The organism is Streptomyces lusitanus (genome assembly GCF_042647945.1).
GTDB lineage: Bacteria > Actinomycetota > Actinomycetes > Streptomycetales > Streptomycetaceae > Streptomyces > Streptomyces pseudogriseolus.
In genome coordinates this window covers 225,021-282,367 of record NZ_JBHRWL010000006.1, presented here as the reverse complement: position 1 = coordinate 282,367, position 57,347 = coordinate 225,021, and the positions used below count along the sequence as shown (strand labels likewise).

47 protein-coding genes (2 of these 47 cut by a window edge) are annotated in these 57,347 nt (G+C 74.3%); 20 read left to right on the top strand and 27 right to left on the bottom strand.

The window, feature by feature from the left end; translation table 11 throughout:
• The 4 genes from ACFOSY_RS10800 to ACFOSY_RS10785 form a co-directional block, all read right to left on the bottom strand.
• On the bottom strand, positions 1-1,393 hold the 5' portion of the coding sequence (locus ACFOSY_RS10800) for a trypsin-like serine protease (RefSeq protein WP_394306535.1). The gene continues 815 nt to the left of window position 1, outside the view; 1,393 of the gene's 2,208 nt are visible here — the first part of the coding sequence; the start codon lies at positions 1,391-1,393; its stop codon lies off the left edge, out of view.
• 34 nt (positions 1,394-1,427) lie between these two features.
• Positions 1,428-1,931, bottom strand: a complete 504-nt coding sequence (locus tag ACFOSY_RS10795; RefSeq protein ID WP_394306534.1) for a hypothetical protein — start codon at positions 1,929-1,931, stop codon at positions 1,428-1,430.
• 75 nt (positions 1,932-2,006) lie between these two features.
• Positions 2,007-2,396: a hypothetical protein gene (locus tag ACFOSY_RS10790; protein WP_394306533.1), complete on the bottom strand. Its 390-nt coding sequence runs from the start codon at positions 2,394-2,396 to the stop codon at positions 2,007-2,009.
• A complete protein-coding gene (locus ACFOSY_RS10785; protein ID WP_394306532.1) occupies positions 2,393-5,911 on the bottom strand; it encodes an ALF repeat-containing protein in 3,519 nt (1,172 codons plus the stop codon). The genes ACFOSY_RS10790 and ACFOSY_RS10785 overlap by 4 nt, the downstream gene beginning before the upstream one ends.
• Before the next feature lie 574 nt (positions 5,912-6,485).
• Here ACFOSY_RS10785 and ACFOSY_RS10780 point away from each other — a divergent pair.
• A complete protein-coding gene (locus ACFOSY_RS10780; protein ID WP_394306531.1) occupies positions 6,486-7,220 on the top strand; it encodes a glycoside hydrolase family 11 protein in 735 nt (244 codons plus the stop codon).
• A gap of 158 nt (positions 7,221-7,378) precedes the next feature.
• Here the strand turns inward: ACFOSY_RS10780 and ACFOSY_RS10775 are convergent, their stop codons facing one another.
• Positions 7,379-8,755, bottom strand: a complete 1,377-nt coding sequence (locus ACFOSY_RS10775; RefSeq protein ID WP_394306530.1) for a cryptochrome/photolyase family protein — start codon at positions 8,753-8,755, stop codon at positions 7,379-7,381.
• Between the two features lie 169 nt (positions 8,756-8,924).
• On the opposite strand from ACFOSY_RS10775, the gene ACFOSY_RS10770 reads away from it, so the two are divergent.
• Both ACFOSY_RS10770 and ACFOSY_RS10765 read left to right on the top strand, forming a co-directional pair.
• Positions 8,925-9,725 (top strand): SDR family NAD(P)-dependent oxidoreductase, encoded by an 801-nt coding sequence (locus ACFOSY_RS10770; protein WP_394306529.1) that lies wholly within the window; start codon positions 8,925-8,927, stop codon positions 9,723-9,725.
• A 404-nt stretch (positions 9,726-10,129) separates the two neighbouring features.
• Positions 10,130-10,324: a hypothetical protein gene (locus tag ACFOSY_RS10765; RefSeq protein WP_394306528.1), complete on the top strand. Its 195-nt coding sequence runs from the start codon at positions 10,130-10,132 to the stop codon at positions 10,322-10,324.
• 61 nt (positions 10,325-10,385) lie between these two features.
• Here the strand turns inward: ACFOSY_RS10765 and ACFOSY_RS10760 are convergent, their stop codons facing one another.
• The gene (locus ACFOSY_RS10760) at positions 10,386-13,697 is read right to left on the bottom strand and encodes a BTAD domain-containing putative transcriptional regulator (RefSeq protein ID WP_394306527.1); all 3,312 of its coding nucleotides are present in this window, start codon (positions 13,695-13,697) and stop codon (positions 10,386-10,388) included.
• Between the two features lie 139 nt (positions 13,698-13,836).
• Between ACFOSY_RS10760 and ACFOSY_RS10755 the strand changes: the two genes are divergently transcribed.
• The 4 genes from ACFOSY_RS10755 (at position 13,837) to ACFOSY_RS10740 (ending at position 18,079) form a co-directional block, all read left to right on the top strand.
• Positions 13,837-14,385, top strand: coding sequence for an SDR family oxidoreductase (locus tag ACFOSY_RS10755; protein ID WP_394306526.1), 549 nt, complete (start codon positions 13,837-13,839; stop codon positions 14,383-14,385).
• A gap of 56 nt (positions 14,386-14,441) precedes the next feature.
• Positions 14,442-15,728 carry an MFS transporter gene (locus ACFOSY_RS10750; RefSeq protein ID WP_394306525.1) on the top strand — a complete coding sequence of 429 codons (1,287 nt, stop codon included), beginning with the start codon at positions 14,442-14,444 and terminating at the stop codon, positions 15,726-15,728.
• Between the two features lie 394 nt (positions 15,729-16,122).
• Entirely contained in the window at positions 16,123-17,361 is a 1,239-nt protein-coding gene (locus ACFOSY_RS10745; protein WP_394306524.1) for an IS701 family transposase, read from the top strand.
• A 28-nt stretch (positions 17,362-17,389) separates the two neighbouring features.
• Complete coding sequence (locus tag ACFOSY_RS10740; RefSeq protein WP_394306523.1) at positions 17,390-18,079, top strand: response regulator transcription factor; 690 nt, start codon at positions 17,390-17,392, stop codon at positions 18,077-18,079.
• A 40-nt stretch (positions 18,080-18,119) separates the two neighbouring features.
• Here ACFOSY_RS10740 and ACFOSY_RS10735 read toward each other — a convergent pair whose 3' ends face one another.
• A complete protein-coding gene (locus ACFOSY_RS10735) occupies positions 18,120-18,875 on the bottom strand; it encodes a maleate cis-trans isomerase family protein (protein WP_394306522.1) in 756 nt (251 codons plus the stop codon).
• Positions 18,876-19,140: 265 nt separating this feature from the next.
• On the opposite strand from ACFOSY_RS10735, the gene ACFOSY_RS10730 reads away from it, so the two are divergent.
• From ACFOSY_RS10730 to ACFOSY_RS10670, 13 genes are all read left to right on the top strand, one after another.
• Positions 19,141-20,298 carry an isopropylmalate synthase gene (locus ACFOSY_RS10730; protein WP_394306521.1) on the top strand — a complete coding sequence of 386 codons (1,158 nt, stop codon included), beginning with the start codon at positions 19,141-19,143 and terminating at the stop codon, positions 20,296-20,298.
• A gap of 65 nt (positions 20,299-20,363) precedes the next feature.
• A complete protein-coding gene (locus ACFOSY_RS10725; RefSeq protein ID WP_394306520.1) occupies positions 20,364-20,549 on the top strand; it encodes a lysine biosynthesis protein LysW in 186 nt (61 codons plus the stop codon).
• A gap of 1 nt (position 20,550) precedes the next feature.
• Positions 20,551-21,405: an ATP-grasp domain-containing protein gene (locus ACFOSY_RS10720; RefSeq protein ID WP_394306519.1), complete on the top strand. Its 855-nt coding sequence runs from the start codon at positions 20,551-20,553 to the stop codon at positions 21,403-21,405.
• Positions 21,402-22,457, top strand: coding sequence for an N-acetyl-gamma-glutamyl-phosphate reductase (gene argC, locus ACFOSY_RS10715; RefSeq protein WP_394306518.1), 1,056 nt, complete (start codon positions 21,402-21,404; stop codon positions 22,455-22,457). Before ACFOSY_RS10720 ends, argC begins: the two co-directional genes overlap by 4 nt.
• Positions 22,454-23,284: an amino acid kinase family protein gene (locus ACFOSY_RS10710; protein ID WP_394306517.1), complete on the top strand. Its 831-nt coding sequence runs from the start codon at positions 22,454-22,456 to the stop codon at positions 23,282-23,284. The genes argC and ACFOSY_RS10710 overlap by 4 nt, the downstream gene beginning before the upstream one ends.
• Positions 23,281-23,844: a type 1 glutamine amidotransferase gene (locus ACFOSY_RS10705; protein ID WP_394306516.1), complete on the top strand. Its 564-nt coding sequence runs from the start codon at positions 23,281-23,283 to the stop codon at positions 23,842-23,844. Before ACFOSY_RS10710 ends, ACFOSY_RS10705 begins: the two co-directional genes overlap by 4 nt.
• A 47-nt stretch (positions 23,845-23,891) precedes the next feature.
• Entirely contained in the window at positions 23,892-25,010 is a 1,119-nt protein-coding gene (locus ACFOSY_RS10700; protein WP_394306515.1) for a Glu/Leu/Phe/Val dehydrogenase dimerization domain-containing protein, read from the top strand.
• Positions 25,007-26,740: an AMP-binding protein gene (locus tag ACFOSY_RS10695; protein WP_394306514.1), complete on the top strand. Its 1,734-nt coding sequence runs from the start codon at positions 25,007-25,009 to the stop codon at positions 26,738-26,740. The genes ACFOSY_RS10700 and ACFOSY_RS10695 overlap by 4 nt, the downstream gene beginning before the upstream one ends.
• A 29-nt stretch (positions 26,741-26,769) precedes the next feature.
• Entirely contained in the window at positions 26,770-28,071 is a 1,302-nt protein-coding gene (locus ACFOSY_RS10690; protein WP_394306513.1) for a pyridoxal phosphate-dependent aminotransferase, read from the top strand.
• A gap of 36 nt (positions 28,072-28,107) precedes the next feature.
• Positions 28,108-29,073: a fumarylacetoacetate (FAA) hydrolase gene (locus tag ACFOSY_RS10685; RefSeq protein WP_394306512.1), complete on the top strand. Its 966-nt coding sequence runs from the start codon at positions 28,108-28,110 to the stop codon at positions 29,071-29,073.
• 81 nt (positions 29,074-29,154) lie between these two features.
• Entirely contained in the window at positions 29,155-30,582 is a 1,428-nt protein-coding gene (locus ACFOSY_RS10680) for an NtaA/DmoA family FMN-dependent monooxygenase (protein WP_394306511.1), read from the top strand.
• On the top strand, positions 30,579-31,811 hold the full coding sequence (locus ACFOSY_RS10675; RefSeq protein WP_394306510.1) for an LLM class flavin-dependent oxidoreductase: 1,233 nt from the start codon (positions 30,579-30,581) through the stop codon (positions 31,809-31,811). The genes ACFOSY_RS10680 and ACFOSY_RS10675 overlap by 4 nt, the downstream gene beginning before the upstream one ends.
• Before the next feature lie 74 nt (positions 31,812-31,885).
• Positions 31,886-32,569: a phosphatase PAP2 family protein gene (locus tag ACFOSY_RS10670; RefSeq protein ID WP_394306509.1), complete on the top strand. Its 684-nt coding sequence runs from the start codon at positions 31,886-31,888 to the stop codon at positions 32,567-32,569.
• A 30-nt stretch (positions 32,570-32,599) separates the two neighbouring features.
• Here the strand turns inward: ACFOSY_RS10670 and ACFOSY_RS10665 are convergent, their stop codons facing one another.
• The 20 genes in view from ACFOSY_RS10665 to ACFOSY_RS10570 are tightly spaced (at most 17 nt apart) and all read right to left on the bottom strand, a layout consistent with a single transcriptional unit that may run on beyond the window.
• Complete coding sequence (locus ACFOSY_RS10665) at positions 32,600-33,925, bottom strand: glutamate-1-semialdehyde 2,1-aminomutase (RefSeq protein WP_394306508.1); 1,326 nt, start codon at positions 33,923-33,925, stop codon at positions 32,600-32,602.
• Positions 33,922-34,482, bottom strand: coding sequence for a dTDP-4-dehydrorhamnose 3,5-epimerase (rfbC, locus tag ACFOSY_RS10660; RefSeq protein ID WP_394306507.1), 561 nt, complete (start codon positions 34,480-34,482; stop codon positions 33,922-33,924). Before rfbC ends, ACFOSY_RS10665 begins: the two co-directional genes overlap by 4 nt.
• Positions 34,479-35,684, bottom strand: a complete 1,206-nt coding sequence (locus ACFOSY_RS10655; protein ID WP_394306703.1) for a polysaccharide pyruvyl transferase family protein — start codon at positions 35,682-35,684, stop codon at positions 34,479-34,481. Before ACFOSY_RS10655 ends, rfbC begins: the two co-directional genes overlap by 4 nt.
• A gap of 11 nt (positions 35,685-35,695) precedes the next feature.
• The gene (locus ACFOSY_RS10650; protein ID WP_394306506.1) at positions 35,696-36,643 is read right to left on the bottom strand and encodes a glycosyltransferase family 2 protein; all 948 of its coding nucleotides are present in this window, start codon (positions 36,641-36,643) and stop codon (positions 35,696-35,698) included.
• A gap of 7 nt (positions 36,644-36,650) precedes the next feature.
• Complete coding sequence (locus tag ACFOSY_RS10645) at positions 36,651-37,967, bottom strand: hypothetical protein (RefSeq protein WP_394306505.1); 1,317 nt, start codon at positions 37,965-37,967, stop codon at positions 36,651-36,653.
• Positions 37,968-37,972: 5 nt separating this feature from the next.
• Positions 37,973-39,226 carry a DUF4910 domain-containing protein gene (locus ACFOSY_RS10640; RefSeq protein WP_394306702.1) on the bottom strand — a complete coding sequence of 418 codons (1,254 nt, stop codon included), beginning with the start codon at positions 39,224-39,226 and terminating at the stop codon, positions 37,973-37,975.
• 17 nt (positions 39,227-39,243) lie between these two features.
• Complete coding sequence (locus ACFOSY_RS10635) at positions 39,244-40,269, bottom strand: NAD-dependent epimerase/dehydratase family protein (protein ID WP_394306504.1); 1,026 nt, start codon at positions 40,267-40,269, stop codon at positions 39,244-39,246.
• A gap of 4 nt (positions 40,270-40,273) precedes the next feature.
• Positions 40,274-40,921: a PIG-L deacetylase family protein gene (locus tag ACFOSY_RS10630; RefSeq protein WP_394306503.1), complete on the bottom strand. Its 648-nt coding sequence runs from the start codon at positions 40,919-40,921 to the stop codon at positions 40,274-40,276.
• Positions 40,918-41,718, bottom strand: coding sequence for a glucose-1-phosphate cytidylyltransferase (locus ACFOSY_RS10625; RefSeq protein WP_394306502.1), 801 nt, complete (start codon positions 41,716-41,718; stop codon positions 40,918-40,920). The genes ACFOSY_RS10630 and ACFOSY_RS10625 overlap by 4 nt, the downstream gene beginning before the upstream one ends.
• On the bottom strand, positions 41,715-42,950 hold the full coding sequence (locus tag ACFOSY_RS10620) for a class I SAM-dependent methyltransferase (RefSeq protein ID WP_394306501.1): 1,236 nt from the start codon (positions 42,948-42,950) through the stop codon (positions 41,715-41,717). Before ACFOSY_RS10620 ends, ACFOSY_RS10625 begins: the two co-directional genes overlap by 4 nt.
• The gene (locus ACFOSY_RS10615) at positions 42,947-44,212 is read right to left on the bottom strand and encodes a glycosyltransferase (protein WP_394306500.1); all 1,266 of its coding nucleotides are present in this window, start codon (positions 44,210-44,212) and stop codon (positions 42,947-42,949) included. The genes ACFOSY_RS10620 and ACFOSY_RS10615 overlap by 4 nt, the downstream gene beginning before the upstream one ends.
• On the bottom strand, positions 44,213-45,466 hold the full coding sequence (locus ACFOSY_RS10610) for an O-antigen ligase domain-containing protein (RefSeq protein WP_394306499.1): 1,254 nt from the start codon (positions 45,464-45,466) through the stop codon (positions 44,213-44,215).
• Positions 45,459-47,039, bottom strand: coding sequence for a right-handed parallel beta-helix repeat-containing protein (locus tag ACFOSY_RS10605; RefSeq protein WP_394306498.1), 1,581 nt, complete (start codon positions 47,037-47,039; stop codon positions 45,459-45,461). The genes ACFOSY_RS10610 and ACFOSY_RS10605 overlap by 8 nt, the downstream gene beginning before the upstream one ends.
• A gap of 9 nt (positions 47,040-47,048) precedes the next feature.
• On the bottom strand, positions 47,049-48,992 hold the full coding sequence (locus tag ACFOSY_RS10600; protein ID WP_394306497.1) for a heparinase II/III family protein: 1,944 nt from the start codon (positions 48,990-48,992) through the stop codon (positions 47,049-47,051).
• The gene (locus ACFOSY_RS10595) at positions 48,989-51,193 is read right to left on the bottom strand and encodes a bi-domain-containing oxidoreductase (protein ID WP_394306496.1); all 2,205 of its coding nucleotides are present in this window, start codon (positions 51,191-51,193) and stop codon (positions 48,989-48,991) included. Before ACFOSY_RS10595 ends, ACFOSY_RS10600 begins: the two co-directional genes overlap by 4 nt.
• Positions 51,194-51,210: 17 nt before the next feature.
• The gene (gene asnB / locus ACFOSY_RS10590) at positions 51,211-53,148 is read right to left on the bottom strand and encodes an asparagine synthase (glutamine-hydrolyzing) (protein WP_394306495.1); all 1,938 of its coding nucleotides are present in this window, start codon (positions 53,146-53,148) and stop codon (positions 51,211-51,213) included.
• A gap of 3 nt (positions 53,149-53,151) precedes the next feature.
• Entirely contained in the window at positions 53,152-54,711 is a 1,560-nt protein-coding gene (locus ACFOSY_RS10585) for a Wzz/FepE/Etk N-terminal domain-containing protein (RefSeq protein ID WP_394306494.1), read from the bottom strand.
• Positions 54,708-56,075: a polysaccharide biosynthesis protein gene (locus ACFOSY_RS10580; RefSeq protein WP_394306493.1), complete on the bottom strand. Its 1,368-nt coding sequence runs from the start codon at positions 56,073-56,075 to the stop codon at positions 54,708-54,710. The genes ACFOSY_RS10585 and ACFOSY_RS10580 overlap by 4 nt, the downstream gene beginning before the upstream one ends.
• Positions 56,065-57,327, bottom strand: a complete 1,263-nt coding sequence (locus tag ACFOSY_RS10575) for a glycosyltransferase family 4 protein (RefSeq protein ID WP_394306492.1) — start codon at positions 57,325-57,327, stop codon at positions 56,065-56,067. Before ACFOSY_RS10575 ends, ACFOSY_RS10580 begins: the two co-directional genes overlap by 11 nt.
• Positions 57,317-57,347, bottom strand: the final stretch of a protein-coding gene (locus tag ACFOSY_RS10570) for a nucleotide sugar dehydrogenase (protein WP_394306491.1). It continues 1,286 nt past the right edge of the window; the window shows 31 of its 1,317 coding nt (coding positions 1,287-1,317); its start codon lies beyond the right edge, outside the window; its stop codon occupies positions 57,317-57,319. Before ACFOSY_RS10570 ends, ACFOSY_RS10575 begins: the two co-directional genes overlap by 11 nt.

Sequence of the window (57,347 nt, the reverse complement as noted above, 5' to 3'; positions counted from 1 at the left end):
CGCCGACGGCGATGAAGTTGGAGTCGCCCGCCACGGCCGTGCCGAAGGCGTCGTTCGCCTCGGCCGCGCCGGGGACGCTGCCCGAGTCCTGGTTGATGTCGATGCTGGTGTTGCCGTGCACGTAGAAGGCGCCGCCCGCCTTCGCGAGCGAACCGATCGCCTCGCCCGGCGCGCCGATCAGGACCCACGGCCTGCCCTCGGCGGTGGTGCCCGCCTCGAGGGCGGCGCCCATCCGGTCGTCGCTCTCGGCCTTGGCGCCGCCGATGGAGCCGGTGCCGGAGCCCTGCTCGAAGTGCGCCGCCGCCGGACCGCTGCCGAGACCGTCCTTGCCGCCGAACAGGATGTCGACGAAGCCGGCGTCGGTCGCGGTGCCGAGGTCCTCCTCGGACGCGGACACCACCAGGTCGGTGTAACCGTCCTCGTTGTAGTCGACGGTCGCGAGATGGTTGCCGAAGTGGTCCCCGGCCTCGGCGCCACCGGGTACGTAGTCCAGGTCCTGGGTGATCTCGGCGGTGCCCTTGCCGCCGCCGAGGACGACACGGACCAGGCCCGCGGTGGTGTCGCCGCCGACCGTGGCCATCGGGTCGCCGACGGCGATGTCCTCGACGGCGTCGCCGTTGAAGTCGACGATGCGGGTGGCGCCGGCCTTCGACGCGACCCAGGCGGCGAGGTCGTCGACGCGCGCGACGACACCGGCCGTGGAGGTCTGCGTCTCGTCGGTGCCGAGGCAACCGCCCTGGGAGGACTGGCTGGTGAGGCCGACGAGCTTGCCGCCGGAGAGGACCGGGCCGCCGGCGTCGCCCATGCAGGCGGCGACGTCGCCCTTGCCGGTGACGTTCGCGGAGGTAGCCGCGGCGGAGTCCACGGTGTAGACGCCGGTGTGCAGCTGGTTCGGCGCCCACACGGTCTTCGTACGGCCGTATCCGGCGAAGGTCAGCTCCGTGCCCGCCGCGGGCGCGCCGGAGGCGAACGTCGCCGGGGTCACGTTGGTGACGGGCCGGCTGAGGCGGGCCAGCACCACGTCACGGTCCGTGCGCGGCACGATCTCGACAACCCGGCGCTCGGCACCCTGCGTGCCGGTGAGGTCGGAGCGGCCGACGACGGCGGTGGTCGCCTTGGCGGGGACACCGGCCGGCACGGCGAGCGAGGCGGCCGGGTCGTCGGCGAAGCAACTGGCCGCGGTCAGCAGCCATTCGGGGTCGACGAGGACGGCGGAGCAGCCGCGGTCGTGGGCGCCGACGGTGATCTTCGCGGTGTAGGCGTACGTGGTGTCCGAGGCGGCCACCGGTGTGCCGCCGGTGACGGCGAGGGCGGGGGCCGCGCTCAGGACGAGCGACCCGGCGGCCAGGACGGCGCAGAGCGAGGCCGCCGAAGGACGTCTGACGAAGGACATGAAGGTGGGTTCCTCAATCATGGGGAGTGGCGGCTCAGTTGCTGACGTTGATCTCGACGAGTACGTGCTCCCGGCCGTCGACGGACTCGCCGACGCCCTCCCAGGTGTCCGCCGGGATGTCGTACTCGACCTGCTCGTCCTCGACCGTCATCTCCAGATGGGTGTTGGCGGAGTCGTCCGTCTTCACACCGTGCACCGCGGGCAGTTCGAGGGTCAGGAAGCCGGTGTCGGCGGTGACCTGGAAGCAGACGTCCTCGCGGTCACGGGCGAGGAACCGCAGGAGGTCGGTGCTGTCGGTGCATTCGGCGAGCACGATGTGGCCGTCGCCGCGCTTGAGGACGATGTCCTGCTCGGCGAGGATCTTGTCGGCGTCCGGGTAGGCGTAGTCCTCGACGGCGTAGCCGGGCGCGGCGTCGGCGACGGCCTCGGCCGGGGAACCGGCGGCGCCGGCGTCGCCCTGGGCGAGCACGGCCCAGGCCAGCGCGCCGGCGGTGGCCGCGGCGCCCAGAAGGCGCACGAGTGCGTTGCGTGTCTTCATCACAGTCCTAGAAGGTCGGAACAGTCCTGAAAGGGTCGGAGTTCTTGGGCTCGCGCCCATGAGGAAGCGGGCGGTTCAGTCCGCCCTGTCGTACGTCCGCGTGACCGGACCGTCGGGATCGAGCTGGAAGTACAGGGTGTCCTGGTCCTCCACGTAGAGCTGGATCCCGCCGGTGGTACCGAGCCCGCCGTCCTCCACGCCCAGGTACACGAAGTCGTCGGACGTGTCCGGGTCCTCGTAGTCCCAGCTGCCGCTGAAGTCGGCCGGATCGGCGCCCTCGGCCGTCGTCACCCGGGTGGCCGAGAACGTCCCGTCCGCCGACAGCTCGATCCGCCCGCCGTCGTCGTTCCGGTACACACCGGGCAGCTGCTGCGGGTCGATCCCGCCCGCACACCCCGAGGCGAGCAGGGCGGACGAGGCGAGCACGGCGGACAGCCACCGTGCCCGTGCCCTCCCGCGCGTCACGGGCCCAGGGTGACGTCGAACTCGATCACCTGGGTCTTGGGCGACAACGGTCCCTCGTCTCCGACGATCTTGTCGACGAGCGCGCCCACGGTGTCGCTCCACAGGTCCGTGTACCCGATCACCGGGGGGTGCGTCGCCGACTCGATGTCCGACTCGTTGTACGCGGTGTAGCGCCAGGTGACGGAGCCGTCTGCGTTCTCCCGGACGGGCGTCATCCGGACCTGGTGCGAGCCCAGGAACGTGTACGCGAGGTTGCCGGTGAGCCCTGCCGTGGTGAGCGTGCCGTAGTCGGTGAGGTACTTGCCGACGCCGTCGAATCCGCTGAGCTTGTAGTCGTACATGTAGGTGTGGCCCAGCTGGTACTTCCCGGTGCGCTGCCATTCGCGGAGGAAGTAGTCGATCACGCCCCTGGTGTGCGCGTGCTCGCGGTAGAGACGGGTGAACTCGTCGTTCGGGCCGAAGCACTGCGAGCGGGGGCCGTCGCCGGTCAGCCAGCTCCAGCCCAGCTCCCACGGGTTGCTGCTGTTGCTGTGCTCGATCGGGTCCCCGAACGGCGTCAGACAGCTCTCCGCCCCCTCGGGCAGCCCGGTCTCACCGTCGATCGGCACCTTCGCGTTGTCGATGGCGTCCTGCATCGCCTGCCGGATCGCGGCCTGGATCACCAGGATCCGCGCCTCGGTGGCGGCCTTCGCCGCCTGGGCGTACGACTTGCCCGCCGCCAGCTCCGCCTGCCGGGCCGCCGTCGCGGAGGCCTGCGCGTCCGCGGCGAACGCCGCGGCGGTGGACGCGGAGCGCACGGCCCGGTTGGACGCGTCCCGCGCCACGGCGCTCGCCTGGCGTGCCGTCGCCGCCGCGTTCGCCGCGGTCTGCGCGGACTGGGCGGCGGAGGCGGCGGACGCTTCGGCGGCCTCCGCGTTCCGGCGGGCCTCCTCGGCGGAGACCTTGGCGTCCTCCGCCCAGCCCTTGGCCGCGTCGGCCCACTTGGTGGCGTCCTCGCCGGCCTGACGGGCGACGGCCGCCGCCTCGGACGCGTACGCCGCGTCCTCGAGCGCGTCCTGCGCCACCTTGGCCGCCCGGGCGATGGCAGCGCGGATCGCGCTGATGTGCGTGGCGTGATCGTGGTCGATGCGCGCGAACTCGTACTGCGTCGTCCCGATGAACTGGCGCAGCATGTGCGTGTCACCCTCGAGGGCGACCTGCGCCGCGGCCCGTACGTAGGGACCGCCGGACGTCAGGAGCGTGGTGGCCGCCACCCGGTCGTCCTCGTGGACGGCCGCGGCGCGCTCCACGTGCAGGAAGGTGTGCAGCGCCTCGGCGGAGCCGTCCTCCAGGGCGGCCTCGGCGGCCCTCCGCACGGCGGTGCCGGTGGTGGGGTCCGCGAGGAGCGTGGTGACCTCCACCTCGTTGTCGTCCCGGGCCGCCTCGACCGCGCCCTTCTCCAGGAACGTCCTGACGGTGGCGGCGTCCTCGGTGCCCAGCGCCGCGGCGGCGGCCTCGGCGACCTTGCGGGTGGAGATCGCGGCGACGGCCGCGGCGTTCTCCGCGTTGTCCTGTTCCAGGGCGATCAGCCGGTCGGCCTCGATCCACCGCAGGACGTCCTCGTCGGAGCCGGCCAGCGCGAACTCGGCGGCCTCCCGGGTCCAGGTGCCTGACCGGTCGAGGAGCAGGACGGCGGCCTGCCGCCCCTTGTCCACGGCCTCCCCGGTGCGGCCCTCGGCGAACGCCGTGTCCATCGCGGTGATCAGCGCGAGGAGTTCTTCGGAGAGGCGCGACTGCTGCGTGCGCTCCTGGTTGGCGCGTTCCAGACGGTCGGTCTCCTCGCGCCGCTGCTGCCGGGCGACCTCGATCGCTTCCTCGGTCTCCTCGTTCAGCCGGGCGATCTCGGCCTCCCGGGCCTCCTCCTCGACCTCCCGGGCCTCGGTGACGGCGTCGTAGGCCTTGTTCGCGGCCTCGACGGCGGCGTTCGCGGCGGCGGTGGAGCGGTTGGCGTAGTCCACGGCCTTGCCCGCGTTCGCGGCCGCCTCCCTGGCGGCGGCCGCCGCCTTGTCCGCGTGGTCGGCCGCGCTGTCGGCGGCGTCGGCCGCGGTACGCGCGGCGGCCGCCGACCTGCGGGACAGCGTCGAGGCCCGGCTCGCGGCCGCGGTGGCCCGGCCGGCCGCGGCCTCCGCGATCGCGGCCTGGCGCTGCGCCTCGGCGGCCTCGGACTGCGCGGCGCCGGACGCGGCGGCGGCGTCGGCGGAAGCGCGCGCGGCGGCGGCCGAGTTGACCGCCGCACCCGCGGCGGCGTTGCCCGCGGCCTCCGCGGCGTCGGAGGCGAGGGCCGCGAGCCGGGCCTTCGCGGCCACGGTACGGACCCAGTTGACCATGGCCGTCGCGGCCTGCGCCGCCTGGTTGGCGGCCTCCGCCATGCCCGCGTTCTTGGACGCGCTGATCGCGGCGTGGTAGGCGCGTGACGCGGCCCGCCCCGCGGCGGCGGCAGCCGCGGCGGCGGCGTTCGCGGCCGACACCGAACGACGGGCCGCGGCCTGCGCGGTGCGCGAGGCGGACACCGCGGTCGACGCGGCGGCCGCGGCGCCCTGGGCGGCCCGCGCCGCCTTGTTCGCCGCCTTCGCCGAGCGCTGCACGTCCTGTTCGGCGGCCTGCGCCTCGGCCTTCGCCTCCAGCGCGGCCGCCTTGGCCTTCTCGGCGGCCTCGACCGCCTGCTGCGACAGCTCGACCGCCTCGTCGGTCTTGCGCTCGGCGAGCGCGCCCTCCGACTCCACGATCTTGACCAACTGCTGGATCGTGGCCGACTCCTCGTCCCGCGCCCGGGCGATGTACTGCCCCGTCGTCAGGAACCACTGGATCGCCCGCGGCGATCCGTCGTCGAGCGCCCGCTCGGCGTACTCCCGCACCTGCGGCGACGCGGTGACGAGGATGGTGGTGACCTGGACGCGCCGGTCCTCGTGGAGCGCGTCGTACTGTCCGGTGCTGAGGAACGACCGCAGCGCGAAGTCCGTACCGGCCGTCAGCGCCTCGGAGGACTCGCGCTTCACGGCCTTGCCGCCGTGCGCGTTGACGGTGGTGACGGCCACCCGCAGGTCCTCGTGCACCGCCGACTGGAAGCCGCCGGCCAGGTAGGCGGCGACCGCCGCCTCCCCGCCGGACAGCGCCTGTCCGATCCCCGTCCGCGTCGCCTTGCCGGCGCTGACCAGGGCCTGGGTGAGGGTGAACCGGTTGTCCTCGGCGGTGGCCGCCGGCAGCCGCTCGCCGAGGAACGTGGCGATCGCGTCCGCGTTGCCCACGAGCGCCGCCGCGGCGGCCGTGCGCACCGCGCGACCGCCCGTCCGGTACGCCCGCACGACCTTGGCGCGGTCGGTGTCGGGCAGCCCCGCGCCACCGTCGGCGGGCACCGGGTCCGCCGCGTAGGCGGGCAGCGACCCGAACACCCCCAGGGGCATCGCGGTACCTGCCGCGATCCCGCCCAGGATGGCCAGTGACTGGCGTCTGCTGAATATCTCCCGTGCTTGTGGCATCGAGACCCCCTTCTCGGCTCCGAGGGGACGTCCCGCCACCCCCCGCGGTTCAACGCCCTTATGGAAACCGGATCTTGGCGGCCCGTCCAACGCGAAAAAGGGGTGGAAACAGGGTTAACCCACGGTTACGCGCGGTGATGTGCGTCACGTAGAGAAACGGTTGTAGTGCGCTGGGTAAAGATGTGTTTCGGCCTGTGGCATTTCTTGATCAAATCGTCGGAGGGCAGGTTTCGGCGGGGCGGTGCGTCGTTGTGGACCTTCGAAACTTTCGTTGCTTGCGCAGAGGGTTGCGTCGCAATCACTGCGGCGTGCACGCATTGCGCTGAAGGTGCTCGCTGGACATGGTGCCTGGCCTGCGGCGATGGCGCGCGTGGGGTCTCGATCGCGGAGAAGAAGTTTCCGAAAGGCTGCCGAAACTGTTGACACGCTCATGTCGCTCTACGAACACTGTGGCCACCGCACGACAGCCGACCTCCGTCCCCGGCCTCCCACGCCCGGGGACGGTGGCCGGCCATGCAAGGCCGCGGGCGGCAGCAGCCACCCGGCCCCCCACCAGCCTTCATCGGGAGGACGCATGAACCAGGACGGCAAGCGGTTCGAGAACGGGAACGAGCAGAACCCCGCCCCCTTCAGCGGCTTGAGCCGGCGCGGTTTCCTCGTCGGCGCCGGGGCCGGCGCCGCCGCGGTCGTCACCGGGTCCGGGCTGCTGCTGCCCGGCACCGCGCACGCCGCCACCACCATCACCACCAACCAGACCGGGTACGACGGCATGTACTACTCGTTCTGGACCGACGGCGGCGGCTCCGTCTCCATGACGCTCAACGGCGGCGGCAGCTACAGCACCCGGTGGACCAACTGCGGCAACTTCGTGGCCGGCAAGGGCTGGGGCAACGGCGGGCGCAGGACCGTCCGGTACACCGGCTACTTCAACCCGTCGGGCAACGGCTACGGCTGCCTCTACGGCTGGACCTCCAACCCGCTCGTCGAGTACTACATCGTCGACAACTGGGGCAGCTACCGGCCCACCGGTGAGTACCGGGGCACCGTGTACAGCGACGGCGGCACGTACGACATCTACAAGACGACCCGGTACAACGCCCCGTCCGTCGAGGGCACCCGCACCTTCGACCAGTACTGGAGCGTCCGGCAGCAGAAGGTGACCAGCGGGTCCGGCACCATCACCACCGGGAACCACTTCGACGCCTGGGCGCGCGCGGGCATGAACCTGGGACAGTTCAGGTACTACATGATCATGGCGACCGAGGGCTACCAGAGCAGCGGCAGCTCCACGATCACCGTCTCCGGCTGAGCCTGGTCCGGACCCGGACCCGGGCTCGGACCCGGACCCGGGCTCGGACCGGGCCAGGGCTCGGACCCGGACCCGGATGCACTCCCCGGCCGGCGGTCTCGCATAGCGAGGCGCCGGCCGGGGAGTGGCGTATCGGCCGTCCGCACGGGCCGATCCGCTCAGTCCCGGCCGCGGGCGTGGCGGAAGCGGGAGAGTCCCTCGGCGAGATCGACCACCGGGTCGGGGTAGCCGAGGGCGTCGCGCCGGTCCGGCGGGAGACGCCACGGCTCGTGGATCCGCGCGCCGTCGACGTCCGCGAGTTCGGGCACCCAGCGGCGTACGTAGGCGCCGTCCGGATCGAACCGCCGGGCCTGCACCGTGGGGTTGAGGACACGGTGGGGGCGGGTGTCGGTGCCCGTGCCGGCGGCCCACTGCCAGTTGAGCTGGTTGTTGACGACGTCGCCGTCCACGAGCAGATCCAGGAAGTGCCGGGCGCCGATCCGCCAGTCGACGTACAGCGTCTTGGTCAGGAAACTCGCCGCCAGCAGGCGCGCCCGGTTGTGCATCCAGCCCTCGTGACGCAGCTGGCGCATGGCCGCGTCGACGATCGGATAGCCGGTACGCCCCTCCCGCCACGCGGCGATGTCCCCGGCGGCGTCGTCCTCGCCGCGCCACCGGTCGTCGCGGGTGCGGTAGTCCCGCCAGGACACCTCGGGGCGCGCCGCCAGCACCTGGTGGTGGAAGTCCCGCCAGCACAGTTGACGCACGAAAGCGTCCGCGCCCGGACCTGACTGCCCGCGCGCCCGGTGGACCGCTTCCGCCGCGGAGAGCGTCCCGAAGTGGAGATACGGCGACAGCCGCGACGTGGCGTCCCCCGCGAGGTCGTCGTGCCGGTCCGCGTAGGCGGCCATGCCCCCGGAGCGCGACCACCGCGCGAGCCGGTCCCGGCCGGCCGTCTCCCCTCCGGGCGGGAGACCGGGGGAGGTGCCGGACACGTCCGCGCGGTCGGGCAGCGGCTCGCCGCGCACCCCGTCGGGGACGCGTACGGCACGGGGCGCCGCGAGCGGCGTGCGCAGGGTCTCCTGGGACCAGCGGCGCAGGTACGGGGTGAACACGCCGTAGTGGTCCGAGCCGGCCGGGGTCACGGCACCCGGGGCGAGGGCCGTGATCACCGCCTCGTGCACCCGCAGTGCCACGCCGGCGGCGCCGAGTGCGTGGCGCAGCCGCTCTTCACGGCGGTGCGCGTACGCGGTGACGCCCGCGGCCATGTGGACCTCGGCGGCCCCGCACGCGGCGGCCACCGCGCCGACCTCCCGCTCGACCGGCCCCGAGCGGAGCACCAGCCGGCCGCCGCGACGCCGCAGCGAGGCGTCGAGGTCACGGAGGCAGTCGAAGAGGAACGCCCGCCGGTTCGGCGCGTCGAAGCCGGCCGCACGGATGCCGGGGTCCAGGACGAACAGGGGGACTGTCTCGTCCGCGGAGCGCAGCGCGGCGTGCAGGGGTGGGTGGTCGCGCAGGCGCAGATCGGCGGTGAACAGGACCACGGAGACGGTCACGGTGCCACCTCGTTCACGTCCGCGGCCGGGAGTGACGCATGAGGCGCGAGTAACCCGAGCGGGTGCGTGGGAAACGTGCGCGGGAAACGTACGCGGGAAACGTACGCGGTAAACGTCGCCCGTCGCGGGCGGGGTGCGTGACCTGGGCGGGTGGGGTTACTCGTCCGGCATGACTGACACACGGCCCCTCGCACTGATCACCGGCGCGTCCAGTGGCATCGGCCTCGAGCTGGCCCGGCAGTTCGCGTCGCACGGCTACGACCTCGTCGTGAACGCCGAGGACGAGGAGCTGGAGGCCGCGGCCCGGCAGCTGCGCGAGTCCGGTACCGAGGTCCGCGCCGTACGCGCCGACCTGCGGACGGGCGAGGGACGCTTCCTGCTCCTCGACGCGCTCGACGGCCTGACCGTCGACGTCGCCGCCCTCAACGCCGGGGTCGGCCAGGGCGGCGCCTTCGTGGACACCGACCTCACCGACGACCAGGAGGTCATCGACCTCAACGTCACCGCGACCGTACGGCTGGCCAAGCCGCTGCTGCGGGCGATGGTGGCGCGCGGGGAAGGACGGCTCGCCTTCACGTCGTCCGTCGCCGCCCAGATGCCCGGCTCCTTCCAGCCGGTCTACAACGCGTCCAAGTCGTTCGTGCAGTCCTTCGCGCAGGCGCTGGCGGAGGAGGTGAAGGACACCGGGGTGACGGTCACCGCCTTCATGCCGGGCCCGACGGAGACGGAGTTCTTCGACCGGGCGGACATGGCGGACGACACCCGCGTCGGCACCATGAACAAGGACGAGGCCGCTCAGGTCGCCGAGCAGGCGTTCGAGGCGATCGTGAAGGGGGAGAAGAAGGCGGTCACCGGGTCGCTGATGACCAAGGCGCAGGGGCTGGCGGGGAAGGTGTTGCCCGACGGCGTCAAGGCGGCGGCGCATCGGCGGCTGGCGGAGCCGGGGACGGGGGATGGTGCGCGGGACTGACCCGCGACCCGTTTGCTACGGCCACCGGGGTGGCGGGGACTGTCGCACGCCGGGTGCGGGCGGGGTCGTGGCTGGTCGCGCAGTTCCCCGCGCCCCTGTCGACTGCGGGCAGTCGTGCTGCTAGGGGCGGCACCCCGTGAGCGCCGGGTTGTGCAACTCGCCCCCCACGGCCACCGGGGTGCCGGGGACTGTCGTACGCCGGGTGCGGGCCGGGTCGTGGCTGGTCGCGCAGTTCCCCGCGCCCCTGGAGGCGCCTGCCGCACCCCGTGTGTTTCGGCGCGCCCGCCACGGCCACGGGGTCGCGCAGTTCTCCGCGCCCCTGGAGGGGCATCCCGCGTGTTTTGGAGTGTCCGCACGCGTCACCCGTGAACCGCACACCCGCAGGCGTCTCAAGGAGGAAGCCGATGTCGAACCCGCAACAGCCCGAGCTGCGGCGCAGCGACAAGGGTGCGGCCACACCGCAGGACAGTGAGGCTCGCAAGGCGTCCCAGCCCGGCCGGGGCGCGGGCGGCCACGACCACGGCACCGACCGCGGCAACAAGGGCGGCGGACGGGGTGGCGGCAAGCCGCCGGAGCAGCAGCCGGATCATCCGGCCTGAGGAGTGCTGACCGCGAGGGGCGCGCCGTGAACGACGGCGCGCCCCTCGCGTGGGCGTCAGGTCACGGCGGCTGCGGGGCGCCCCGCACCGGCAGCGCCCCCGTCGTGCGGGCGTGGCGGACCGCCTCCTCCGGGGACAGAGTCCCACCGTGCGCGTACGCCTCCGAGAACGCCGGCGAACCCAGCACCGCGCTGGCCGCCCCGGTGATCCGGTCGACGTCGCCGCGTTCGGCGGGTGGCAGAGGCGCCCCCGCCCCGGCGCGGGCCGCGGCGGCCGCGCCCAGCAGGACCGCCGCCGCGGACGCCCCCGTCGCGGTACCGGACAGGGCCGCCGCGCCCGCCAGTCCCTCCAGGGACAGCGCCAGGGCGCGCGGCTCGGCGAGTGTGCGGGCGATCTCCAGGCTCTCCTCGTGGTACGCCACCGCCATGTCCGCGTCGCCGCGCAGTTCCGCGACGAAGCCCAGCTCGGCGCGGAGCAGGTGGTCACCCGAGTCCGACGACACATGAGAGTAGGCGTCCCGCAGCCGCAGCAGGTGCGCCTCCGCCGCGTCGAGGTCGCCCGAGCGTCGCGCGCCCAGCGCCAGTCCCATCCCGGAGTGGATCTCCCCGTACTTGTAGCCCTGCTCGACGGCGATGCGGCGCGCCCGCTCGTGCAGCTCGCGGGCCCGGTCCCAGTCGCCGGCCAGCAGCGCCAGCCGGCCGAGCCCCGACAGCCGCGCGGACACTTCGGCCTCCAGGCCCAACTCCCGCGCCATGCGCAGCCCGTCGTGCTGACGCCGCTCGGCGTCCGCGTACTCGCCCTTGATCTCGGCGAGCGCGGCGAGCGGCGACACCGTCTGCAACTCACCCCAGCGGTCCCCCAGTTCACGGAAGACACGAGCGCTGCGTCCACCGTCGCGGCCCAGTCCGGCGAGGTCCCCGCGGACCAGCGCCAGCGTGGCGCGCAATCCAAGGGCGGCGGCCGTGCCCCAGTCGTCCCGTGCGTCGGTGGACAGGGCGAGGGCGTGGTCGTTCAGCTTCTCGGCGTCGTCCGCGTCGCCCGCGCTGAACAGGCCGTACGCGCACAGCCACAGCGCCCGGGCCCGCCGCACCGGGTCGGGCACGGCGTCCCCGGCCGCCGCCAGCCGGTCGCCCGCGCCGGAGCCGCCCGCCGCCGGTGTCCCGCCGACCACCGTACGGTCGCCGGTCAGCAGCGCGAACGCCGTGTGCAGCAGGCCGAGTTCGGCGTACGCCGGGTCGTCCGGGGAGACCGCCGTCACCGCGGCCAGGCTGCGACGGGCCTCGGTGAGCCGGCCGCGCAACAGCCACCACCACGCCAGCGCCGTGGCCAGCCGCACCGCGTCCTCCGGCTCGCCCGCCTCCGCGCGCCGCACCGCCTCGTCCAGTGCCGCCCGCAGGTTGCCCGCCTCCGCGTCCAGCCGTGCCAGCCACGCCCGCTGCCCGTCGCCCCGCAGCAACGGCTCGGCGCGTTCGGCCAGTTCGCGGTAGTGCCGTAGATGCCGGTCCCGTACGGCGGCGAGGTCCTCCATCTCCCGCAGCCGCTCGACGGCGTACGCGGCGACGGACTCTAGCAGCCGGTACCGCGGCCCGGTCGGACCGTCCGCGACCACCACCAGCGACCGGTCCACCAGCCGGGTGACGAGGCCGGCCACCTCCTCCCGGGCGACCCCGTCGCCCGCGCACACCGCCTCGGCGGCTTCCAGGTCGCAGCCGTCGCGGTGCGCGGCCAGCCGACGCAGCACGATGCGCTCGGGTGCGCCGAGCAGCTCCCAGCTCCAGTCGATCACCGCCCGCAGCGTCTGCTGGCGTGCCGGGGCGCCGCGCCGCCCGGACGTCAGCACGCGGAACCGGTCGTGCAGCCGCGCCGCCAACTCCCGTACGCCCAGCGCGCGTACGCGGGTGGCGGCGAGTTCCAGGGCGAGCGGGATGCCGTCGAGACGGCGGCAGATCTCGGCGATCGCCCGCCGGTCGGGCTCGTCCGGGGCGTCGGGGTCGCGCGGGAAGCCGGGTGACGCGGCGGCCGCCCGCTCCATGAACAGCCGTACGGCGTCCTCGGGCGACAGCGGCTCGACCAGGAACACCGCCTCGCCCGGCAGCCCGAGCGGTTCCTGCCCGGTGGCGAGGATGCGCAGGCCGGGGGCGGAACCGAGCAGCAGCCCGGCGAGTTCGGCGGCGGCGTCGACGACGTGCTCGCAGTTGTCCAGGACGAGCAGGGCGTGGCGGTCGCTCAGCGCGGCGGCCAGGCGGTGCGGCAGCGACGCAGTGGCGGAGCCGGTGCCCGGCAACGGGGCGGGGGCGTCGTCCCGGACGCCCAGGGCGGCGGCGACGACCTGCGCGAGGTCGGCGGCGGTGCCGGTACGGAGGCCGGAGAACTCCACGAGGCGGACGGCGTCCGTGCCGTCCCGCTCGACGGCGGCGGCAGCCGCGACGGCCAGCCGCGTCTTGCCGACGCCGCCGGGGCCGGTGAGGGTCACCAGCCGTGAGACGACAAGGAGTTGGGAGAGGAGGGTGAGGGCGTCGTCCCGTCCGACGAGGGGGGTGAGGGGGACGGGCAGGCGGGAGGGCGCGGCTGTGCTGCCAGAGCGCACGGAGTCCGTCCTCGCGGCGTCGCCCCGGACGGCCCGCACAGGGCCCGTCACCCCCGCCCCCACCTCCTGCCGCAGCACCGCCTCGTGCAGGGCGGCGAGTTCCGGGCTCGGGTCGACGCCCAGCTCCTCGGCGAGGCGTCCGCGCAGGTCCTCGTAGGCGGCGAGGGCCTCGCTCTGCCGGCCCGCCGCGTAGAGCGCCCGCATCTGGAGCGCACGCAGCCGCTCCCGCAGCGGGTACCGGGCCACCAGGTCGGCCAGTTCGCCGGCCAGGAGGGCGTGCCCGCCCGTCTCCAGCCGGGCCTCCGCCCGCGCCTCCAGCACGGACAACCGCTGTTCCGTGAGCCGCAGCGCGGGCCCTTGTGCGAAGGCGGCGTCGCCGAAGTCGGCGTAGGCGGGCCCCCGCCACAGGTCCAGCGCCTCGGTGAGCAGCGCGGCACGGGTGCGGGGGGCGTCGGCAGCGTGGGCCTCGGCCACCAGCGTGCCGAAGCGCTCGGCGTCCACCTCGTCGCCGTCGTCGAGCCGCAACCGGTAGCCAGGCGGCTGCCGCACCACCCGCTCCCGGCCGATCACGCGCCGCAGCTGGGAGACCTTGGCGCGCAGGGCGTCCGACGGGCGGCCGGGCGGCACTTCGCCCCACAGGTCGTCGATGAGCCGGTCGGCGGAGACGGGCGCCCCGTCGTGCGCGAGCAGGTCCGCGAGCAGCGCGCGAACCTTGGCCTCGGGGACCTTGACCTCCCGACCCTCGCCGTCCCACACCACCAGTGGACCGAGTACCCCGAACCGCATGGGCGCCACCGTACCCGCCGCCCCCACGCCACCGGGCGCGGCGACGGCCCGAAGGTTTTCCGAACGTCCCCCGAACCCTCCGCGCGCACAGTCGTCCCACGGCCGGCAACGGGCACCGTGGACGGAGGCAGAGGCACCCATGACCAAGTACGCACACACCGAGGCCCTCGTCGTGGGCCGGTCCGGCGCCATCGGTCTGGCCGTCGCCAAACGTCTGGTGGAGGGCGGAGCCACGGTCACGCTGACCGCCGGCACCCCCGAAGAGCGCGCGCACGCCGTCGCCGAACTGGGGTCGGCCGCGCGGGTCCTCGACCCGTCCGGTGTCGAGGCCGCCCTGGCCGCCCACGCCGGCGACGGCGTCGACCTGCTCTTCGCCGGCGCCGTCCCGGACGCACGGCCCCTGCTGGGTCACCTCCGGGACGGCGGTGCGCTGGTGCTGACCTCGCCGACGCCGTGCCCCGACACCGTACGGGCGCTGGCCGCCGAGCTGGCGGGGCGCGGCATCCGCGTCAACGCCGTGGCGCCGGGCTGTATCGAGGCGCCGGGCTCCGGTGCCGCACCCCTGCCCCCGCTGGGTCGGCTCGGCGCCGCCGAGGAGGTGGCCCGCGCCGCGCTGTTCCTCGCCACCGAGGCGACGTTCACCACGGGCGCCCGCCTCCCCGTCGACGGCGGTCTCGGCACCCCCTGAACCGACGGGCCCCGCTCATTCCCCGACATCCCATCCGAACCTGGAGCACATTCCCCATGAGCACCGCACCCGACACGGCACACGACGCCGCGGCGTCACCCGACCCCGGCCCCAGCTCCGGATCCGGGCGCGGCACGCCCGACAGTGAGGAGAAACTCCCGCTGTTCGCCCTGCTGGCGCTCGCCACCGCCGTCTTCATCACCAGCCTCACCGAGACCCTGCCGGCGGGTCTGCTGCCCGCGATGAGCCGGGACCTCGGGGTGAGCGAGTCCGCCGCCGGCCAGACCGTCACCGTGTACGCCGTCGGCACCGCGCTCACCGCGATCCCGCTCACCGCCGCCACCTCCGCCTGGCGGCGCAAGACGCTGCTGCTCACCGCCGTGGCCGGCTTCGCCCTCGCCAACACGGTGACAGCCGTGTCGTCCCTGTACGGGCTGACCATGGTGGCGCGGTTCGTCGCCGGTGTGGCGGCCGGCCTGGCCTGGGCCCTGCTCGCCGGGTACGCGCGCCGCATGGCGCCCGTGCACCTCCAGGGCAAGGCGATGGCCATCGCGATGGCGGGCATCCCGGTCGCCCTCTCCCTGGGCGTGCCCGCCGGAACCTTCCTCGGCGACTGGCTCGGCTGGCGCGCGGCGTTCCTGTCGATGACGGCGCTCACGGTGGTGCTGTTCGGGTGGATCCTCGCGGTCGTGCCGGACTTCCCCGGGCAGCCGCGCGGCGAACGGCCCCGGCTGCTGCACGCCCTGCGCGTCCCGGGAGTCACCCCGGTCCTGTTCGTCACGCTCGTCTTCGTCCTCGCCCACACCATCCTGTACGCGTACATCGCCACGTTCCTCGAGGACATCGGGATGGGCGGCAGCACCGGCCTGGTGCTCCTGGTGTTCGGCGCCGCATCGCTGCTGAGCATCTGGATCGTCGGCGCGCAGATCAACCGCCGGCTGCGGCTGCTGACCGTCGGCGGCGCCGTGCTGGTGGCCGTGGCCGCCGCGCTGCTGGCCGTCCTGTCCGACAGCACCGCCCTCGTCCACGTCGCGGTGGTGCTGTGGGGCCTCGGCTGGGGCGGTGTGCCGACGCTGCTCCAGACGGCCGTCGGCGACGCGGGCGGCGAGCACGCCGACGCGGCGCAGGCCATGCTGGTCACCCTGTGGAACGCGGCCATGGCGGGCGGCGGCATCGTCGGCGGTGTCCTGCTGGACGCGCTGGGCAGCGACTCGTTCCCCTGGACGGTGGGGCTGCTCCTGCTGCCGGTGATCGCGGTGATCCTGTACGCCCGTCAGGCGGGCTTCCCGGCCCGCCGGCCGGGAGCCACGGCGGAGGGCCCCGCCCCGGAGCCGGCCGCCTGACACCGCGGGGCGCCGGAGGACCCGCCGGGGTGCCGGAACAACCCCGGAGGGCGGGTAGCGCGACCCGGCCTCCGGGGTCAACTCGCCTCCGGCGACGCCGTGTTGACCGCCGCCACCAGGCTGCTCCGGCATATGTTCATTATTTGTTGACACTTCGCCCTGAGACCCGCCGAGTGCCCCTCCACCACTGGTGAAACGGCGTCCGGCCGCCCTGTCGTGCGCTGCGCGTACACCTGATGACACTGCGTCGTCGCAGGTCACGGCGCGAGTTCGTGAAATCGGGCGGGCGCACCGGCCAAACCGCGGTCCGAACGGTACGTTCACGTCGTACGTGTGTGCCATGCAGCCATCCGGAGGCGGGCGGCAGCGAGGAGCGAGGGGGGAGAAGCGTCCCATGTCGTCGAGTGAGGTGAGCGCGGCGGTGCCCGACGAGGGCACCGGACTGCGGAGCTTCATGGACGAGGTGTTCCAGGCGTTCCAGCGCTCTGAACAGCGCCGCTGGGCCCAGGCGTACCTGTGGGCGCTGCTCCACGCGTCCGGCAAGAAGACCCCGCGGAGCATGGCGCTGGCGACGTCGTTACCGCCGGCCGCCGCGCATGGCCTGCACCAGTTCATCAATGCGAGCCCCTGGGACTGGGCCCCGGTCCGCCACCGCCTCGCGCGGCGGGTGGCCGAGACCGCCACGCCGTACGCCTGGACCGTCGCCGAACTTCTCATCCCTAAGCGCGGCGAGCACTCGGTGGGCGTGCACCGGCGCGTCGACCGGGTCACCGGACGCACCGTCAACTGCCAGCGGGCGCTGGGTCTTTTACTCGCCGCGGGCGGCCACTGCTACCCGGTCGACTGGAGCCTGGTGCTGGGCGGCGGCTGGAACGCCGACCCGGAGCGCATGCGCCGGGCGCGCATCCCCGCCGCCGAGGCGGGCCGCACGGTCGCCGACCACGTCGTCGGGTACGCCGCCGGCGTGGCCGCCCAGCCGTGCCTGGCGGACCTGCCCTGGGTGCTGGACCTGACGCGGTGCGACGACGCGGCCGGGGTGCTGGCCGGGCTCGCCCGGCACGGCGTCGACGTGGTGTGCGAGGTGTCCCCCGACCAGCCGGTGCTGGCGGATCCGCACTCGCCCGCCGTGACCACCGTGCGCGCGCTCACGCAGGTCCGAAGGGCCCGGTACACGCAGGTGCTGCTGCGCCACGGCCCCGACGGGCGGGAGGTGCTGCGGGCGGTGCCGGTCCACGCCTACGCGGCCACGGTGCGGGTGCCGGGCCCGGGCGGCGTGGACGGCGCCCGGGCGTACCGCGCCCTGGAGCGGCCCGACCCGCAGGGGCGGCGGCCCGCCCGCTACTGGCTCACCACGCTCACCGGGCGCCGCGTGGAGGACGTGCTGAGACTCGCCCGCGGCCACACGGCGGCCCTCACGGCCGTGGCCGCGCTCGGCCGCTTCGGGGTCCTCGACTTCGAGGGCCGCTCCTTCCCCGGCTGGCACCACCACATGACCATGGCCTCGGCCGCCTACGTCTACCGCCGGCTCACCCGCTCCACCGGCTCCGTCGTCCCCGAACCGCCCCACGCGCCCCCCGACGCACCGTCCTGCGCACCGGACCCGCCGGGCGCACTGACCGGCGCACGCAACTGACGGCGAACCGAGGGGGAGGGTGGGACACGTGAGGCGGGTCCTCGTGGTGGAGCCGGACGGCGCCGCCGCCGCGGCCATGGTGCGCGACCTGCGGCGACAGGGGTTCACCGCACGCGCCGCGGGCACCGGCGAGCAGGCGCTGCGCGTCTGCGCGGACGCCGATCTGGTGCTGTTCTCCCTGAACCTGCCCGACGTGGACGGGCTGGAACTGTGCCGGTCCCTGCGGAAGAGGGGCGACACGGCGCTGATGGCCGTGACGGAGACCGACGACGGACTGGAACGGGTACTCGTCCTGCACGCGGGCGCGGACGACTGCGTGGTGAGAACCTGGGGATTCCGCGAAATGGTCGCCCGTATCGAGGCCGTACTGCGCCGCGCCCGCCCCCGGGACGTATTTCCCGAGACGATTTCCCTGCACGGGCTGCGTATCGATCCGCGGCGCCGGGAAGTGTGTGTGGGAAACCGGCCCGTCGAGGTCACCTCGAAGGAATTCGAGTTGCTCTACACACTCGCCGCCACGCCCGAGAAAGTCGTCACCAGAAAAGAATTGATGGCGCGGGTGTGGGGCAGTGACTGGGGCCATACCAGTCGCACCATCGACACCCATGTCAGCAGCCTGCGTGCGAAACTCGGCTCCACCGGCTGGATCATCACCGTCCGGGGCGTGGGCTACCGCATGGGGCACGCCTGGCGGGTGCCCGAGACCTCCACGGGCTGAGCGGGCGGGCGGCCCGTGAGCCGCCCGCCCCGTCCCCCCGTCACACGGGCGCGCCCTCCAGCCGCCGCAGCAGCGGATGCGGGGCCGCGCCGTCCTGTCCCGCCGCGTGCCGCGCCCACCAGGCCGACGCCAGGTTCGACGACAGCAGCGTCCGCCGCGGCTCCCGAGCGGCCAGCTCCGTGAGCGCGGCGAGCGTGCCCATGCCCGTCCCGGTGAACAGCAGCGCCGACCCGGCGGGCAGCTCACGCCCGCGTATCCGCCGCAGGATCGCGTCGGTGGTCACCCGGTACGGGTCGTACAGCGGCCCGCCCTCGGCGTCCTCGTCCACCGCCGGCACCGTCACCACCCCGTCCACCACGAGGCCGGCCTCCTCCCAGAAGGCGCGGGAGGCGTCGGTCAGCCACGGCTCGTAGGGGGAGACCAGCGTCAGGCGGGTCACCCCGAGCGCCGCGCAGACCGCGAGGGTCGCCCGTGTCGAGGAGGCGACCGGCGCCCCGGTCCGCCGGGACAGCTCCGCGCAGAACTCCCGGTCGCCGTCCGGCCCCAGCAGATAGTGCGAGGCGCTGCACGCCACCACCGCCGCGTCCAGCCGCAGCGCCCCGAAGGAGCCGAGCACATCCGGCAGCACCTCGTTGTACGTCTCCAGCATGGCCCTGAGCCCCAGACCCGGCGTCACCGGGAAGCGGGCGGTGTACACGTTCGTGCCGGCGCCGAGCAGCCGGTTCAGCTCCGGTTCCGCCGTCGGGTTCTCGGGCGGCACGACAACCCCCAGCCGGGGCAGCGAAAAGTAGTCCATGACCGCACCGTAGGGCGCGCGTCACCACCGTGATCCAGTGGTCGCACGTGAATTCGCGGGCACGCCACACACTTCTTGCACGGCCTTTCTCCTCTGACATTCCCTGACACTGCGCCACACAGAATTGACACCGACCCTGTTGTGATTCCCGGACGGGCCACGAAGGATGGACACCGGTGATCGGCACCGGATTCCGCAAAGGCGGTCCACCGTGCTGCCGATCCTTTCCGATGACCGAATGCGTGAGTGACGAGGAGTGAGGGACATGGCCTTGGCAGGCGAAACCGGGGCGCTGGAAACGCCGCCCCGCATATCCGACGCCACCCTGCGGGACTCCGCACACATGGCCGGCGTCGAGTTCGGCCCCGAGGACGCGGCCGCCATCGCCGGTCTGCTGGTGCGTACCGGGGTCGAGCTGGTCGAGGTGGGGATGGTCTCGGGACCGGGCTCCAAGGACGCCGACCTCGTCCTGGCCGCCCACGAGGCGGTCGGGCCCGAGCGCAGCATGACGCTCCTCGTGGTCCGCGACCGCCGCCAGGTCGCGAGCGCCCTCGACGAGGCCGAACGCCTGGGCGTGCGGCACATCATGTACTCCATCCCCACCTCGGAGCAGCACGCCCGGCTCAAGCTCGACTCGCCCAGCCCCAAGTTCCTCCAGGCGCTGGCGCGTTCGGCCATCACCCAGGCCAAGGAGCGCGGCTTCCACGTCACGTTCAGCGGCGAGGACGGCGCCCGCACCCCCAGGGAGCGGCTCGTCCCCTACGTCGAGGCCGGGTTCGCGGCGGGCGCCGACCGGTTCCGGCTCGCGGAGACCGTCGCGTACCTCTCGCCGTGGCAGATGGAGCGGGTGATCGGGGACATCGCCGCGATCGACGGCGCCGAGATCGAGATCCACTCGCACAACATGCTCGGCATGGCCGTCGCCAACTCCCTGGCCGCCGTCCGGGCCGGCGCCCGCTGGATCTCCGCGACCGTCGGCGGCATCGGCGAGCGCGGCGGCAACGCACCGCTCGCCGAACTGCTCACCACACTGCGCGTCATCCACGGCGACACCCGCTTCGACCTGACCCACCTCACCGAGCTGTCCCGGCTCGCCCTCCGGGGCGCCGGACTCGGCGACGCCTTCCAGTCCGGGCCCACCACCCCGCACGCCTTCGCCTACGAGCTGCCCGGCCAGCTGAACCATCCCGAGGCGTACGAGACGCTGCCCGCCGAACTCGTCGGCAACCGGCGCGCGCTGCGGGTCCGCAGCCGTCTCACGCCCGCCCTCGTCGGCTGGGCGCTGGCCGGCTCGGGCCTCGACGTCGACCTCGAGGCCTTCACCGCCTGGCTGACCGAGCGGCAGGAACGCGACGGCCGCCCGCCGCTCGACCGTGACGCGATCCGCGAGGCAGCCGCCGCCTTCCGCCCGGTCCCCGCCTGACCCGGGGCCGTCCGGCCTCTCACCCGCATCAAGCCGTACCCCCACCGACCCCACGGAGCTGAACCATGTCCACCGCCCCCCTCACCGGCGTCTGCCCCGAGTGCGAGACCGACCTCACCGTCCCCCCGGTCACCGCGGGCGAGACCCTCTCCTGCCCCGAATGCGTCCTCACCCTGCGCGTCGAGTCCGTCGAGGACGGCCGGCTGACGCTGGAGACCGTCGAGGTCCAGCTCCGCGACTGGGGACAGTGACATGGCCGCCGTGCGCACCGCCGCCCTCGTCGCGGACCGCGTCGCCTGGGAGGAGCGCCTGCTCATCGAGGCGGCCCCAGCCTTCGGACTGCGCCTCGACTGGGTCAACGACGAGTCCCTCGCCCTCGGCCACCCCGACGCCCCCGCCCTGCGCGGCTACGACACCGTGCTGATCCGCAGCCGCAGCTACACCCGCGGCGGACTGATCGCCACCCTCGCCGAAGCGGCCGGGATCCCCACCCTCAACACCGCCCGCGCCATCCACGCCTGCGAGAACAAGGCCGCCCTGCGGGCCCTGCTGCGCACCGCGGGCGTGCCCGTGCCCGACCACCGGCTGGTGCTCTCCCGCAAGGACTTCGACAAGGCGCTCGCCGAACTGCCCCCGCCCGTCGTGCTCAAGCCCGTCTTCGGCGGCATGGGCCGGCGCGTCACCCTCATCCGGGACGCCGACACCGCCCACTCCGTCTACGACTACGTCGAGGACCTCGCCCACGCCTTCGAACAGGCCGGCCTGGTCGAGCCGTACCTCGGCGGCGCGTCCGTACGCTGCCTCGTCGTCGGCCGCGAACTGGTCGGCGCCGCCGAGTTCACCAGCGGCGGCTCCGACTGGCGCAACAACGCCGCCCTCGGCAACACCCACCGGGCCGCCGGCCACGACCCCGACGTCGTCAAGACCGTCGACGCCGTGATCGACGCGCTCGGGCCCGGCATCTACGGCGTCGACCTCTTCCGCACCCCCGACGGCCCCGTCGTCAACGAGGTCAACCACGCCCCCGGCTTCCGCGCGGTCGCCGCCGCCACCGGAGCGGACGTCCCCTCGGCCGTCGGCCGCTACGTGCAGGAGCTGCTCACATGATCCGCGCAGGAGTCGTCGGCGCCTCCGGGCTGGCCGGCGGCGAACTCGTCCGGCTGATCACCCAGCACCCCGACCTCGAACTCACCTTCCTCGGCGGCTCGTCCAGCATCGGCAGGCGTCCGTCCGAACTCCACCCCGGGCTGCGCGTCGGCCACCAGCTGACCGTGCGGCCCGTCACCGAGGCGACCGCCGACGAGGTCGACGTGCTCTTCCTCGCCACCCCGGCGCCCGTCTCCGCCGAACTGGCCGCCCTGCTCGCCGACCGCGTCCCCGCACTCGTCGACCTCAGCGGCGCCTTCCGCATCCGCACCCCGGACCTGCACGACCGCTGGTACCCGAAGGCGCGCCGCCGCCCCGACCTCGCCGAACGCTTCGTGTACGGCGTGCCGGAACTGATCGGCGACCGGCTGAAGGACGCCCCGCTGATCTCGCTGCCCGGCTGCTACGCCACCGCCATCACCCTCGGCCTGGCCCCGCTCACCCTCGGCCTCGGGCTCGACCTGGGCACCGTCGTCGTCGACGGCAAGAGCGGCTCCAGCGGCGGCGGACTGCACCTGCGCACCGCCGACCTGCACCCCTACCGCTCCGGCGCCATCGCCCCGTACGCGCCCACCGGGCACCGGCACGCCGCCGAGGTCGCCGACTTCCTGGAGCACGCCCGCCCCGGCTCCGTCACCCGGCTGTCCATGTCCGCGTACGGCGTCTCCCACGTCCGGGGCCTGCTCACCTCCTCCTACGTCCTCACCGACGAGGCGGTCGACGCGCGCGAGCTGGCCCGCGCCTACCTGCGCTTCTACCGCGGCAAACCCTTCGTCCGGGTGCGGCGGCACGAGGAGACGCTGATCCCGGTGCCCGACCCGCAGGCCGTCCTCGGCTCCAACTACGCCGACGTCACCGCCCTGTACGACGAGGACGGCGGCCGCGTCGTGGTGCTCGCCGCCCTCGACAACCTCGTCAAGGGCGCCGCCGGACAGGCCGTGCAGGCCGCCAACCTGCGCTTCGGCCTGCCCGAGGAGACCGGGCTGACCCAGCAGCCCGTGGTGCCGGCATGAGCGCGCACGGCACCCTCCCCACGGTGGTGAAACTCGGCGGCAGCTGCCTCGCAGACCTGGACGGCGGCTGGTGGGACGACCTCGCCCGGCACGGGCACGAGCACCCCCTGATCCTCGTCCACGGCTGGTCCAGGCCGCTGCGGCGGCTGCGCCCCGAGTACGGCGAACCCTCCGCGGTCCTGCGCGACCGCTACGGCAACCAGAGCCGCTGGACCACGCCCGAGGTCGTCGAGGACATCAAGACCGTCAGCGCCGAGCTTGCCGGGACCGTCCTGCGGCGGCTCGCCGACCGCGGCGTCACCGGGGCACGCCTCCTCGGCAGCGACGGCCTGGTGCGCGCCGGCGAGGGCGAGCGCTGGTGGTGGCGGGACAAGCAGCTCGTCGAACTGGAGAACCTCGTCGGCCCCATCACCGGCGTCGACCCCGCGCCGTTGCGGGACCTACGGCCCGGACACGCCCGTCTGGTCACCCCACTCGCCCGCAACGCGGCGGGACAGGAGGTCAACACCGACGCCGACCGGGCCGCCGCCGCACTCGCCGCAGCCGTCGGCGCCACCGCCCTCGTGCTGGTCACCGACGTCACCCATCTGCTCATCGACGGCCGGCCCGTGCACCGGATCGGCGCCCGGGAGGCGGCCGCGTTCCGCGACGGCGGCGCCCGGGGCGGCATGCGCAAGAAGCTGCGGGCCGCCGGCGAGGCCCTGGACGGGGGAGTGGCCCGCGTCGTCATCGGCAGCGCGCCCGTCACCGAACTGCTCGCCGGACGCACCGGCACGCACCTCACCGCCTCGCCCGCCCCGGCCCCCTCCTCAGGAGCGCGCGCATGACCCAGCCCCGAGTCCTGGTCGTCGACAACGGCACCCTGTCCCTGCCCCAGCTGTGCCGCCGCCTCGAGCAGCTCGGCTCCCTCACCGAGACCGTCAAGGCCGCGTCCGTACCCACCCGGCTGACCGGACGCCACCAGGCGATCGTGCTCAGCGGCACCAAGGTGCGCGCCTGGGACCAGGCGTACTACCGCCCGCTGATCGACCTCGTCACGCACGCCGCCGTACCCGTCCTCGGCATCTGCGGCGGCATGCAGCTCCTCGCCGTCGCCGCCGGCGGCCGGCTCGCCGAGGGCCCGCAGCGGGTCGGCGGCCACGAGGCACAAGTCGACACCGCGGAACCGCTGTTCAGTCACGTCAAGCCGACCGTCACCGTGTTCCACCGGCACACCCTCTACCTCCAGCAGGCGCCGCCGGGCTACCGCGTCATCGGGCGCTCCGCGCAGGCGCCGGTGGAGTTCCTGCGCTCCGACGACGGCCGCGTCCTCGGCGCCCAGGCCCACCTGGAGTTCCGCAAGGACGGCCTGGAGATCCTCCGCGGCTTCACCGACCTGTACCGGTGAGACCGCCCGCCCCCGACCCGCCCCTTCCCGCACGTGAGGAGAACGCCATGAGCGCACCGGAAGACCCGCAGGACCCCGCCTTCACCGTCCACCTGAACGGCAGCGGCGGCGACATCACCGGCTGGGTGGTCGTCGACACGCTGGTCGACGGACTGGCCATGGGCGGCACCCGGATGACCCCCGGCGTCACCGAGGAGGAGGTCGCCGGACTGGCCCGCGACATGACCGAGAAGTTCACCCTGGCCGGGCTGCGCATCGGCGGCGCCAAGGCCGGCATCGTCTCGGACGGCACGGACCGCGAGACCACCTTCCGCACCTTCGGCCGCACCGTGAAGCCGCTGCTGCACGGCGGCATCCACCTCGGCATCGACATGGGCGTCACCCCCGCCGACCGGGCCGTCTTCTTCGACGCCGCCGGCTACGACCCGCGCTACCGGCTCGGCGCTCCCGACATGCCCGTCGACTGGCGCACCTACTACGAGCCCCTGATCGACGTCACCGGGTACGGCGTCGGCGTCGCCGCCGTCACCGCGCTGGAGGCGAGCGGCCACACCGGCCCGGCGCGCGTCGTCGTACAGGGCTTCGGCGCGGTGGGCCGCGCGGTGTCCCGCTTCCTGGAGGACCGCGGACACACCGTCGTCGCCGTCGCCGACATCGACGGCACCATCAGCGCCGACCGCCTCCCCGTGGCCGAACTCGCCTCGGTGACCGACCGGTTCGGGCGCATCGACCGCAGCCGCCTGCCGGACGGCGTCACCCTGTCCGCGGAGCCCGAGGCATGGCTGGACGTCGACGCCGACATCCTCGTGCTGGCCGCGCAGAAGCACGCGCTGACCGCGGAGAACACCCACCGGCTGCGGGCCGGGCTGGTCGTCGAGGGCGCCAACCTCGCCTCCAGCGCCGCCGCCAAGGAGAAGGTCGCCGCCTCCGGTGCCGCCCTGGTGCCGGGTGTCATCGCCAACATCGGCGGCGCCGCCTCCGCCGCCCTCGCCGTCACCCGCGTCGTCCCCTTCGACCTGCCGGCCGAGGCCCGCAAGGCATGGGTGTTCGACTGGGTCGGCGACCGGGTCCGGCACAACACCCGAGACCTGCTGGAGATCGCCTCCGCCCGGGCCGGCGACCCGCTGCCCGAACTGCTCGCCGCCCGCCGCGGGGATCTGCGATGAGCGCCACCGCCGAACAACGTCCGACGGCCGCACCACAGGCGGCCGCGTACCGGGTGCCGGACGAGCGCGCCGCCGCGTACCGCGCGCACGGCTGGTGGCGGGACGAGACCTTCCTCGACGACCTGCACCGCCACGCCCGGACCCACCCGCACCGCACGGCCGTCGCCGCCCGGCGGATCACCGAGTCCCGCACCGACACCCTCGACTACGCCGAACTGAACCGCCTCACCGACCGCTTCGCGCTCGCCCTCCTCGAACTCGGCGTCCGCCGGAATGACTTCGTCGCCGTGCAGCTCCCCAACCGCTGGGAGTGGGTGCCGTTGGTCTTCGCCGCGCTGCGCACCGGCGCGGTCGTCGTCCCCGTCTCCCCGCTCTGCGAGGGGGAGGAGCTGCGCCACCGCCTCGCACTCACCGGGGCACGGGTGTACGTCACCGTGCCGGACGCGGCGGAGACCGCGGTACGGCTCCGTCGGGAACTGCCCGCGCTCGCCCACGTTCTGGTGGTGGACGGCCCGGTCCCCGAGGGCGCGCGCGGCTTCCATGAGCACGTCGTGGGGGTGGAGCGGGAGCGGGAGGAGGGCGCCGCGGCCCGGCTGGACGGCCTGGCGACCGGACCCGACGATCCCTTCGTGGTGCTGTTCACCTCCGGCACCACCGGCCTGTCCAAGGGCGTGGTGCACAGCCCGAACACCGTGCACTCGGCCGTCCGCGGTTATGTCGACGCGTTCGGCGCCGGCGACGACTGGGTGGCCGCCGTCTCGACGCCGCTGGTGCACTACTCCGGGTTCGCGCAGGGCGTCCTCGGCTCGGTCCTGCTCGGCGGCACCGTCGCCTTCCAGGACGTACGCCGCGACGACGCGCTGCTCGACCTCGTGGAACGGTACGGCGCCACCCTGCTGTACGGGCCGCCCGCGACCCTCGCGGACGTCGTCGCCTCGCAACGGACCCGGCACCGCGACACCCGCACCCTGCGCCACGTGGTGATCGGCTCCGCCCCGGTGCTGCCGGAGCTGGCCGACGCGGTGGCGGCGACGCTGGGCGCCCGCGCCCACTCGCTGTGGGGCATGTCCGAGAACGGCCCCGTGACCACCACCCGGCCCGAGGACCCGGACGGCTGGGCCTCCCGCAGCAACGGCCGCCCGGTCGACGCCATGGAGGTCCGCGTCGAGACGTCCGGCGCCCTGGGGGACGACGGCGTGGGGCGGCTGAAGGTGCGCGGGGCGTCGCTGGCGCTCGGCTACCTGGGGCGGCCGGAGGCGTTCACCGCCGAACTCGACGCCGACGGCTGGTTCGACACCGGCGACCTGGCCCGCGACGACGGGCGCGGCGGCATCCGCGTCCTGGGGCGGGCCCGGGACGCGATCGTGCGGGACGGGCGGGTGGCCCCCGTGGCCGAGTTGGAGGCGCTCGTCGGCAGCCATCCCGACGCCGTCGAGGCGGCCCTGGTCGGCGTCGGACCGCAGGGCGGCGGCCCCGACGGTCCCGACGGCTCCGTGGGGCCCGACGGCTCCGTGGGGCCCGGCGGGATCATCGCCGTCGTGGCCGGGCGCGACGGGCGGCTCCCCACCCTCGAGGACGTCCGCGCCCGCATCACCGCGGCCGGCCACGACACGCGCTTCCTCCCCGACCGCCTCGAGGCGGTCCCCGCCCTGCCCAAGACCCTCACCGGCAAGGTCCGCAAGGCCGAACTGCGCTCCCGGTTCGCCCCCGTCCAGGCGCCCACCGGCTGACCGCCGCCGACCCCACGCGAGGAGCAGTCATGTCCCACCCACCACCGGTCCCCATGTCGGCCACCCTGGCCGCCGACGCCGTGCTGGCGCGGCGCCGGGCCGCGGGCGAGCGCGTGCTGACGCTGACGAGCGGCGAGATCGGGCTGCCGGTGCTGCCGGGTCTGGCGGCGCGGCTCGGCGCCGCCGCAGGGGAGAACGCCTACGGCCCCGTCGACGGAAGTCCCGCCCTGCGCGGCGCGGCCGCCGGGTACTGGACGCGGCGCGGGCTGGTCACCGACCCCGACCAGGTGGTCGCGGGCCCCGGTTCCAAGGCGCTGCTGTTCGCCCTGCTCCTCGCCGTCGGCGGCGACGTGGTCGTACCGGTCCCCGGCTGGGTCAGCTACGCCGCCCAGGCCCGGCTCGCCGGGGCACGCCCGCTGCCCGTGCCGATCGTGCCGGGCGAGGGCGGCGTGCCCGACCCGGACCGGCTGCGGGAGGCGGTCGCCGACGCCCGCGCCGCCGGGCACGCCCCCCGCGTCGTCGTCGTCACCGTGCCCGACAACCCGACCGGCACCGTCGCGTCGGACACCACCCTGCGGCGGCTGGCCCGGGCCGCCCGCGACCTGGACCTCGTCATCGTCTCCGACGAGATCTACGGCGACCTCGTGTACGACACCGCCGCACCGGCTGTCTCCCCGGCGGTGCACGCGCCCGAGCGGACCGTCGTCACCACCGGCCTGACCAAGAACCTGGCGCTCGGCGGCTGGCGCACCGGCGTGGCCCGGCTGCCCGACGGCGAGCCGGGGCGCGGCCTGCACACCAGGCTCGTCGCCGTCGCCAGTCAGATCTGGTCCAGCCCCCCGGCGCCGGTGCAGGCGGCCGCCGCGTACGCGTTCACCGAACCGCCGGAGGTGCTGGAGCGGATCGCGGCGAGCCGCCGGTTGCACGAGCGGGTGGTGCGCGCGGTCGCCGACCGCCTCGCCGCCGTCGGCGCGCGCACCGCGCCGGTCACCGCGACCTGCTACCTCTACCCGGACTTCGAGCCGCACCGCGCCTCTCTGACCCGCCTGCACGGCGTGCGCGACGGCGACGCCCTGGCCGCGCTGCTCCTGGACCGGCACGGGGTGGGCGTGCTGCCCGCGAGCGCCTTCGGGGAGCCGGGCCGCCCGCTGCGGATCCGGCTGGCGACCAGCCGCCTCTACGGCGACACCGACGAGCGGCGCACCGCCGCGCTGACCGCCGACGACCCCCTCGCCCTGCCCTGGATCCGCGCCGACGTCGACCGGCTCGGCGAGGTCCTCACCGCCGTGACGGGCGCCGGCACGCCCGCGGCCCTCGCCCCGCATCCCTGACCGCCCGGACCCACCCACCAGACGAAGGAGTCACCCATGCCCAGCCCGCACCTCCCCGTCCTCTTCGAGGCCGAGTACGACGGAGCCCGGCACGTCGGCTTCGGCCGGCCCGAGGACGGCGTGCCGCACACCCTGTACCGGGTCGGCGACGGCGCGGTGGCCGCCGCCTTCGTCGCCGGCGACGGCTCGGAGGAGGCCCTGCGCGCGGCCCTCACCGAGGGCACGGACGCCGTCGTCGTCCCGCCCGGCGACCCGGGCCTGCGGCTGCTGCCGCCGCTGCTCCCGCGGGCGTCCGGGGCGGCGCTGCTGAGCGGCTTCATGGGGACGCACAGGAAGAAGTGGGGCGGGCGGACGGCCCCTGACGGCGCCGAGTTCACCCCGCCGAAGTGGTTCTTCAAGGGCTTCGGCGACTGGGTACGGCTGCCCGGCGAGGACCTCGTCGTGCCCGCCCGGCCGGTCGCCCTCATCGAGGAGCCGGAGGTCGCCCTCGTCTACGTCAACGACGCCGACGGCACCCCGCACTACGCGGGCTACACCTTCGGCAACGACCTGTGCGACATCGGCCTGCACCGCAAGGACCCCGGTTACAACCCGTACTGCAAGCTGTGCGACACCGCGCTGGCCCCGTGGCTGTTCCTCGGACCGCCGCCGCGGACGGTGACCGGGCGGGTCACCATCGTCCGGGACGGCGCGACCGCCTGGGAGGGCGCCTTCGACTGCGGCGACGACGCCCTGTACCACCGCGTCCAGGACATGGCCGACCACCTGTTCACCTACCCCGCGGTGCGGCGGCCGGGGCTGGTCAACTACGTCCTGCTGGGCGCCGACGAGGCCAGCTTCCACGACGGCTTCCGGATCGCCGACGGCGACCGCATCGCCGTCGACGTGAAGAGCCACGGCGTGGCCTTCGCCAACCGGGTGCGCTTCGTCTCCCCGGCCCCGTACGCCACCCCCGCGGCTGCTCCCCTCCCCGCCGCCGAGTCTTCTGTCGCGGGGGCATGAACACCTCGTGAAGCGTGGCCGGCCGGTCTGTGCGGCGACCGGCCGGCCCGTGCACGCTCGGACCAGTCCCCAACTCCGCTGATGTACAACGGACTTCACAGGAGGAGACGCGTCGTGTCCCCAACCCGTCGGAAGCAGGTGCACCTCGCGGCCCAGCTGCCCGGCATTCACAACGTGACCGTGTGGTCGGACCCGCGCTCCGGGAGCCAGATCGCCCTCGACTCGTTCGTGCGGCTCGCGCGGACCGCCGAGCGCGGCCGGTTCGACTTCTTCTTCCTCGCCGAGGGGCTCAGGCTGCGCGAGCACAAGGGCCAGGTCTACGACCTGGACATCGCGGGCCGCCCCGAGAACCTGACCGTGCTCAGCGCCCTGGCCGCCGTCACCACCCACCTGGGCCTCGCCGCCACCGTCAACACCACCTTCAACGAGCCCTACGAGGTGGCGCGTCGCCTCGCCACCCTGGACCGGCTCAGCGGCGGGCGGGCCGCGTGGAACGTGGTCACCAGTCACGACGCCTTCACCGGCGAGAACTTCCGCCGGGGCGGCTTCCTCGCCGAGGCCGACCGGTACACCCGGGCCGCCGAATTCCTGTCTGTGGCACGCGCGTTGTGGGACAGCTGGGCCGACGGCGACCTGCGTGCCGACCCGGTGACGGGGGAGTACGCGCGGGCCGGGGCGGGCCGGTTCTCCCACCACGGGCGGCACTTCGACATCTCCGGCCGCTTCAGCACCCCGCCCGGGCCGCAGGGCCACCCGGTGGTGATCCAGGCGGGCGAATCCGCCGCGGGGCGGGAGTTCGCCGCGTCCGACGCCGAGGTGATCTTCAGCAAGCACAACCGGCTCGACGCCGCCCGCGCCTTCTACCGGGACGTCAAACGCCGCCTGCCGCGCCACGGCCGCCGCCCCGAAGACCTGCTGATCCTCCCCACCGCCAACGTGGTCGTCGCCGACACCGACGCGGAGGCCGCGGCCCTCGCCGACGAGATCAGCCGGGACCTCGTCAGCCCCCAGACCGCGATCGCCCACCTGGAGGCGGTCTGGGGCCGCGACCTCAGCGGCTACGACCCCGACGGCCCGCTGCCCGACATCGAACCCGAGGACGACGCGCACTTCCTCAAGGGCCACTCCGTCTTCCGCAAGGACCGCGCCGCGACCGCCCGCGCCTGGCGCGAACTCGCCCGCGAACGCGGCCTGTCCATCCGGGAACTGGTCGTCGAGATCGGCGGCCGCCCCACCTTCGTGGGCAGTCCCCGCACGGTCGCCGACGCCGTCGACCACTTCGTCCAGACCGACGGCGCCGACGGGTTCGTCCTCGTCCCGTATCTCACGCCGGGCGGCCTGGACGACTTCGTCGACCGGGTGGTGCCGCTGCTCCAGGAGAAGGGCGTGCACCGCGCCGACTACACCGGCACCACCCTCCGCGACCACCTCGGCCTCACCTCCGCGCCCCGCCCGGCGTCCTGGGGCGGCGGCCGGGGCGCCCTCGAGCTGAAGGAGACCTCCGTATGACCGGCCGTATGCCCGTCACGACCGGCGGCCCGCTGCACCTCGCCGTCGCCCTGGACGGCGCCGGCTGGCATCCGGCGGCCTGGCGCCCGGACGGCGCCCGACCTGGCGACCTGCTCACCGCCCGCCACTGGGCCTCGCTGGTCGCGGAGGCCGAACGCGGACTGCTGGACTTCGTCACCTTCGAGGACGCCCTCGGCCTCCAGTCCGCCGCCTTCCACCGGCCCGACGACCGCACCGACCAGGTCAGGGGCTCGTTCGACGCCGTCCTGCTCGCCTCCTACCTGGCCCCGCTCACCACCCACGTCGGCCTGGTCCCCACCACCAACGTCACCCACACCGAGCCGTTCCACGTCGCCATCGGCACCGCCACCCTCGACCACGCGTCCCTGGGACGGGCCGGCTGGCGCCCGCAGATCGCCTCCCGCGCCGCCGACGCCACGCTCTTCGGCCGCCGCACCACACCCCAGCTGACCGACGAGGACGTCACCGACCCGGAGCGGATCGCCGCCCGGCTGCGCGACCTGTTCGACGAGGCCGCCGACGTGGTGGAGGCGGTGCGGCGGCTGTGGGACAGCTGGGAGGACGACGCCGAGATACGCGACGCGGCCACCGGCCGCTTCCTCGACCGTGACAAGGTCCACCACATCGACTTCCAGGGCCAGTGGTTCAGCGTGAAGGGCCCCTCGATCACCCCGCGCGGCCCGCAGGGACAGCCGCCCGTGGTCAGCCTCGCCCACGCCTCCGTCCCGTACGCCTTCGCGGCCGCCGCCTCCGACGTCGTCACCGTCACCCCGCACGACCGGGACGGCGCCGCGGCGATCCTCGGCCAGGTGGACGCGGCGGTGGCGGAGGCCGGACGCGACCTCGCCGAACGCCCGCTGAGGGTCCTCGCCGACCTCCTCGTCGTCCTCGACGAGCAGCCCGGCGCCGCCGCCCGCCGCCTGGCCCGCCTCGACGAGCGGGCCGGAGCCGCACTCCGGTCGGACGCCGAGATCTTCACCGGCACGCCCGCCGAACTCGCCGACCTGCTGCTCGACTGGCGCACCGCAGGCCTGGACGGCTTCCGGCTCCGCCCCGCCGCCCTGCCGCACGACCTCACGGCGGTCACCCGCGGCCTGGTCCCCGAACTCCAGCGCCGCGGCGCCTTCCGCACCGCCTACGACACCACCACCCTCCGCGGCCACCTGCGCCTGCCGCGCCCGGCGAGCCGGTACGCGAGGGCGACGTGAGCGCGCCCCACGCCTGTGGACGGCAACTCCGCACATCCCCGTCGGTTAACCTGACAAGGGGGCATCGCACGGGGGTGGGCGGCACGGTGACGGTGACGGACGGCAAGGTGACCGCTGCGGCGGTGCTGCCGGTGAAGCTGCGCGGCTGCCTCGCTGTCGTCGCCGTGCTCGCCGCGCTCGTGGTCGTCATGCTCGGCGTGCGGTACGCCGGTGACGCCGGGCCCGGGCGGGCGGACGCCCGGATCGGACAGGCCGCGTACGGGGTCGGGGCGCCCTGGTGGCACATCGCCTCCGCCACGGACTTCCTGGGCGACCCGGCGGGCGCGCTGCTGCTGCTCACGGCCGGTGTCGTCGGCTGCCTGAGGGCCCGGTGGCCCCGCGCCGCCGTGCTGCTGCTCGCCGGACCCGGGCTGGCCGTCGGTGCGACCCGGCTGCTCAAGCCGCTCGCCGCCCGCACCATCAACGGCGACGACAATCTCGCCTTCCCGAGCGGCCACACCGCCTTCCTCACCGCGTTCGCCCTCGCCCTGGCGCTGCTCGCGGCGGGGCGGTTCGGGCTCGGTCCGGTGTCCGGCACCGCCCTGGCGCTGGGCACCGCCTCCGCCGCCGGCGCCCTCATGGGCTGGGCCCAGGTCGCGACCGGGGCGCACTACCCGACCGACACGGTGGGCGGCTGGTGCACCGCCCTCGCGGTCGTACCGGCGGCGGCGTGGGTGATCGACCGTACGGCCGATTCCCAGCGCCCCCGCCTCAGTTGACGGAAGTCTCCGACGACAGCCGCAGCCCCCTCACGCCCTCCGCCGGAACACCGGCCGTACCGGCCTGCCCCCCAGCCACGGCGTCGGATCGCCCGCGTCCAGCGCCTTGCGGTACACCGCGCACGCCTGGCCGACCACGTCCACCGTGCGGTCGATGTCGGTCTCCTCCAGCGCGCCGCTCACCACGAACGACGGGGCCAGGACCCCGCCCAGCAGCAGGCGGCGCAGGAACAGCGTCCGGTACTCCTGCGACGGCTTCCCCTGCGCGTCCAGCGTCGCGAAGACCAGGTTGCTGGCGCGGCCCCGGACGAGCACATGGTCCGCGACCCCCATCGCCGCCGCCGCGTCCCGGACCCCCGCGGCCAGCCGCTCGCCCAGCGCGTGCAGCCGGGCGGTGACGCCCTCCTCCGTGTACGTGGTCTGCACGGCCATCGCCGCCGCCAGGGCGTGCGTCTCCGCGCCGTGCGTGGTGGACAGCAGGAACACCCGGTCGGCGTCGTGCCGCAGCCCGCCCCGCTCCATCAGCTCGCGGCGCCCGGCCAGCGCGGACACCGCGAAGCCGTTGCCCAGCGCCTTGCCGAAGGTGGACAGGTCGGGGGTCACCCCGTACAGGCCCTGCGCGCCCGCCTCCGACCAGCGGAAGCCGGTGATCATCTCGTCGAAGACCAGCACGCTGCCGTGCCGGTGGGCGAGGTCGCGCAGTCCGGCGAGATAGCCGGGCGGCGGCTCCGTCTGGGTGGCGGGCTCCAGGACGAGGCAGGCGATCTCGTCCGGGTACCGGTCGAACAGCGCCTCGACGGCGGCCAGGTCGCCGTAGCGGAACCGGACGGTCAGCTCGGTGGTCGCCGCCGGGATGCCCGCCGACATCGGCGTCGTGCCGATGAACCAGTCGTCGACCGAGAAGAACGGGTGGTCGGCGCAGAGCGCCACCCGGGTGCGCCCGGTGACGGCGCGCGCCAGCCGCACGGCCGCCGTGGTCGCGTCGGAGCCGTTCTTCGCGAACTTCACCATCTCGGCGGTCGGCACCGTGGCGAGGAACCGCTCCGCCGCCTCCGCCTCCACCACCGAGGGGCGCACGAAGTTGCTGCCCCGTTCCAGCTCCCGCCGCACCGCCTCCAGCACCCGGGGATGCGCGTGGCCGAGGCTCACCGACCGCAGCCCCGAGCCGTACTCGATGTACTCGTTGCCGTCGACGTCCCACACATGGGCGCCGCGCCCGTGACTGATGACCGGCGCCAGGTCCTGCGGGTACTGGTCGTCGCCCTTGGCGTACGTGTGCGCGCCGCCCGGAACCGCCGCGTGCAGCCGCTCGTTCACCGCTCGCGACCGGGGCAGCTCCAACTCCTGGCCGCTCATGGTGCCTTCACCTCCAGCGTTCTCAACACCTCGGCCAGACCGGGCGCCTTGCGGTCCCGTTCGGACGTCACGGTGACCGGCAGCGGCCACGGGACGGCCAGTTCGGGGTCGTCGAAGGCGATCGTCACGTCCTCGGCGGGGTCGTGCTCGCGGTCGATCCGGTACGACGTGTCGGCGGTCTCCGTCAGCGCCTGGAAGCCGTGCGCGCAGCCCGCCGGCACGTACAGCGTGGCCTGCGTGTCGCCGGACAGCTCGACCGCGGCCCGGCCCAGGTACGTCGGCGAGCCGGGCCGCAGGTCCACCACCACGTCGAAGATCCGGCCCCACGAGCAGCGGACCAGCTTGGCCTCGCCCTCGCCGGACCGCAGATGCATGCCGCGCACCACGCCCCGCACCGAACGGGACAGGCTGTCCTGGACGAACGCGTCCGGGTCGATCCCCACGGAACGCGCCACGTCGGCGTCGAACGTGCGGCAGAAGAAGCCGCGTTCGTCCGTGAACGGCGTCGGCTCGAACAGAAATGCCCCGGCGATCGCCGGGACCTCGGTCACCTTCATGGGGTCTCCTGTCGTGCGAGGTCGGGTGCGCCGCCGGACGCCGGTAAAAGAGCGTTCAGCGCCTCGAACTGCCGGCGGACGCGCTCGGCCAGCACCGGGTTGCGTTCGGCGAGGGTCCGCCGGACCCGCGCCCGGTCCCGCTCCAGCGCGCGGAACTGCTCCAGCAGCCGGTCCGGGTCGATCTCCCGCGCCGGGTGGCAGTGCTCGCCCAGCCCCATGTCGGCCATCAGCCGGTCGCTCTTGGCCGCGTAGCTCACGGCGAGGGCGGGGGTGCCGACCTTCAGCGCGCACACCAGGTTGTGGTAGCGGGTCGCCACCACGGTGTCCGCGACCGCCATCTCCTTCATCAGGTCGCCCAGCGACGCCGTGGCCGCGGCGACGACCAGCGGCGAGTCCACTGCCTCGAGGATCGCCTCGGCCACCGTCCGGTCCACGTCGTCGCCGGTGAGCAGCCGCACCGGCCTGCCGTCCGCGGCCAGCCCGCGCACGAAGCGCGTCATGCCGTCCAGGTAGCGGCGGCGCAGTTCGTCCGCCCGGTCCCGCTCGTCGTTGCTGCCGCCGAAGTCCATGACCCCGACGCACACCGGTCCGGGCGGCCCCGAGTCGCTCCCCGACGGGGGAGTCGCCAGCGCGAACACCAGGTCCGCGTAGACCTCGTCGCGCCGGGTGTCCACGCCCATCTCGCGGAGCGCGTCCCGGGACAGCGTGTCCCGGTACGAGCGGTAGGCGGCCAGCCGCGCCGCCCAGCGGGTGAGCGCCCGCACCGGCCGGCTGCGGGTCCCGGACGCCCCGACGCCGACCAGCGCGACCGGGGTGCGCAGCAGCCGCCCGGCCGCGCACACCAGGAACAGCGAGTACGGCATGCCCCACGGCCGCAGCGGCAGCGTGCTCTCCAGGATGCCGGTGCCGGGGACGATCACCACGTCGTGCCGGCGCACCCACGCGGCGATGCGGAAGGCGTCCACGAGCTTGCCCAGGCCCTTGCCCGCGATGTCGGCGGGGCGTGCCGCCGTGCGGTACTCGCCGCGGAACCAGTGCAGCCGCGACGCCGGTATGCCGTACCGGGCCGTGACGGTCTCGGGTCCGCCGCACAGGGCGTCCACCTCCGCACCCGGACGATCGGCGCGCAGATGGTCCAGCACGGCGACCAGTGAACCGTCGTTGCCGACGTTCCCGGAGCCGAACAGACCGAAGAGGCCCACCCGGGAAGACGTCACGCGGCACCCCTTTCACGGCCGGCGACCAGGGCGTCCACGGAGACGTCGAGCGCCGCCGGGTCCACCGGGGCACGGTCCTCGACCCGCTCGCCGGCGCCCGGCCGGACCCGGCTGGTCGCCCACGCGGCCAGATGCCGGTAGCAGGCGCGCCGGTCGGCGGGGGACAGGGGCGCCCGCCGCACCGCCGAGACGAACCCCCACACGTACTCGGCGAGCAGCCGGGGTGTCGGGTGCAGCGGGCCCGCGCGGCGCGGGTCCAGGTTGACGCAGCGGGCGCGCTTGGAGGGGTTGGCCCGCTCGGCGCGGGTGGGGTGGTCGCGCCGGAAGTACAGCAGCTCCGGCACCTGGTGGAAGGGGCCGTGCAGGGTGAGCTCGGCGACGAAGGTGCGGTCGGCGTGGTGGTAGCTGTCGTGCGGCTTGACCCGGCGCAGCACGTCGGCGCGCATCACACCGTAGAAGTCGTCGCCGCCGGGCTCGAACAGCAGGCTGCGGAACCGCTCCGGGGCGTGCGGCGAGGAGGTGTTCAGCGTGTACGCGTAGGGCACCTTGACCTTGCCGTCCTCGTCGATGACGGCCTGGTCGCTGTGCGCGAGGATCACGTCGGGGCGCTCGTCGAGCGCCTCCACGCAGCGCTTGAGCAGGTCACGGGCGTACAGGTCGTCGTGCGAGGCCCATTTGAACAGCTCGCCGCGGCACTGGGTGAAGACGTAGTTGTGGTTCGGCGCGGCGCCGATGTTCCGGGCCAGCCGGATGTACCGGATCCGGGAGTCCCGCTTCTCGTAGCGGCGGCAGATGTCCTGGGTCGCGTCGGTCGAGGCGTTGTCGGTGATGACCAACTCGAAGTCCTCGTACGTCTGGCCGAGCAGGGCCTCCAGCGACTCGGCGAGGTACTCCTCGCCGTTGTACACGGGAAGGCCGATGCTCAGCCGGGGTTGCGCGGTCATGACGTCCTCACTTCACGGATGAGAGATCTCGGTGGTGCTCGCGCAGGGCGATCCTCAGGTGCAGCCACCACGCGGCCGAACCGCACACGGACGCGGCGGCGGCCCCCCAGGCCGAGCCGACGGTGCCGCCGAGGGCCGCACCGCCGATCCCGAGCCCCACGTAGCAGACGGACGCGAAGATCTGGCACCGGAGACTGAGCCGGGCCGCGCCGAGCGCGCGCAGCCCGGCGGCCGCTCCGGTACCGACGCCGGCCCCCGCGACACTGAGGGTGGCCGGAACGATGAGTTCCTTGGCGGCGGGCCAGACGTCGCCGAGGACCAGTTCCCCCGCCCGGTCCGGCATCAGCAGCAGCACGCCGCCCCACAGCAGGGCGGCGACCGCCTGGCCGCCGCCCAGGAACAGACAGAACCGGCCGAGCCGGTGCGGGGCCTGCCGCAGCATCCGCGCCGCCTCGGCCACGGTGACCAGCGTCAGCCCCATCAGCACGGCCAGGAACGGGCCTTGCAGCAGTTCGGCGCCCCGGACGACGCCGACCGCGCCGACGCCGACGATGGCGCCGAGCCCGTACGCGCGCAGCTGGCCGGCGCCGCTCACGCAGGTGTTCTCGACCAGGTACCGGTAGCCGAGGTCACGGTGGTCGCGGATCCAGGGCCGGGCCCCGGTGAGCCGCGGCCGGATGCCGGACTGCGCCCAGCCGTACGCGGCGGCCACCGCGGCCGAGCCGCCCCAGGCGAGCACGAACGCGGGCACCGTGCCCGCCTGCGCCGCCACGACCATGGCGGGGATCAGCGCCACGCCCCACACCACGTCGTTGACGAACGCCTTCCGGCCCACGCCGGCCGCGAAGAACGAGTACCGCCAGGCGTCCTGGAGCAGCAGCCCGGGCAGCACCACGCCCAGGCAGGCGAAGGCGGCCCCCACGCTGCCGCCGAGCAGCGGCCACAACGCCAGGCACAGCACGCCGATGACCGCGCCGACGCCCAGCGAGGTGCCCGTCGAGCGGGACACCGCCTGCCGCCAGGACGCCTCGGACACGGCGCTGAACCGCACCACGAGCGGGTCGGTGGCCAGACCCCGGGAGACGCTGAGCACCACGCCGTAGGTCACCCAGGCCAGGCTGAACACGCCGAACGCGGTCAGTCCCAGCGAGCGTGCCACGTACACGCCCACGGCGAAGTTGGACAGGCTGGAGGCCGCCTGGTCGGCCAGCCCCCACGACAGCCTGCCCGCGACGGCCCGCGTGACGGTGCGGGCCGGGCGCGCCGCCGGCGCCGCCGCCGTCGTCGGCGGCGGAGTCGGCGACTTGTCTCCCTCGGCGGCCACCGGGCTCACGCCTTGACCAGCCCGGCGCCGTGCAGGGCGTCGGCCGCCGCGACGACGGTGTCGAACGGCAGACCGGCCCGCTCGGCCACGTCCAGCAGACCGTGCTCGCCGTCGGAGAGGCTGAGCACCCACAGCATCGCCATCTGGGCCTCCTGCGCGTCACTGCGGCCGCCCAGCGCCGCGTACAGCCCGCGCCGCCCCAACTGCGGCTCCCCGTACGGGCTGAGGTTGACGTACCGCCGGTCTCGGTCGAGCACGGCGAACGCCTCCCGGCAGACGGCCAGGGTGTCCTCCATCGCCTCGGGCGTCACGAAGTCCAGGTCGTCCGCCGAGGTGTGGTACTCCGGGTAGCCGGCGTACGGGGTCCGGCTGAGCGACCCCACGCCCAGGTCGAACCCCGGCGAGCAGAACTGCCGCTCGTCGTAGCCGTACGGGGTGAACTCCCGTATCTCGTGCGGGCGTCCGGAGGTCTCCAGCACGTACCGCATCACCCGGTCGATCTCCGCGTCCCCGCGCCTGCTGCGCTTGTACGTCAGCGAGCCGCGGTCGCCCGCGCAGGCCAGCACCAGCCCGTGCTTCACCCGCTCCACCCGTCCGGCGTTGCGGGCCAGCCAGGTGATCGCCCCGATGGTGCCGGGCGCGAACAGGAAGCGGTACGTGTAGTACGGCGTGGACCCGGCCAGCGACCGGGCGAGGAACGCCGCCACCGCGATGCCGGCCAGGTTGTCGTTGGCCAGCGCCGGATGGCAGACGTGACTGGAGACGAGCACCTCGTCGGGCACCTGGCCCGGCACCACGTGCTCGGCGTAGGTGAGATGCCCGTCCGCCAGGGTGGAGTCGATCCGCACCTCGTACTCGCCGTCGGGCAGCGCGTCCAGGGTCTCCTGCGTCAGACAGAACCCCCAGTCCGGCTTGTAGTAACTGGTGCGGTACGGCACCCACGTCGGGCGGTCGGGCAGGGTGTGCAGATGGGGGCGCAGCTCGGACAGCGGCATCCGCGCCGACACCGGCACGCTGTAGCCCAGCACGTGCAGGCTGGAGTCGGCGAGGTCGACGACCCGCCGCCCGGACGGGTCGGCGATCCACGCCTCGCGGACGTTCCACTCCTGCGGCACCGTCCAGTCCAGCACCTGCGTGCCGGTGGGCACCTCGTGCACCTCGAGCGGCAGCAGCTCGCCGACGACGTCCAGGGTGGCGCGCACCCCGTCGCCGGTGATGCTCCGGCGGAGCGGGTACATCCGCTCCACCAGGGCGTGCATCTCCTCGCCGGGCGTGGTCACGACCGCCGCCTCAGCGTGTCGTCGACCTCGCCCGCCTCGGACGCGGCGCGCAGCACGGCGAGCCGGGTGAACCGCTGCTCGAAAGCCTCCCGGGTGAGGCCGTGCGCCCGGTAGGCGTCGGCGAGTTCCAGCGCGCCGCGCTTCACCGACCACTCGCACGCGAAGCCCGGGACCGCCTCGCGGAAGCGGGAGAAGTCCACCCGGTAGGAACGCGGATCCGCCCCCGTCTCCCCGGTGATGACCACCTTGGAGCCGTCCACCGCGTCCGCGACCTGCTGGGCGATCTCCGCGACCGTGACGTTGTTGGTCTCGCTGCCGATGTTGAACGCCCGGTCGTGCACCGCCTCACGCGGCGCCTGAAGGGCGGCCGTGAACGCCCGCGCGATGTCCGCGGCGTGCACCAGCGGGCGCCACGGCGTGCCGTCGGACAGCACCAGCACCTCGCCGGACAGCAAGGCGTGCCCCACCAGGTTGTTCAGCACGATGTCGGCGCGCAGCCGCGGCGAGTACCCGAAGGCGGTCGCGTTGCGCATGTAGACCGGGCTGAAGTCGTCGTCGGCCAGCTCGTGCAGGTCGTCCTCGACCCGCACCTTGGACTCGGCGTACGGCGTCACCGGGCGCAGCGGGGCGTCCTCGGCCACCAGGTCGTCGCCGCCCGCCGCGCCGTAGACCGAGCAGGTCGAGGCGTACAGGAAGCGGCGCACGCCCGCGTCCTGGGCCAGCTTCGCCAGCCGCACGGACGCGTGGTGGTTGATGTCGTAGGTGAGTTCCGGCGCCAGCGCCCCCAGCGGGTCGTTGGACAGGGCGGCCAGGTGGATCACGGCGTCCACCCCGGCCACGTGGTCGGCCGTGACGTCCCGCAGGTCCACCCGCGTCCCCGGAGGGTCCGCGGGCCTCGGCCCCAGCACGCAGTCGGCGAACAGGCCGGCGTCCAGCCCGACGACCTCGTGTCCGGCGGCCGTGAGCACCGGGGCCATCACGGTGCCCAGATAGCCCTGGTGTCCGGTGAGCAGTACGCGCAAGGTTTCAACCCCCCAGGTCGACAGTCAGTTTGGTGACGGCGAACGCCTCGGCGTACCGGGCGTTGCTCTCGATGCCGCGGATCCGGGCCAGCCCGAGGAAGGCCTCCCGGTCGTACCACGGCCGGTGCCGCTGCGAGGGATAGTGCTCCTGCAGCAGCCGCACCTTGTCCTCGGCCGTGTCCGGGGCCAGCGGCTGGTACACCACCGGACGGCCCAGGTCCCCGTCCCACTTGACGATCTCGTAGCCGAGCACGAGATGGTCGCGGAACGCGGTCGTCATCAGCTTCGCCACGCCCCGGTGGTCCTGGTGCGCGTCCTCGGTGCGCGGGGCGAGCACCAGGTCGGGCTCGGTGAGGGCACGCAGCTCCTCGACCGCGGCCTTGGCCTCCGCCCAGTGCGCGGGCAGCCGCCCGTCGGGCAGCTTTTCCACGGTCAGCCGCACGTCGGCACCGGGGCAGAAGGCGGCGAGCGCCTCCTGCTCCTCCTGCTCGCGTTCCGTGCCGCCGCCGGACAGCACCAGCGCGTCGACCCTGAGGCCCGGGTGGGCCCGGCACAGGGTCAGCAGGGTCCCGCCGGCGCCGATGGCGATGTCGTCGCAGTGCGCGCCCACCGCGACGACCCGCTCCAGACGCCCGGTTCTCAGCCGGATCACGCGCTCACCCCCGTCCCCGCACGCTCCCGCTCCCACACCGCCCACGGCCGGTCCCCCCTGGCGTAGGCCTCGTCCAGCGCCGCGCGTTCCTTCACGGTGTCGGTCGGCTTCCAGAAACCGCGATGCCGGTGCGCAACGAGCCTTCCCCGCTTGGCCAGTTGGGCACACCCGTCGGCGACGAGATCTCCGTTCTCGGGGATGTGGTCGAAGATCTCCTGGCGCAGCACGAAGTAGCCGCCGTTCTCCCACAGCGGCAGGTCGCTCACCGGGGTGATGCCGCCCACCAGGCCGTCCTGGCCCAGCTCCACGCAGTGGAACGACGACTGCGGCGGCACCACCATCATCGACGCGCCCGCGTCCCGGCGGGAGAACCGGTCGATCATCTCCGGCAGCGGGGCGTCGGTGAGCACGTCCGCGTAGTTGGCGAGGAACATCTCGTCGCCGTCCAGATGGTGCCGCACCCGGCGCAGCCGCTCCCCGATCGGCGACTCGATGCCGGTCTGCGCGAAGGTGATGGTCCAGTCGGCGATGTCGGTGGTCAGCAGCTCGGTGCGGCCGCCGCGCAGCACGAAGTCGTTGGAGACGGTCTCCTCGTAGGTGAGGAAGAAGTTCTTGATGTGGTGGGCGCCGTAACCCAGGCACAGGATGAACTCCTTGTGCCCGAAGTGCGCGTAGTAGCGCATCACGTGCCAGATCAGCGGGCGCGGCCCGACCATCGCCATGGGCTTGGGGATGTCGTCGTTCGCCCCGGCGCGCATGCGCAGCCCGTAACCGCCGCAGAACAGTACGACCTTCATCGCTCGACCTCGACAATGCTCAGTTCCGGGATGGGGAAGACCAGCCGGCCGCCCCACTCGTGCACGTACGCCAGCTGCTCGGCCAGCTCGGCGCGCAGGTTCCAGGGCAGCACCAGCACGTAGTCCGGCCGGTCGGCGGCGATCCGGTCCGGCGGCAGGATCGGGATGCGCGTGCCCGGCGTGTACCGGCCGTGCTTGTACGGGTTGCGGTCCACCGTGTACGGCAGCAGGTCGGGCCGGATCCCGCAGTGGTTGAGCAGCGTGTTGCCCTTGCCCGGCGCGCCGTACCCGACGACCGTCTCGCCGCGCTCGGCCGCGTCGACCAGGAACCGCAGCAGGTCCCGGCGCACCTTGGCGACCCGGGCGGAGAACTCGGTGTACCCGGACAGCTCCTGGAGCCCGGCGGCCTTCTCCCGGGCCAGCACGTCCGCCACCCGCCGGCTCGGCTCGCCGGCCGCCTCCTCGGGCCGGGCCCACAGCCGCAGCGAACCGCCGTGCGTGGGCAGCAGCTCCACGTCCACCAGGGCAAGCCCGCCGCTCGCCAGGGCCCGGATCGCGGAGGCGACCGTGTAGTACTGGAAGTGCTCGTGGTAGATCGTGTCGTACTGGTTCTCCTCGATGAGGGTGAGCAGGTGCTGCACCTCGATCGAGACCCAGCCGTCGTCGGCGACCAGGGCGCGCAGCCCCTTGGTGAAGCCGATGACGTCGGGGATGTGCGCGTACACGTTGTTGGCGACCACCAGGTCGGCGGGGCCGTGCTCGGCGCGCACCGCCGCACCCGTCTCCGGGCTCAGGAACGCGGTGAGCGTGGGCACGCCCGCCTCCCGCGCCGCCGCGCCGACGTTCACCGACGGCTCGACGCCCAGGCAGCGCACCCCCCGCTCCACCACGTGCCGCAGCAGATAGCCGTCGTTGCTCGCCACCTCCACCACGAACGAGTCGGAGCCGAGCGCCAGCCGCGCCGCCGCGTCCTCGACGAAGACGCGCGCGTGCTCCACCCAGGAGGAGGAGTACGACGAGAAGTACGCGTACTCGCTGAACGTCTCCTCCGGCGTGATCAGCGGCGGGAGCTGCGCCAGCCAGCAGTCGGTGCACACCCGCAGATGCAGCGGGTACGTCGGCTCGGGCGCGTCCAGCTGCTCCGCGGCGAGAAAGCTCTCGCACGGCGGTGTCGCCCCCAGGTCGACGACGCTCTCCAGCGCCGTCGAACCGCACAGTCGGCAACGTGTCATCTGCTTCCCCCATCCCGCTCGCGCAGGTCCCCCCGGCGCGAGCCCGTGTGCGTGTCCCCTCGCGACGGGTCCGCCCCGCCGTGTCCCGCGATCGCCGCGCGGTACCCCTCCTCCAGGCGCGCCAGCCCGACCTCGGGGCTGAAGCCCCGCTCGTACCGCAGCCGGGCGGCCCGCCCCATCTCCCGGTTCTCCTCGCTCCCCGTGCCGATCCGGCGCAGCGCGGCGGCCAGCGACGCGGCGTCGTCCGGCCGGTGCAGCAGCCCGGTCACCCCGTCCTCCACCAGCTCGGTGAAGGCGCCGTGCCCGGCGGCGACGGCCGGCACCCCCGCCGCCATCGCCTCCACGACGACCAGGCCGAACGCCTCCTTCCACGTCGACGGGGCCACCACGGCCACCGCCCGCGCGACGGCCTCACGGCACCGCGCCCGGTCGTACAGGCCGACGTAGCGCACGTCGTCCCGGCCCGCCGCCCAGGCCGCCACCTCCGCCTCCAGCGGCCCGGTGCCGGCGACCACCAGCGGCACGCCCACCCCGCCGGCGGCGGCGAGCGCGTCCCACGCGGCCATCAGCAGCCGCACGCCCTTCACCTCGGCGAGCCGGCCCAGATACAGCAGGTGCTCACCGGGGCCGGTGCGGCGCACGTCCGTCTCGGGCACGAAGTTGTGCTTCACCACGAGCCGTCCGGCCGGCATCCCGGCGCCCGCCAGCACGTCGCGCTGCGCCGCCGAGATGCAGAAGAACCGCTCCACGCCCGACCACCAGCGCCGCCGGTTGACCGACAGGCTCACCGCGAGCGGCACCGTCGCGAGCCGGGAGCCGCGGTAGCAGCCGTGCCGGACCGCGGGCAGCGGCGCCCGGCCCACGCACGCGGTGCACGGCGAGCCGTCCCGGTGCAGGGTGCCCGGCGGGCACACCTGGGTGTAGTTGTGCAGCGTGGCGACGGCCGGCACCCCCGCGTCCGCGCAGGCGGCGATCACCGCGGGCGACAGCAGCGGGAAGACGTTGTGCAGGTGCACCACGTCCGGCCGTTCGGCGCGCAGCCGCTCGGCCAGCCGGGTGCGCACCGCCGGGTTCCACGGCACCAGCAGCGGGATCGCCGCCTTCGCAGGCAGCGAGCGGGCGGCGATGTCGTCGCTGCGCCGCTCGAACACCCCGACCCGGTGGCCGGCCTCCCGCAGCAGCGCCACCTCCTGGTCGACGACCTTGTTCTCCCCGCTCGGCTGCGCCGACGCGTAGCGGTTGTGCACCACCATGACGTGCATTCACGCCACCTCCTTGCCGCGGACCGGCCGCGCGACGGTCCGCCGGACGGGTTCCGGCGCCGGCGGACCGGCCCCGGGCGCGGGCGGGTCGGCGGGCGCCGCCAGCAGCGAGGCCGCCAGGGCCAGGTGCAGCAGATAGGGCGAGGCGTCGCCCAGGCCGGCCTCGGTGTACGAGGCGAGCCCGCAGTAGGTGATCAGGAACATCGCGCAGGCCCGCGCGAGCGACGGCGGACGCAGCAGCGCGACCGCGCCCAGCACGAGCACGAAGGCGGCCACCAGCCCCACGCCCAGCAGGCCCTGCTCGTGGTAGACGGCCAGCCAGCTGTTGTCGATGGGCAGCCCGTCGAACGACTTGTCGCCCAGCCCCACCCCGAACAGCCGCTCCGCGCCCGTACGGGGCGCGTCCAGCAGCGCCTCCCACACCTTGGCGCGGCCGGTGAGGGTGGAGAAGTTCTCCTCGGTCTGCCCGCGCAGGAACCACGCCTGGAGCAGCGACCCGAACGCGACCGCCGCGACCGCCGCGATCGCCATCGCCCAGCCGAACCAGCGGCGGGCGGCGGCGCTGGTCAGCACCATCGAGCCGATCGCCACCACCAGACCGGCGAGCAGCCCGACGGTCGCCGTCCGGGTGTGCGTGAGGGCGAGCAGCCCCAGCGACGGCACGATCACCAGCGCGGCGCTCCTGCGGTCGGTGCGGCGGCCCAGCACCAGCAGCACGGCGAGCCCCACGACCACCGCCGCGTACTGCCCGATCTGCGGCGGCGTCAGCGGCCACAGCGCGCCCACGAGCCGGCCGCCGTAGAGGTCGGGCAGGGCGGCCCCCGGCGACAGCAGCAGACCGGCGGCCACCGAGCACAGCACCAGGAAGTACCAGCGGATGTGGTACCGCACGAACGTGGTGGAGCCGTCCCACCAGCGGCTGACCAGCCACAGCGTGGTGACGAACACCGCGAACCTGCCGCACCGGAACAGCGCCCCGAACCCGGCGCTCAGATCCACGCTGGAGATCAGGCTCGGCACCAGCAGCAGGCTGAGCAGCAGCAGGAACGCGCTCGCCCGCACCCGCAGCCGCAGGTTGACGGCGAGCGCCAGCACGAACGCGGCGACCAGCGCGCCCATCGTGACCATCTGGATCAGCGACCGGGGCAGCGGCACGATCGTCTCCGCGCCCGTGGAGCCGAGGGTGTTGAGGACCAGCAGCCCCCACACCGCCTGGACCGTCCTCGGCGTGTGCTCCACCCGCACGTCAACCACCGTCCCCGGCGCGGTAGGTGCTGCCCGCGTCCTGCCGGTACGGCGCGCCCCGCCACTCCTGGAAGTCCAGCTCCCCGCTCGGGTCGTGCGCGACGAACGTCCACGGCCCCTCGTAGACGTTGTCCCGCCAGCGGTTGTGCTGCTTCAGCGTGATCGCGTCGGCGACCTTCTCGCCCATGTACGGCGACCAGTCCGGATAGGTGCCGTAGTTGGCGAGCACCGCCATGCGGTCGCACATCGACGTGCAGTCCATCGCCGACTTGTCCAGCAGGAACCGGTTGTCGTGGATGTCCACCCGCTGGGTCCGCCACCGGCAGTCGGCGTACAGCGGCGCGGAGGCGATGCCCGGCCGGGCACAGCGGTCGATGTCCTCGACGAGCAGCGTGCAGTCGGCCGAGGAGGTGTTGGCGGGGCTGTTGCAGAACCGGTCGGCGTTCTCCCACAGGGTGATCGCGTTCCAGTTGTCCTCGAAGAGGTTCCCGGAGATCTCCAGCGTGTCGGTGCGGGCCTTCACGCGGGGCTCGCCGCCGGACTCCGAGATGTAGACGGTGGCGAACGGGAAGGTGTCGCCGCGCTCGGCGTACCGCCTGCCCTCGACCCAGTTGTTCCGCCGGATCGTGTTGTCGCGGATCACCGCGTTGTAACTGGTCTCGTACATCAGGGCGGCGCCGTCGTTGTCCTCCAGGACGTTGCCCTCGATCAGGAAGTCGTTGTTGTTGGTGTCCGCCCACAGGCCGGTGCCCCGGTTGTCGTGCACCCAGTTGCCGCGCACGTCCGCGCCGTCGACGGCCCAGAACTTGACGCCCCCGGTGCAGCCGCAGCCCGGCCGCTTCCGCTCCCAGTCGTGCCGGTTGTTGCCGGTGATCTCGTTGCCCTCCAGCACCAGGTCGCGCAGCGGCCCCGACCCCTTGTAGGCGTTCATGCCGTACTGGCCGTTGCCGCGCAGGCAGCTCGCCCGCACCTGCTGGCCCGACCCGGCCATCAGTCCGGCGCCGGAGTTGTACTGGATCCGGGAGTGCTCGACGACCCAGCCGTCGGCCGAGTCGTGGTTGACCACGCCCTCGTCGTGCGGCGCGACGAACCCCTGCACGGTCAGGTGCCGGACGGTCACGTCGCTCGCGCCGCCGCCGAAGGCGTACTGGTTCGTCCGCCGGCCGTCGAGCACCGCGCCGGGCGCGCCGATGTAGGTGTCGCCGTCCTTGGGCTCCACCTGGGCGTACCGGTCGTCGGCCAGCCGGTGCCTGCCGGGCTTCAGCCAGAACGTGGTGCCGGCCGGGTGGGAGTCGGTCTTCGCGGAGAGGTCGCCGGGCACGGACGGGTCCACGGTCACCGCGCCGGACGGCGCCTTCGCCGGTCCCGGCTCGGGCTTCTCGCACACCCGGGCCACGGCCCGCGGCGCCCCGCCGGTGTCCTCCGGCTGCGTCCGGGCGTCCGGCCGCGACCGCCCGTCCGGCGTGTCCGCCGGCTCGGGATCGCTCTCGCAGCCGGCGGTCGCCACCAGCGCCAGCACCAGCCCGGCCGCGGACGCCCAGCGCCGCCACCGGCGCACGCGTCCTCCTCCACGCAGACCCATCGCAGCCCCCTAGCCGTCGAACCCGAGAACGGTGGTGAACTCGGCCGTCCCGTCGACGGATCCGCTGCCGACCAGCGTGGTGCTCGGCACCTTGCGCCCGAACCCGGGGGAGTACCAGCCCAGCGGCGGCCCCGTCTCCCCGCGGTGCGCCCGCCAGGTGAGCCCGGCCGGCAGGTCGAGCACCGCCGAGCGGTCCTCACCGTCCCGCGTCCAGGTGAGCCGCGCCCGGTTCCCCGCCAGCTCCGCCGTCACCGACGGACCGAGATGGAACGCCAGCCGCACCTCCCGGCGGTCGCCGCTCACCGAGTCGACCACCCGCACCTCGCCCCTGTCCCTGGCGACCTCCACCTGCCGCCGGTGGGTCAGCGGGCGGTAGCCGTCGTGTTCGGCGACCCAGCGCGCCGCCTTCTCCCCGCCGGCGTCCACCGCCAGCACCCGCGTCACGGCGTGCCGCGTCCACAGGAACGGGCCGCCGGACACCGACTGGTCCCGGCCGCCCGCCTCGAGCGTGTTGTGGCCGAGCGTGGACCGGAAGTAGCTCCGCCACTCCGGCCGGCCGTGGTAGCAGTACGTGCCGGGGTCGGCCAGCACGTCCACCCCGTCGTGCCGCACCTCCACGGACAGCGCGTCCGCGTGGGCGTGCGCGGCGATCGACAGGAAGCCGTGCGGTCCGCCGTCGCAGCGGCACCAGATCTCCCCGGGCCCCCGCAGCACGGTGAGCCCCGCGTCCGCGAAGTGCGCGGGCCGGCTCTCCGGACGGGCCACGCCCGCGCCGTACGGCGTGACCAGCGACGCGAGCAGCGGGGTGCGGACGTCGGCGCCCGGCACCTCGGGCCACCAGGCGCGCCGGCCGAACACCGCCTCCCCGGTGGCCAGCAGCGACCCCCAGCGGTCGGTGTCCGGGCCGTCCAGCACCAGCCCGTACCCGTCGTCCGCGTCCCCCTGACGCGGCGGGCGCAGCCGGTTGTCGACGACGGCCGCGAGCGCGTCCGTCATCCGCAGCAGCACCAGCCGCGTCGTCGGCGGGACGGACAGGCCCGCGGCGTCCGCCTCGGCGAGCGCGGCCAGGCCCAGCTCCAGCACCAGCCCGTGGTACTCGCTCGCCAGCTCCCGGTTGATCCCCGACAGGAAGGTGTTGGCGCGCAAGTGCCGGTCCAGGTCGCGCAGCGCGTCCGCCCGCCACCGCGGCGAGTACGGGAACCAGCCGAACGCGCAGGACGCGGCGAGCTGCCCGGCGGCCTCGGCGACCGCGTGGTTGTTCGCCGACGACCCCCGGCTGGGGAACGCGGCCAGCCAGCGCTGGTGGTGCCAGATCTGGTCCAGCGCCGCAGGGTTCTCCTCGAACAACGCGGGCGCGCCCGCCCAGCCGTCCAGCAGCCGCCGGACCCACACCCACGACAGCAGCCGGATGCCCAGCTCGATGCCGCTCACCCAGTGCGCGCCCCGCAGCGGCGGGTTGGCCTCCCACCACGACCGCAGATGCGCGGCCGCCCGCTCCGCGTACCGGTCGTTCCCGGTGAGCGCGTACGCGGCGGCCAGCACGGTCAGGTACTGGTGCCGGGACGGCTCCCAGATCTGCTTGATGTCGCCGACCGCATCCTCGTCCCGGTACGGCACGTCGAAGGCGTGGTCCAGCGGGGCGCGGCGCCCGGTCCTCGGGTCCCACTGCCAGTCCGGGTCCGCCATGTCGTCGCGGACCACCCCGAAGAACTCGGCCCGCCCCGCCATCAGCCGGTCCGCCTCGGCCACCAGACGCTTCACCGCGTCCGGCGCCACCGCGGCGAGCGCGCCCTCGGGCAGCACGGCCGTGAACCGGACGCCCGTCACCGGCGGCCGCTCCGGCGGCGCCGACCGCCAGCGCCGGCGGCGCACCGCGTCGGCCGCCCGGCCGCCGGCCTCCCGCGGCCCCATCCGGGACAGCCGCCGCAGGTACCACCCTGCGCCCATGCTCATCGCGCCCCCGCCAGGGTGACCGGGACACCGCTCGCCAGCGCCGTGCGCACGGCGAGCGTGGCCGTCGTCGTCGCGGCCAGCGACTCCAGCGGCACCGGCATCGGCCCGCCGGTCCGCACGGCCTTCACGAACGCCGCCAGCTCGGCGTTCTGCCCCTTGTCCCGCGCCTTCGGCAGCCGCGAGCCGACCCACTGCCGGCGCCGCCCGTCGTGCACGGCGGCCCGCACGAAGTCGTCGAGGCGCAGCACCTTGTTGTCCGCGATGAGGTCCAGCGTCTCCTTCGGGAAGGACGCCGGACCCGAGGTGACGTAGCTGATCGTGGCCGTGGACCCGTCCGGGTAGCCCAGCACGATCTGGAGGTCCTCGCCGCCGGCCGGGGCGGCCGCGTACACCGACACCGGGTCGGCGTCCAGGAGCCAGCTCGCGGTGTCGACGAAGTGCCCGCCCTCCCCGGCGAACCGCGACCCCTCGGTGTCCTGGCGCAGATACCAGCTGCCGTGCTCCAGCCGGCCCGCGTTGACCAGGTAGCGCAGGCTCGCCGGGCCGCCGCGGACGCCGAACCGCTCCTTGGCCTCCCGCAGCAGCGGCGCGAACCGGCGGTTGAAGCCCACCTGGATCCGGTCGTTGCCGGACTCCTCCACCGCCGCCAGCACCCCGGCCAGCTCCTCCTCGGTGAGCGCCAGCGGCTTCTCCACGAACACCGCCTTGCCCGCGAGCAGCGCCCGGCGGGTCAGCTCGGCGTGCGAGCTGTGCCGGGTCACCACGAACACCGCGTCCACGGCCGGGTCGCCGAGCACCGCGTCCAGGTCGGTGGTGGCCTTGCCGAAGCCGAACTTGCGCTGGGCGTTGGCCGCGGACAGCGCCGTGGTGGTGACCACCGTGGACAGCTCCACGCCGTCGCGCCCGGTCAGATGCGGCAGCAGCATCGACGACGCGTAGTTCCCCGCGCCGACGAACGCCAGCCGCACCGGGCCGGAGCGCCGCGCGGGAGCCGTCCGGCCGGACGGCCGCGGTACCTCGGGCACGCGGGGCACCGTCACCTCCGGCGCCTCGACGACGGGCGCGTCGTTGTCGGGCGCAGGCGCGTACCGGAACAGCACCGCCACCGCCTTGAGTTCGCCCTCCTCCAGCCGCCGGTAGGTCTCCACGGCGTCCTCGAAGCCGGCGACGTGCGACACCAGCGGCTCCACGTCGACGCTCCCCCGGGCGATCAGGTCGAGGAAGCACGCCAGGTTGCGGCGCTCGGTCCAGCGGACGTAGCCGATCGGGTAGTCCCGGCCCTGGAGTTCGTACTCCGGGTCGTAGCGCCCGGGCCCGTAGCTGCGGGAGAAGCGGACGTCGAGTTCCTTCTCGTAGTACGCGTTCCACGGCAGGTCGAGCCGGCACTTGCCGATGTCGATCACCCGGCCGCGGTCCCGGCACAGCCGCGCGGCCAGCTCCACCGGCTGGTTGCTGCTCCCGCCGGCCGCCAGATACACCTGGTCCACGCCCATGCCGCCGGTGAGTTCGGCGACCGCGCTCTCCACACTCGCCGAGCCCGGGTCGCCGCAGGCCACCGCGCCCAGCCGCTCCGCCAGCTCGCAGCGCGCCGGGTCCGGATCCACCCCGACCACCCGCACCCCGGAAGCGTTCAGCAGCTGCGTCACCAACTGCCCGATCAGGCCCAGCCCGATCACCAGGGCCACCTCGCCGAGCCGCGACTCGCCCTGCCGCACACCCTGCAACGCGATCGACCCGACCGTGCCGAACGCCGCGTGCCGCGCCGCGACCCCGTCCGGTACCGGGACGTACAGGTTCTTCGGCACCCAGTTCAACTCGGCGTGCAGCGCGTGCTCGTTGCCCGCGCACGCCACCAGGTCGCCCACCTTCACGTCGTCGATCCCGGCGCCGACCTGCTCCACCACCCCGCACAGCGAATAGCCCAGCGGCGTGTACGAGTCGAGCTTGCCCATCACCTTGCGGTACGTGGCGGGCACCCCGTTGGTGGCGACGCTCTGCACGACCTTCGCCACCTGGTCGGGACGCGACCGCGCCTTGCCCAGCATCGACATGCCGGCCTCGGACACCTTCATCAGCTCGGTGCCGGTGGAGATCAGCGAGAAGGCGCTGCGCACCAGCACCCCGCCCGGCTTGCAGCCCGGCACCGGCACGTCGAGCAGCGCCAGCTCACCGCTCTTGTAGTTCTGCACTACCTGCTTCACGAAAGTTCCTCTTGTCTCTACGCCGTCGAGGTGGGGGAGTCGTGGCCGGCCCTGGAGGTCGCGTCGCGGTACCAGTGCTCGAGGGTCAGCACGTGCCAGAGATGCTTGGAGTGGTCCCGCTGCCCGGCCGCGTCCTCGGCGACCATGCGCGCCAGCGCCTCCCGGCGCAGGAAGCCGGAGCGGACCAGCAGCCCGTCGTCCACCACCTCCCGCACCAGGGGTGCGAGATCCCGGCTCATCCAGGCCCGCAGCGGGGCGCTGAACAGGCCCTTGGGCCGGTACACGATCTCCTTCGGCAGCACCGTCGTGGCGGCCTCCTTCAGCACCGCCTTGCCCTGCCGCCCCGCGATCTTCCGCGCGCCGGGCACCGCGAACGCCGCCCTGACCACCTCGACGTCCACGTACGGCACCCGCACCTCCGTCGACGCGGCCATGCTCGACCGGTCGGTGTAGGCGAGGTTGAGGCCCGGCAGGAACATCCGGGCGTCCGCCAGGCACATGCGGTTCACGAAGTCGTCGAGGGCGTTGTCGTGGTAGACGTCCGCGTGCTCGGTCAGCACGTCGTCCACCGCCGGGGCCAGGTCCGGGTCGAGCAGCCCGATCAGCTCCTCCCGGTCGTACAGGGTGTAGCTGCGGCGGAACGCGGTCTCCTCCGGCAGGCCGGCGAAGGTCAGGAACCGCTTGGCGAACCGCACCGAGCGCAGCCCGCGCCGGCGGGTGGCGACCGGCAGCCGGTCCACGGCCGCGGCCACCGAGTGCCGCACCGGCCCCGGCACCCGCCGGTAGCGCACCGCGATCAGGTTCGCCAGGTGCTTGCGGTACCCGGCGAACAGCTCGTCGGCGCCCATCCCCGACAGCATCACCTTCACCCCGGCCTCCCGGGCGGCCGAGCAGATCAGGAAAGTGTTGATCGCCGCCGGGTCGCCGACCGGCTCGTCCAGGTGGTACGTCATCCGCGGCAGCAGCTCCTGCACGTCCGGGGCGATCTCGATCTCCCGCAGATTCACCCCGAACCGCTCCGCCACCCGGCGGGCGTAGCGCAGGTCGTCCGGCATCGCCTCGAACCGCGCGTCCTCGGCCCGGAACCCGATCGTGTACGCGGGGACGCCGGGCCGGTCGCGGGCCGCCAGCGCGGTCAGATAGCTGGAGTCCAGACCGCCGGACAGGAACGTCGCCACCGGCACGTCGGACAGCAGATGGCGCCGCGTCGACTCCTCCACCACGGCCGCCAGGTCCGGCACGTCCCCGGACCGCGCCCGCTCCTGCCCCTCGGCGGCGACCTCCCGCAGATCCCAGAACCGCCCGCGCCGCACCGAGCCGTCCGGGCGGCACGACAGCCAGGTCCCCGGCGGCAGCTTCTCCGCCCCCCGGAACGCGCACCGCGAGTCCGGCACCCAGTAGTACAGCAGCGAGGCGACCAGCGCCGCCGGGTCCACCTCCAGCGACCCGCCGGTCACCGCCGCGAGCGCCTTCAGCTCCGAGGCGAATACCAGCCCCTCGCCGCGCCGCAGCAGGAACAGCGGCTTGATGCCCAACTGGTCGCGTGCCAGCACCAGTTCACCGGTCCGCTCGTCGAAGATCCCGAACGCGAACATGCCGCGCAGCCGGGGCAGACAGTCCGTGCCCCAGCGCCGCCACGCCTGAAGCAGCACCTCGGTGTCCGAGGTGCCCCGGAACCGCACCCCTGCGCCCTCCAGTTCGGCCCGCAGCTCCGGCGCGTTGTACAGCTCGCCGTTGTACGTCAGGGCCAGACCGTCCGACACCATCGGCTGGGCGCCGGTGCCGGACAGGTCGAGGATGGCCAGCCTGCGGTGCCCGAGGTGCACCTCGCCGTCGCCCAGCGAGTGGGCGTACGTCCCGGACCCGTCCGGGCCGCGGTGGGCGAGGGTCTCGGTGAGCCGGTCGGTGACCGCCTTGCCGTCCGGCCACCGGTACGTGCCTGCGATGCCGCACATGAGCTACCGCGCCTCCTGGTCGCTGTCCGGGACCCGCGCCGCCCACATCGGCAGCCGTTCCGTGCGCCGCGGCGTGTCGGCCACGGCCTGCACGGCGTGCGATCCGCTCCCGCCGTTCTGCCGGGCCGGCCGTCCCTCGCGGACCCGCGGCACCGGGAACGGCCCGTCCCACAGCGTCCCGTCCGTCCGGTCCCGCGGATCCGGGTCGACCAGCACCACGCCCGCCACCTCCACACGCCGGTCGGCGAGCTGCCGCGCCACGGTGTGCAGCCACGCCGTGGTGCCGTGCCCGGCGGACACCACCAGCACCGCCCGGCCTGCCAGGTCGGCGAGGTCGGACCAGGCCGCGCCGGGCGCCACCGAGGCCACGCCGATCCGGCGCCGGTCGGACGGCAGGGCCGCCGCCCGCTCCACCCCGACCACCTCCGGGTCGCCCGGCTTCGCCCGGCGTCCGGCCGGGCCGTGCCGGGGCAGGGCGTCCACCACGACCACCGGCTCGTCCGCCCCCAGCGTCCGCGCCAGGTCCAGGGCGATCACGCCCGCCCCGCGCGCACAGCCCAGCTCCAGCAGCGCCAGCGGCTCCGAGGAGCCGCGCACCGTACGGGCCAGGGACGAGGTGAGCCGGGTCCGCGCCGCGCGCCTGCGCCTGCGCCGCCCCGGCAGGCCGCGCCGCAGCGCGGACCGCGGCAGCTCGGCGGTGACCGAGGCGCCCAGGTGCCGCGCGATGTCCCGGCGCAGCACAGGGCGGTCGCCCACCACCGAGGCGACCGCGGCGACCACGAGGCCCAGCACCAGGCCGAGGACCAGCCCGATGCCGCCGTTGGTGGCGACGGCCCGGGGCAGCGAGTGCTTCACGGTGTGCGGGGCGTCCACGATCTGCGTGCCCGCGATCAGCCGGGGCGTGCCCACCCGGGCCTCCGCGGCCCGCTGCGAGAAGTCGCTGATCCGGGAGCTGAGTTCGGCGCGGCGGGCGAACAGCGTCTCCAGGTTCGCGGACTCCTCCGGGCTGCCCTCCGGCGGCCCGTCGCCGATCGCCTTGTTCACCTCGTCGAGTTCCTTCTGCATGCGGTCGCGCTGCGCGAGCAGCGTCGAGGCGTCGGCGGCCGCGGCCTGCTTGATCCGCCGCACGTGGTCCGCGACGAACGCCTCGGCCACCGCGTCGGCGCGTGCCACCGCCTCCTCGCCGGTCTCGCCCGTGGCCTTGATCTCCAGCAGGTTGTTGGTCAGTCCCGCGCCCTCGTAGTCCTCCATGAAGTCCTCGGCGCTCTCCGAGGAGCCGAGGGACTCCAGCGCCGCGTCGGCGATCCGCGTGGTGTGCAGCAGCGCCACGTCGGTGCGGATCAGCGTGCCGGGGTCGTTCGGCTGGTCGTCCTGGTGCGCGACCAGCACCTTGGTCACGGCGGTCGGCGGCGGGGGCAGCAGCACCGCCACCGCCACCCCGATCAGCAGCCCCAGCAGCGCCAGGCAGCTCCACAGGCGGCGGCGTCTGCGCACCGACACCACCAGGGCCTGGAGATCCAGCAGGGGAGCGGCGGCCACCGGCTCCGCTGTCGTACTCGTCATCGCGCACCTCCCCGCGCGCCGTCGCCGAGGGCGAGCGCCGGGGCGGCGGCCTCCCGCGGCGGGCCGGCGGACCGCGCCGGACGGGTCCGGACCGCGTCGGCCAGGACGATGCCGACGACGTCGTGGCCCGCGTCCGCGCACGCCTCGGCGACACCGGCCAGTTCGGCGGCGGTGCGGGTGCCCGCGCCCAGTACGACCAGGACCCCGGACTCCTCCTCACGGTCGGGCACCAGCGGCGCCTCGGCGGAGACCTCCGTCACTCGCAGCAGCGGGTCGCCCCCGGCCTCCTCCGCCAGCCGTTCGGCGGCCCGCAGGGCGACGGCGTCGTCGTCGGCCACGACGAGCAGCAGCCGCCGCGCGCCCGGCGCCAGCTCGCGGATCCGGCCGACCACCCGCCGGTACCGGATGCCCAGGCTCGCCTCGTCCCCGGCGGTGGGCGGGGACGGCGCGTTCCAGGGCGTGTCGACGCCCAGCAGCCGGCGGACCCGCTGCCGCGCCCCGCCGCCCTCCGGCCGCAGCGCGCCCCGCCGCGCGGCCACGTCGACGCCGCCCAGCAGCCCGGACCCGAGCGCGGCGGCGATCTCCCGCTCGGAGCGCAGTCGGCGGTTCACCCGCGCCGAGGTGAGATGCCCGACGACCGCCAGCAGGAAGAACAACACCGCCCCGGCGGCGATCAGCTGCACCCGGGTGGGCGGGGCCTCGCCGGACGGCTCGGCCGCCGGACCCATGACGACCAGCCGGGAGCCGGCCGCGTTCGAACCGGCCTGGTCCAGCTTGCCGATCGCCTCCTGGAGCGCGGTGCGCAGCTTCGCCAGCTCGGTGCGGGTCTGCACGCTCTCCACGGTCCGGCCGGGGTCGGCGGAGTCGGCCAGCTCGGTGATGCGGCGGCTGGTGGTGAGCACCATCTGCCGCAGCTGGTCGGGGCCGGCCGCCGCCGTCGGGTCGGCGGTGTCGTCGACGATCCGCGCGGAGAACGCCACGAACTGCCGCGCCAGTTCGTCGGCGAGCCGCCGGGCCTTCGCGGGGCTCTCGGCGGTGCCGGAGATCTTGATGATGTTGCCGTCGGTGACCTGGGCGCGCACCCGCTCGCGCAGCTCCTCGCCGTCGACCCCGGCCCAGCGGAGCTCGGCGGCCGTGCGGTCGGTCACCACCGTGCTGGTGGCGATCTCCGCCTGGGTCAGCAGCACACGCTCCTCCCAGGCGCCCGGCAGCAGCACCGACGCCGACGTGGTGAAGCGCGGCGGGAACACCAGGGAGACGCCGAAGCCGGCCAGCGCCCCCAGCACGACGAGGACCGTCAGCAGCCTGCCGCGCCTGCGGAGCATCCGCCCGATGGTGACCAGGCGTATCGCGTCATCGCTCAAGGGACGTGCCTTCTTCCCGCCCGCTCCGGGCCGCCGCCGCGTCCGCGCCGCCCCCGACGGCGGCCTCGTAGGCGGCCAGCAGCGCCGCCTGCGAATTGCGCCAGGCCAGCGGGCCGTTGATCCGTTCCTGCCCGAACTTCCCCATCCGGGCACGCTGTTCGGGGTCGTCCAGCAACTGGGCGACGAGCCGGGCGAACTCGAGCTCGTCGTCGCCCGCCGCGTACACGGCGGCCTCGCCGGCGGAGACCCGCGCCTCCTTCAGGTCGAAGGAGACGATCGGCCGGCCCATGACCATGTACTCCAGGACCTTGTTCATGGTCGACACGTCGTTGAGCGGGTTGCACGGGTCGGGGGAGAGGCACACGTCAGCGGAGGACAGCCAGCGCACCAGGTCGGCGTCCGGGACGCGTCCGGTGAACTCCACCTGGTCCGCGAGCCCCAGCTCCCGGGAGAGCTCCACCATCGCGTCGAAGGTGTCGCCCGCGCCGACGAACACCGCGTGCCAGTCGGTGCGGCCCAGCTCGTCGCGCAGCTTCGCCAGCGCCCGCAGCGCGTAGTCGACGCCGTCCTGCGGGCCCATCACGCCCAGGTAGCACAGCAGATGGGGCTTGCCGCGCCTCAGTTCCGGCTCCGGCTCCACCGGGCGGAACCGCTCGGTGTCCGGCGCGCTGCGCACCACGAACACGTCCTCGGGCCGCCGCCCGCCCCGGCGCACGGCGACGTCCTTGTAGCTCTCGTTGGTGGCGAGCACCACGTCCGCCGCCCGGTACGTCATCCGCTCCAGCGCGCACACCCCCCGGTGGAGCAGGTCCTTGCCCCGGCCGAACCGGGACAGGTACAGCTCCGGCACCAGGTCGTGCTGGTCGAAGACGAATCTCGCCCCCTGCCGCTTCAGCCGCAGCGCGGGCAGGAACAGCAGGTCCGGCGGGTTGCAGGCGTGCACCACGTCGACCGGGCCGACCTTGCGGGCCAGCCGGGCGGTGTGCCACAGCGCGGCGCCGTACTCCTTCAGGTAGCCGGCCGGTCCTCCGGTGGCCGCGCGCAGCGGGTAGCGGTGGATCCGCACCCCCTCGATCACGGCCTCCGGCTCCGTGTCCCGCTTCGTGCCCTGCGGGCAGATGACATCGACCTCCCAGCCCGCGTCGCGCAGCGTCCGGCACTCCTGCCACACCCGCCGGTCGAACGGCACCGACAGGTTCTCCACGAGGATCAGCGCGCGGCGGCCCCGCACGCCCTTCGGCTCACCAAGCAAGGCCCACGTACCCGGGTTCG

Excerpts from the sequence above, each read along its gene's own strand:
- ACFOSY_RS10795 (WP_394306534.1), bottom strand. The coding sequence starts at position 1,931 with ATGAAGACACGCAACGCACTCGTGCGCCTTCTGGGCGCCGCGGCCACC.
- ACFOSY_RS10785 (WP_394306532.1), bottom strand. The coding sequence starts at position 5,911 with ATGCCACAAGCACGGGAGATATTCAGCAGACGCCAGTCACTGGCCATC.
- ACFOSY_RS10780 (WP_394306531.1), top strand. The coding sequence starts at position 6,486 with ATGAACCAGGACGGCAAGCGGTTCGAGAACGGGAACGAGCAGAACCCC.
- ACFOSY_RS10770 (WP_394306529.1), top strand. The coding sequence starts at position 8,925 with ATGACTGACACACGGCCCCTCGCACTGATCACCGGCGCGTCCAGTGGC.
- ACFOSY_RS10765 (WP_394306528.1), top strand. The coding sequence starts at position 10,130 with ATGTCGAACCCGCAACAGCCCGAGCTGCGGCGCAGCGACAAGGGTGCG.
- ACFOSY_RS10760 (WP_394306527.1), bottom strand. The coding sequence starts at position 13,697 with ATGCGGTTCGGGGTACTCGGTCCACTGGTGGTGTGGGACGGCGAGGGT.
- ACFOSY_RS10755 (WP_394306526.1), top strand. The coding sequence starts at position 13,837 with ATGACCAAGTACGCACACACCGAGGCCCTCGTCGTGGGCCGGTCCGGC.
- ACFOSY_RS10750 (WP_394306525.1), top strand. The coding sequence starts at position 14,442 with ATGAGCACCGCACCCGACACGGCACACGACGCCGCGGCGTCACCCGAC.
- ACFOSY_RS10745 (WP_394306524.1), top strand. The coding sequence starts at position 16,123 with ATGTCGTCGAGTGAGGTGAGCGCGGCGGTGCCCGACGAGGGCACCGGA.
- ACFOSY_RS10735 (WP_394306522.1), bottom strand. The coding sequence starts at position 18,875 with ATGGACTACTTTTCGCTGCCCCGGCTGGGGGTTGTCGTGCCGCCCGAG.
- ACFOSY_RS10730 (WP_394306521.1), top strand. The coding sequence starts at position 19,141 with ATGGCCTTGGCAGGCGAAACCGGGGCGCTGGAAACGCCGCCCCGCATA.
- ACFOSY_RS10725 (WP_394306520.1), top strand. The coding sequence starts at position 20,364 with ATGTCCACCGCCCCCCTCACCGGCGTCTGCCCCGAGTGCGAGACCGAC.
- ACFOSY_RS10720 (WP_394306519.1), top strand. The coding sequence starts at position 20,551 with ATGGCCGCCGTGCGCACCGCCGCCCTCGTCGCGGACCGCGTCGCCTGG.
- argC (WP_394306518.1), top strand. The coding sequence starts at position 21,402 with ATGATCCGCGCAGGAGTCGTCGGCGCCTCCGGGCTGGCCGGCGGCGAA.
- ACFOSY_RS10710 (WP_394306517.1), top strand. The coding sequence starts at position 22,454 with ATGAGCGCGCACGGCACCCTCCCCACGGTGGTGAAACTCGGCGGCAGC.
- ACFOSY_RS10705 (WP_394306516.1), top strand. The coding sequence starts at position 23,281 with ATGACCCAGCCCCGAGTCCTGGTCGTCGACAACGGCACCCTGTCCCTG.
- ACFOSY_RS10700 (WP_394306515.1), top strand. The coding sequence starts at position 23,892 with ATGAGCGCACCGGAAGACCCGCAGGACCCCGCCTTCACCGTCCACCTG.
- ACFOSY_RS10695 (WP_394306514.1), top strand. The coding sequence starts at position 25,007 with ATGAGCGCCACCGCCGAACAACGTCCGACGGCCGCACCACAGGCGGCC.
- ACFOSY_RS10690 (WP_394306513.1), top strand. The coding sequence starts at position 26,770 with ATGTCCCACCCACCACCGGTCCCCATGTCGGCCACCCTGGCCGCCGAC.
- ACFOSY_RS10685 (WP_394306512.1), top strand. The coding sequence starts at position 28,108 with ATGCCCAGCCCGCACCTCCCCGTCCTCTTCGAGGCCGAGTACGACGGA.
- ACFOSY_RS10680 (WP_394306511.1), top strand. The coding sequence starts at position 29,155 with ATGTACAACGGACTTCACAGGAGGAGACGCGTCGTGTCCCCAACCCGT.
- ACFOSY_RS10675 (WP_394306510.1), top strand. The coding sequence starts at position 30,579 with ATGACCGGCCGTATGCCCGTCACGACCGGCGGCCCGCTGCACCTCGCC.
- ACFOSY_RS10665 (WP_394306508.1), bottom strand. The coding sequence starts at position 33,925 with ATGAGCGGCCAGGAGTTGGAGCTGCCCCGGTCGCGAGCGGTGAACGAG.
- rfbC (WP_394306507.1), bottom strand. The coding sequence starts at position 34,482 with ATGAAGGTGACCGAGGTCCCGGCGATCGCCGGGGCATTTCTGTTCGAG.
- ACFOSY_RS10650 (WP_394306506.1), bottom strand. The coding sequence starts at position 36,643 with ATGACCGCGCAACCCCGGCTGAGCATCGGCCTTCCCGTGTACAACGGC.
- ACFOSY_RS10640 (WP_394306702.1), bottom strand. The coding sequence starts at position 39,226 with ATGCACGCCCTGGTGGAGCGGATGTACCCGCTCCGCCGGAGCATCACC.
- ACFOSY_RS10625 (WP_394306502.1), bottom strand. The coding sequence starts at position 41,718 with ATGAAGGTCGTACTGTTCTGCGGCGGTTACGGGCTGCGCATGCGCGCC.
- ACFOSY_RS10620 (WP_394306501.1), bottom strand. The coding sequence starts at position 42,950 with ATGACACGTTGCCGACTGTGCGGTTCGACGGCGCTGGAGAGCGTCGTC.
- ACFOSY_RS10615 (WP_394306500.1), bottom strand. The coding sequence starts at position 44,212 with ATGCACGTCATGGTGGTGCACAACCGCTACGCGTCGGCGCAGCCGAGC.
- ACFOSY_RS10605 (WP_394306498.1), bottom strand. The coding sequence starts at position 47,039 with ATGGGTCTGCGTGGAGGAGGACGCGTGCGCCGGTGGCGGCGCTGGGCG.
- ACFOSY_RS10600 (WP_394306497.1), bottom strand. The coding sequence starts at position 48,992 with ATGAGCATGGGCGCAGGGTGGTACCTGCGGCGGCTGTCCCGGATGGGG.
- asnB (WP_394306495.1), bottom strand. The coding sequence starts at position 53,148 with ATGTGCGGCATCGCAGGCACGTACCGGTGGCCGGACGGCAAGGCGGTC.
- ACFOSY_RS10585 (WP_394306494.1), bottom strand. The coding sequence starts at position 54,711 with ATGACGAGTACGACAGCGGAGCCGGTGGCCGCCGCTCCCCTGCTGGAT.